Below are 46,050 nucleotides of genomic sequence, written 5' to 3'. Positions count from 1 at the left end.
AGCGCGAGCAGCACGACGATGCCCGCGTCCACCCCGATGGGGAAGAACGGTGCGAACGCGCCGAAACCTTTCCGCTCGGCCAGCTCGCGGACCGCCGCGTAGGAGCCGGCGAAGCCGATCGCCGCGATCACCACGGCTCCCGCGACCACGACGGCGATCAGTATGCGGTGTATTCGGGTCAGTTGTACGCCCTGCACTGGAATTGTCCCCACCCTCGGAAACTGGCGGGCCCAGCCTGGCACATACGGCGGGCCGGAACGCGCGCGGAGCCCGGCCCTCGGGCGGAGGGCCGGGCTCCGGTGCGGTGCGGACGGGCCCGGTGGGATCCGGCGCTGCGGGAGCGGACGGCGCCGGCGGGGGAGCAGCCGGCTCCGGCGGGGGCGCGTGCGGTGCGCGGGTCCGGCGCCGGGGCGGGGTCACCCGAGGGCGGTCACCCGATGTGCTCGACCGCCGCCTTGGCGGCCTTCTCGGCGCGCTTCTTCACCTCGTCGGCGTCGGGCTTCTTGGCGTCCTCGAACCCGGCGCCCTCGTAGTCGACGGTGACCACGACATTGGCGGTGCGGGTCACCAGACGCTCGGCGCGGTAGTCGGCCGACTTGCCCTTGGCGTCCTTCTTCTCCGTCTCGTAGACGACCGAGACCGCCTGGTCGCCGATGCCGGAGGTGTCGGACTTCTTGAGGTCCTTGTTGTCCTTGCTGCCGGTCTTCTCCTCCACCTGCTGCTTGACATAGTCCGCGGCGCGCTTGTCGCCGGAGCCGATCGCCGGGTCGGAGTCGAAGCGCTTGAAGGAGAGCGTGAGCTGGCTGTAGTCGTACTTGTCCAGGCCGCTCCACAGGCAGCTGTTGGAGTCGTCGGCGTCTCCGGAGCCGACGCTCTTGCCCGAGTCGTCCTTGGTGCCGGGCACCAGGTCCTTCGCGGCCTTCTTGTCGAGGGTCTTGCAGGAGTCGGGCAGCTTCTTGTACTTCGCGGGCGCCACGGTGGGGGACTTGCTCGCGGAGGCAGAGGGGGTGTCGGACCCGTTGTCCTTGTCGGAGTCCGAGGAGCAGCCGACCACCAGCAGGACGGGGAGCGCCGCTGCGGCGCAGGCGACTGCGTTCCGCACGGTCCTGCTCCGTCGAGGGGCGTTGCGCGGGGCGTTTCGGTGCATGGTTCCTTCGCTTCCGGGGTCTTCACCAGTTGTGCCGAGCCGGGAGTGGCCGCGGTGCTGTCGGAACGGTACGCGGCGCCCGGCGCGGTGCGGGCGTTTCGCGGCACTTCCGCAGCGTGTGACTGCCCACAGGTGGCACGGGCCACAGTCCGGAGCGCCGCCGGGTGCGCGCGGGGCCGCGTGGGCCGCGGCGGATCAGTCCTCCTCGAACCGCCCGGCGAGCTGCTCGGCGAGTCGGCGTGTCTTCTGCTGGAGTTCGTGGCTGTCGGGGATCCGGTGCTTGTCGGTCACCCACTGGTCGTACTCGACGGTGGCGATCACGTTGGCCGTCCGGAAGACCAGGGTGATGTCCCGGTGCAGTCCGGAGTCGGCGGTGTGCAGGGCGTCGTCGAGATAGGCGGCGTCGCCGATGTCCTGAAGGGTGCGGGGCGCCACGTCCTCCTCCGCGGTGGAGGAGGGTGTCTCCGCGGGGGTCTTGTCCGGGTCCGCTGAGCTGTCCGGGTCGTCGTCCCCGGTGCTCTTGCCGCCGTCCTCCGCGGTGGGGGAGGCGTGTCCGTCGGGCGTCTTGCCGGACGGACTGCCGGAGGTGGGGCCCGGTGCGCCGCTGATCCCGGCCTTGCGCGCCTTCTCGCCGTAGAGCCGCTCGGCCTGCTCGTCGTCGCTGACCGACGGGTCGTAGGAGACCACCCGCTCGAACTGGACGGACAGGTGGCGGGTGCCGAGTGTGGTGGCGCTCTTCCAGCGGCAGCCCACGCTGCGGTCGGTGTCGTAGGTGGTGCTGGCCTCGCCCTCCAGGGGGTCGGGGCCGGTGCTGGGTGCGGCCGTGTTCTCCTCGTCGCCCCCGTCGCCCCCGTCGCCGGATGCCGCGGCGCCCGGGAGCATGTCCCGCAGGTGGCTCACGCCGACCGTGCCGCACGGTTCGGGGAGGCTGTCGTACTTGCCGGGGGCCGCGGCCGAGGGGGAGGCGGAGGCGCCGCCGGGCTTGCCGTCCTTGTCGTCCTCGCCTCCGGAGGAGCCGGTGCAGCCCGTGACCGTGCCGGCGAGCGCGAGGACGAGCGCGGCACTGGTCGCGGATGACGCGAGTCCCGCGCGCGTCGCATACCTCTTTGCCCTCCGCGGCACGGCTGGCCTCCTCGTTCGGGGTTGTCGTCCGGGTCCGGGGGTCTCTTCCGGGTCCGGGGGTGTCGTCCGGGGGTGTCGTCCGGGTCGTCCGGTTCGGGGTGTGCCCGCGAGGGGCGTTCCGCCGACGGGGTGACGGCACATGTCTACCGCACCTGCCGCTCGGACGTCCGGTTGCCCGGCCCCTATGGCGCGAGAAGTCAGTCTTTTCCCTTTCGCTGCTTTTCCGCTCCGCGGTGGTGCGTGCTCCCCCGGCCGGGTGCGGCGTGCGATCAACATCCCCCGAAAGTGGTGGAGTTGACCGGTACATCGGGCCCGTTGCGGGCATCTGATCGGACTACTTCGGGCCGAGTCGGGTAGCGGCCCTGCGAATCCATCGGAGGTTCGGCGGAAGGACAACGGGCAGACGTGAAGCAGCAGACGCAGGAGGCGACCGCCTCCCACGGGGGACCGACCGGGCGGCCGCGTACCGACCGGCTCGTGTTCGGTGTCACAGCGGTACTCACGCTCGCCTTCGTCGTCTGGGGAGCAGTCGGCACCGCATCACTCGCCGACGTTTCGCAGAAGATGCTGAGCGGCACGATGCACAACGGCGGCTGGGCCTTCGTGCTCGCCGCCACCGGTTTCGTGATCTTCTCGCTGTGGCTGGCGTTCAGCCGCTACGGCCGGATCACCCTGGGCAAAGAGGGGGAGGAGCCCGAGTTCAGAACGGTCTCCTGGGTCGCGATGATGTTCAGCGCGGGCATGGGCATCGGGCTGATGTTCTACGGGGTGAGCGAGCCGCTGAGCCACTTCAGCAACGCTCCGCCCGGTACGCATCCGGCCGACGACGCCGAGCGCATGGAGACCTCGCTGGCCACCACGCTCTTCCACTGGACGCTGCACCCCTGGGCGATCTACGCGGTCGTGGGCCTGGCCATCGCCTACAGCTGCTTCCGCCGGGGCAGGCGGCAGACGATCAGCGCGGTCTTCACCCCGCTGATCGGCGAAAAGGCTGCCAACGGCGGCTTCGGCAAGGTCATCGACATTCTGGCGATCTTCGCCACGCTCTTCGGCTCGGCCGCCTCGCTGGGGCTGGGCGCCCTGCAGATCGGCAGCGGGATGGAGGAGGTCGGCTGGGCGGAGAAGGTCGGTACCGGTGTGCTGGTCTCCATCATCGCCGTGCTGACGGTGGCCTTCGTGGCCTCCGCCGTCTCCGGCGTCGAGAAGGGGATCCAGTGGCTCTCCAACATCAACATGGTGCTGGCGGGGCTGCTCGTGCTCTTCCTCTTCGTGGCCGGCCCCACCATCCTGATGCTCAACCTGGTACCGACTTCGCTCGGCGGCTTCGTCGGCGACCTGCCGCAACTGGTCGGCCGCACCGACGCCAGCAGCGGCGAGGGCGTCGCGGACTGGCTCTCCAGCTGGACGGTCTTCTACTGGGCCTGGTGGATCTCCTGGACTCCGTTCGTCGGCATGTTCATCGCCCGGATCAGCCGCGGCCGCACCATCCGGCAGTTCGTCGGCGGCGTGATCCTGGTGCCCAGCGTCGTGAGCCTGGTCTGGTTCGCGATCTTCGGCGGTACGGCCATGAAGCTCCAGTCCGGCGGCGTGGATCTGGCCGGTGCCGCCTCCCAGGAGGCGCAGCTCTTCGGCGTGCTGCGGGAGTACCCGATCGCCGGTGTCACCAGCCTCGTCGTGATGATCCTGGTCGGCATCTTCTTCGTCTCCGGGGCCGACGCCGCCTCCATCGTGATGGGCACCCTCTCGCAGAAGGGGACGATGGAGCCCAGCCGCACGGTGGTCATCGTCTGGGGCGTGCTGACCGGCGCCGTCGGCGCGGTCATGCTGATGATCGGCGGCGGCGGTGACGAGGCGCTGGAAGGACTGAAGAACCTGACCATCCTGGTCGCGGTCCCCTTCACGCTGGTGATGGTCGGCCTGTGTGTGGCGCTGACCAAGGACCTGCGCCGGGACCCGGTCGTCATCCGCAGCGAGCGCGGCGAGGAGGCCGTCGGCAGCGCCGTCGTCGCGGGACACGAGCAGTACGGCGGCGACTTCGAGTTCCGGATCGGCCCGGTCGACCCCGGGGCACCGAAGCCGGCGGCCGAGACCCTGGACGCGGAGGTCGCCCGGGCCGTGAGCGAGGCGGAGCCGGCCGATCCCGGGGAGCGGAGCGGCGCCGATCGCGAGCGGGCCGGCGCTGATCGCGAGCGGGCCGGGAGAGGCGCGGGGACCCGGGACTGACCCCGGCCCGCGCCGCGCGGCCTGCGCGTCCCGTCACCGGTCGGCCGGTGGCGGGACGGGTGTCCTGTGGGGTGCCGGGGACCTGCGTGGCTCCGGTGCCCCGGAAGGTGCTGGTGTCCTGCGGGCGCCCGGGCGGTCAGGGCCACACCAGGCAGTACGCCTGGTGCCCCGCCTCGTGCAGCCGGTCGGAGAAGTCCTGCCAGCGGTGCAGGAGCTGGTAGACGTTGAAGGCGTCCTGCGGGCCGGCCCGGTCGGGGACCGTGGACCAGATGAAGGCGGCCGCGCCCACCGTCTCCTCGCCGATGCCGCGGAGCGGGTCGACGACCGTCATCGGGAGCTTGACGACCGCGTAGTCCGGGTGCAGGACGACGAGTTCCAGCGGGGGGACCCGGTGCAGCGGTATCCCCTCGATCCCCGTCAGCACCATGGCCGCCATCGTCTCGGGCTTGATCTTGGTGAACATGCCCTGGCCCAGCTCGTCCCCGCCCAGTTCCTCGGGTCGCATCGAGATGGGTACGCGTGCGGCCGTGGCACCGTCCGGTGCCCCGAAGTACTTGTAGGTCACCCCCACTCGGCCGCCACCCCTGCTGCTCCTGGTCTTCGCCGTGCTCCCGATACCCGCGAGGCCGCCGCCGTGCACCGTGCCGCTGCCGCTGGTGGTGCTGCCGGTGGCGCCGCCCGCCGTTCCGCTCTCGGACGGTGCGCCGCCGCCCGCCGTTCCCCCGTCCACCGCACCGCTGTTCGCGCCGCCGCCCGCCGCGGTTCCGTCCTCGGCCGCGGTGCGCCTGTGGCGCCCCTGGGCCCGCTCCGGGCCGGTCCCCGAGTGGCCGGGCTCCTCTCCCAGTCCGCCACCGCGATGCATGTCACCACCCGACTGCTCATCCGGGCCGCACAGCCGTCCCCGTGCGGCCCGATCATCGTGTCAGAGACCTCCCCGCCCCGCGGAGCGTGAAACGCCCCCGGCCCCCGGCACAGGGGGCTCTGACACCATGGCTTTCGTGACTTACTCCTACAGCGCCCCAGTATCGCAGTCGCTCTTCGACCGCGCCGCCGCCGTGACGCCAGGAGGCGTGAACTCTCCGGTCCGCGCCTTCCGCGGCGTGGGCGGAACGCCCCGGTTCATGGTGTCCGGTTCCGGTCCCTACCTGACGGACGCGGACGGCCGGGAGTACGTCGACCTGGTCTGCTCCTGGGGGCCGATGATCCTCGGCCACGCGCACCCCCAGGTGACGGAGGCGGTGCGCAAGGCCGTGGAGCGCGGCACCTCCTTCGGCACGCCCGTCGAGGACGAGGTGGCGCTCGCCGAGGAGATCGTGCACCGGATCGACCCCGTCGAGCAGGTGCGGCTGGTCTCCTCGGGCACCGAGGCGACCATGTCCGCGATCCGGCTGGCGCGCGGGTTCACCGGCCGCTCCAAGGTCGTCAAGTTCGCCGGGTGCTACCACGGGCACGTCGACTCGCTGCTCGCCGCGGCCGGGTCCGGGGTCGCCACCCTGGGCCTGCCGGACACCCCGGGCGTCACCGGGGCGCAGGCCGGCGACACGATCGTGCTGCCGTACAACGACCTGGACGCGGTCCGCGAGGCGTTCGCCGCGCACCCCCGGGAGATCGCCTGCGTGATCACCGAGGCGTCGCCCGGCAACATGGGCATCGTCCCGCCGCTGCCGGCGGCCGACGGGCGGCCCTCCTTCAACCAGGGGCTCGCCGACCTGTGCCGCGCCGACGGCGCGCTGTTCGTCTCCGACGAGGTGATGACCGGCTTCCGCGCCTCGCCGCACGGCTGGTACGGCCTCGACGGCGTCACACCCGATCTGATGACGTTCGGCAAGGTGATGGGCGGTGGCTTCCCGACGGCCGCGTTCGGCGGGCGCAAGGACGTGATGGACCACCTGGCACCGGCAGGCCCCGTCTACCAGGCGGGCACGCTGTCCGGGAACCCGGTCGCCACCGCGGCAGGGCTGACCCAGTTGCGGCTGCTGGCCGCCGACGGCTTCGCCGCGCACGGCGTGGTGGACGCCGCGGCCCGGCAGGTGCGGCAGCTCGCCACCGAGGCGCTGGCCAAGGAGGGCGTGGCGCACACGGTGCAGACGGCGGGCAGCATGTTCTCCGTCTTCTTCGGCGACTTCGGCGGCACGGGCGTCACCGACTACGCGGCGGCCAAGCGGCAGGAGTCCTTCCGCTTCACCGCGTTCTTCCACTCGATGCTCGCCCAGGGCGTCTACCTGCCACCCTCCGGATTCGAGGCGTGGTTCCTCTCCGCGGCGCACGACGAGCGCGCGCTGGAGCGGGTGGCCGACGCGCTGCCCGCCGCCGCCCGCGCCGCGGCCGAGGCGGTGCCGGCATGAGCGAGCGCCTGGACGGCGCGGCCCCCGCGGCCGGCGCCGACGACAAGACCGTCACCGTCGTGCACGTGATGCGGCACGGCGAGGTCGACAACCCCGAGGGCATCCTCTACGGGCGACTGGCCGGATACCACCTCTCCGACCTGGGCCGCCGGATGGCCGACCGGGTCGCCGAACACCTGGAGGGGCGCGACATCACCCGCGTGCTCGCCTCCCCGCTGGAGCGCGCCCAGGAGACCGCGGCGCCGATCGCCAAGGCCCACGGCCTCGACATCGGCACCGACGAGCGGCTGATCGAGGCGGGGAACGTCTTCCAGGGCAAGACCTTCGGCGTCGGCGACGGCGCGCTGCGCAAGCCGGAGAACTGGCGCCATCTGCGCAACCCCTTCCGCCCCTCCTGGGGCGAGCCGTATCTGGACCAGGTCGTCCGGATGCGGAGCGCGATCGAGCACGCCAAGGACGCGGCCCGCGGCCACGAAGCCGTCTGCGTCAGCCACCAGCTGCCGATCTGGATCCTGCGCAGCTTCGTCGAGCGCCGCAGGCTCTGGCACGACCCGCGGCGCCGCCAGTGCACGCTGGCCTCGCTGACCAGCTTCACCTTCCTCGGGGACCGCATCGTCTCGGTCGGCTACTCCGAACCGGCCCGCGACCTGGTGCCCGCGCATCTGCGGGCGGGAGCCAAGCGGCCCAAGGGCGCGGCCAAGGGCGCGCAGGGCCGGGGCGCGGGCGCCTGAGCCCACCGCCGCTACGCGGTGGGCCGGGCCGGCGGCCGACCTGCGCGGGAACCGGGTCCGCAGGGTCAGCAGGGGGGCGCGGAAGATCCCCCATACGAGCATGCGAAACTTTTCACATGAGCCAGATCCGCGCCTCCCGCCGCCGCACCGTCCTGCTGGCCGCCGGGATCGCCGCCGGTGCGCTGCTGCTGTCCGCCTGCGGCGAGGAGCAGACGGGTTCGTCCTCGGGCGACACCAAGTTCGTCCAGGGGACGGGGGAGATCACCAAGGTCCCGAAGTCCCGGCGCTCCTCGGTTCCCGACCTGGCGGGTCCCTCCGTCGACGGGAAGAAGCTGAAGCTCTCCGACTTCAAGGGCAAGGTCGTCGTGCTGAACGTGTGGGGCTCCTGGTGCAGCCCCTGCCGCGCCGAGGCACCGAACCTCGCCAAGGTCGCCCGGGACACCGAGGACCGGGGCGTCGCGTTCGTCGGCATCAACACCCGCGACCTGGACAAGGCCAACGCCAAGGCGTTCGAGCGGAACTACGACATCGACTACCCGAGCTTCTACGACCCCAGCGGCAAGCTCATCCTCAAGTTCCCCAAGAACACCCTCTCGCCGCAGGCCATCCCCTCCACCCTGATCCTCGACAAGGACGGCAAGGTCGCGGTGCGGGCCCTGAAGGAACTGAGCGAGAAGGAGCTGCGCTCCGCGCTCGACCCCCTGATCGACGCGAAGTGACCGCCCCATGATCTCCCTCGCGGCCACGGGAATGAACGGCACCGTCTACGGCGGCGCCCTGCTGCTGGCCCTGCCCGTCGCCCTGCTGGGCGGACTGGTCTCGTTCTTCTCGCCCTGCGTACTGCCGCTGGTGCCCGGCTACCTCTCCTACGTCACCGGGGTCAGCGGTACCGACCTGGCCGATGCCCGGCGCGGCCGGATGTTCCTGGGCGCGGGCCTGTTCGTGCTCGGCTTCACTGCCGTCTTCGTCTCCGGCGGCGCCCTCTTCGGCGGTTTCGGCGCCACTCTGCAGGAGCACCGCACCCTCATCTCGCGGGTGCTGGGCGGCCTGACGATCGTGCTCGGCCTCGCCTTCATGGGCGCTCTCGGCCCGCTGACCCGCTTCACCCAGCGGGAGGTGCGGATCCACAAGCGGCCCGCGATCGGGCTGGCGGGGGCGCCGATGCTGGGGGTGCTCTTCGGCATCGGCTGGACGCCGTGCATCGGGCCCACGCTCGCCGCCGTCCTCACGCTCTCCTCGAACCAGGCCAGCGCCGGGCGCGGTGCGTTGCTGACGGTGGCCTACTGCCTGGGCCTGGGGGTGCCGTTCGTCGTCGCCGCGCTCGCCTTCCGCCGTGCGCTGGGTGCGTTCGGCTGGGTGAAGCAGCACTACGCCTGGGTGATGCGGATCGGCGGCGGGATGCTCGTCGCCGTGGGCGTGCTGCTCGTCACAGGCATCTGGGACCGGATCGTCTACGAGATCACGGTCTGGTCGTCCGACTTCACGGTGGGGATCTGATCCATGAGCACGACCGGTACCGGCAAGGGGGCCGCCGAAGCGGCGGCCGACGAGGCCGGTGAGCCGACGGGGTCGCCCGAGGTCCGCGACAGTGCGGGCGCGGCGGCCGAGTCCGCGGCCGATTCCGGGAGCGAGCGCGCGGCCGCGGCCCAGCTCTCGACCGCCCCCGGCGAGGAGAAGCTGAACGTTCCCTCGCTCGGCCCGCTGGGCTGGCTGCGCTGGTTCTGGCGGCAGCTCACCTCGATGCGGGTGGCGCTGATCCTGCTCTTCCTGCTGTCGCTGGGCGCCATACCGGGCTCGATCGTCCCGCAGACGCCGGTGGACGCGCTCAAGGTCGAGCAGTTCCGTGCCGACCACACCACCCTCGCGCCGCTCTACGACAAGCTCCAGCTCTTCGACGTCTACACGTCGGTCTGGTTCTCGGCGATCTACATCCTGCTGTTCGTCTCGCTGATCGGCTGCATCGTGCCGCGCACCTGGCAGTTCGTCGGCCAGTTGCGTGCCCGGCCGCCGCGCGCCCCGCGCCGGCTGGACCGGATGCCGGTCTACACGACCTGGCGCACCGCGGCGGAGCCGGAGGAGACGCTGGTGGCGGCCCGCTCGCTGCTGCGGCGCAGGCGGTTCCGCACCCACCGGGACGGCTCGGGCGGGGGCGCGGTCGCCTCCGAGAAGGGCTATCTGCGCGAGGTGGGCAACCTTCTGTTCCACATCGCGCTCATCGTGCTGCTGCTGGCCTTCGCCTCGGGGCAGCTGTTCAAGTCCGAGGGGCGCAAGCTGATCGTGCAGGGCGACGGGTTCTCCAACGTCCTCACCCAGTACGACGACTTCCAGTCCGGCTCGCTCTTCGGCGCCGACATGCTCGACCCCTTCGCCTTCCGGCTGAAGGAGTTCCACGCCACCTACGAGGAGAGCGGCCCCAACAAGGGCACCCCGCGCGACTACCGCGCCGACATCGCCTTCGCCAAGGGCGCCGACGGTACGGAGCGGGACGAGACCATCAAGGTGAACCATCCGCTGAAGGTCGGCTCGTCCAAGATCTACCTGATCGCCAACGGCTACGCGCCCGTGGTCACCGTCAAGGACGGCAAGGGCAACATCGCCTACCGCGGCCCGGTGCCCTTCCTCCAGCAGGACAACAACCAGACCTCCAGCGGAGTGGTCAAGGTCACCGACTACCTGGACGCGAAGGGCCGCAAGGACCAGCTCGGCTTCCAGGGCTTCTTCGTCCCCGACTTCCAGCCGAGCAGCGGCACCATGTTCTCCCAGTCGCCGAGCCTGAAGAACCCGGCGATGTTCCTGACCGCCTACCACGGCAACCTGGGTGTGGACGGCGGACCGGCGCAGAACGTGTACCAGCTGAACACGGACAACATGACGAAGTTCAAGGACAAGGACGGCGGTCCGTTCGCCGAGAAGCTCGTCCCCGGCTCCACCATGAAGCTCCCGAACGGTGCCGGGAGCCTCACCTTCGACGGCGTCAAGAAGTGGGCGAACTTCCAGGTCTCCCACCAGGTGGGCAACGGCTGGGCGCTGGGCGGGGCGCTCGCCGCCATCGCGGGACTCGCGGGTTCCCTGTTCATCCAGCGCCGCCGGGTGTGGGTGCGGGCCTACGCCGCCGGTGACGGGCACACGGTCGTCGAGATGGCCGCACTCGGCCGCAGCGAGTCGGCCCGGCTGCCGGACGAACTCGCCTCGCTGGCCACCGATATGCAGGCCGTGGCCCCCGTCGCGGCCGAGTCCCCCGCCGCGGACGCCGCGGGCGAGGGCGCCCCGAGCGCGGACGCCGCGTCCGAGGATGCCGCCGCGGACGGCGCCGCCGCGCCGGACTCCGCCGATCCTGCTGAAGCCCCCGAAGGAGCAGGCAAGTGAACCTCCTCGCAGCCGAGCCGAACGAGCAGCTCGCGCACGTCAGCAACTATCTGATCTATTCGGCGATGGCCGTCTACGTGCTGGCCTTCTGCGCCTACATCGCCGAATGGACCTTCGGCTCCCGCAGCAAGGTGGGCCGCACGGCCGCCGCGCTGACGCGGAAGGACCCCGTGGACGCGGCCGTTCCCGGTCAGCAGCCCGGCGCAGCCGCGCGGAGCGCGGAGCAGGGCGGCGGTACGGCGGTGCTGGAGAAGCCCGCACCGCCGAAGATCGTGACCCGCTCCAGCAGCGGCCGGCGCGGCGACCTGCCGGACGGCCCCGGAGCCGCGGCGGGCGACGAGCAGGGCGACACCTACGGGCGGATCGCCGTCTCGCTGACGGTGCTCTCCTTCCTGCTGCACGTCGCCGGGGTGCTGACCCGCTCGCTGTCGGTGCAGCGTGCCCCCTGGGGCAACATGTACGAGTTCTCGACCGCCTTCTCGATGGTGGCGGTCGGCGCGTACCTGGCGCTGCTGTTGGCGAAGAAGAACGTCCGCTGGATCGGGCTGCCGCTGGTCACCACCGTCCTGCTGGACCTGGGGCTGGCCGTCACCGTCCTGTACACGGACAGCGACCAGTTGGTGCCCGCGCTCCACTCGTACTGGCTGTGGATCCACGTCTCGCTCGCCATCACCTGCGGCGCGCTGCTCTACCTCGGCTTCGTCGGCTCCCTGCTCTACCTGTTCCGGGACGCCTACGAGACGCAGCTGCTGGCCGGGCGCAAGCCCGGCGCCGTGCGGTCCTCGATCATGGAGCGGCTGCCCTCGGCGGCCTCGCTCGACAAGTTCGCCTACCGGATCAACGCGACGGTCTTCCCCTTCTGGACCTTCACCATCGTGGCGGGCGCGATCTGGGCGGGTGACGCCTGGGGCCGCTACTGGGGCTGGGACCCGAAGGAGGTCTGGTCGTTCATCACCTGGGTCGCCTACGCTTGCTATCTGCACGCACGCGCCACTGCGGGTTGGAAGGGACGCAAAGCGGCATATCTCGCACTTCTCGCTTTCGCCTGTTTCCTTTTCAACTATTACGGTGTGAATATCTTCTTCAACGGCAAGCACTCGTACGCGGGTATCTGAGGGGCCCGACCCCCGCGTCCGGGGTGAAGGTGGAGCTATGAGCACCGAAGGCCTGGCAGGGACCACCGCGTACGGCATCCCGTACGGCATGGCGCGGAGCGGTCCCGGCGGCGCCGCCCACACGATCGGCTTCGAGCTGGCGTTCCCGCATCCGCTGGAGAGCGTGTGGGCGGCGGTCGCCACCCCCGCCGGGCTGCGTGGCTGGCTCGCGGCGGCCGACCCCTTCGAACCCGGCCCCGGCGGCGCGGTGACCCTGCACTGGTGGAACGGGGAGCCCGCCGCGGGCGCCGACGGCCCGCAGGAGCTCGCCACCCCCGGGCGGATCACCGCCTGGTCGCGGCGCCGGCTGGCGGAGTACACGGTCGACGCGCGCGGCTCCTTCGGCTTCACCCTGCGCGGGTCCGTGGACGACGACCACACCCGGGTCCGGTTCCGCAACGACTTCACCGCCGACGCCGGGCGGCTCCACGAGGTCCTCGCCCGGTGGCACGAGCACTTCGAACTGCTCCAGAACGAGCTGCGCGGACAGCCGACGGACTGGGCGGCCCGGACGGCGGAGCGCTTCACGGCCCTCCGGGACGACTACGTGCGGCGCTGCTAGCGCGGCCGCGTGCTGTTCCGCGCGCTGAGGCGCCCGTCGGCGCGACTCCGCGCGCTCCCGCTGTCCGGGAGGGGCCCCGCGCGCACTCCCGCTGTCCGGAGCGTGGCGGACCTCCGGAGCGGAGCGCCCAGAGGCCGCCGGGAAGGACCGGCCCCGACGGTTCAGCCGTCGTCGCGGTCCTTGCGGTGGGGCAGCTCGTCCTCGTCGCGCGGGGACTCGCGGCGCTGCTCCGGGGTGGGGTCCGGAGCCGGTTCCGGGGCCGGTTCCGGGGCCGGAGGCGCGTCGGAGGAGGAGTCCGGACCGGGCGCCGTGGGCTCGTTCAGGGACTTCAGGAAGTCCGGGTTGTCGTCCGGGGCGACCCAGCGCCGCTCGTCGGGGCGGGTCGCGCCATAGGGCGCGTTGCGCCGCGGCCGGCCGACCGCGAACCAGGCCACCGGCCCCAGCAGCACCTGCCCGAACAGCAGGATGATGATGACCCACGCCACCTTCGGCAGCTTGCGGACCTCGTTCTCGGGCGTGTTGAGGCAGTCGATGAACGCGTAGATCCACACGGCCAGGATCAAGAGGAACGGGAGATACCTGAGCACGCGGAACGCCCCCTGGGTGCGAGATGCCGCTGGACGGATGCGGGGTGCGGGTACCCGCTCGGCGGGTTCCCACGAGCCAAGCGTAATGGCCCCGGCGCGGCCCCCGGCGCTCAGGGCGCGGGCATCGGGGAGGATACTGAGACGTATGGCATACGACGATCTCCGCTCGCTCCTGCGAGCACTGGAGCGTGACCGCGACCTGGTGCGGGTCAAGGCCGAGGTCGATCCCCATCTGGAGGTCGGGGAGCTCGTCGACCGGGTGAACAAGGCGGGCGGCCCGGCACTTCTGTTCGAGAACGTCAAGGGTTCGGACCTGCCCCTGGCGATGAACGTCTACGGCACCGACCGCCGGCTGCTCAAGGCGCTCGGCCTGGACTCCTACGACGAGATCGGCGCGAAGATCGGCGGTCTGCTCAAGCCCGAGCTGCCGCAGGGCTTCGTCGGCTTCCGGGAGGCGTTCGGAAAGCTCGGCGCGATGACGCACGTCCCGCCGCGGAAGGTGAAGGACGCGCCCGTCCAGGAAGTCGTCCAGCAGGGCGACGAGGTGGACCTGGAACGGTTGCCCGCGCTGTTCACCTGGCCCGAGGACGGCGGCTCGTTCTTCAACCTGGGCCTCACCCACACCAAGGACCCCGAGACCGGCGTCCGCAACCTGGGGCTCTACCGGCTCCAGCGGCACGACCGCCGCACCATCGGGATGCACTGGCAGATCCACAAGGACAGCCGCAACCACTACCAGGTCGCGGCGCGGCGCGGCGAGAAGCTGCCCGTCGCCATCGCCTTCGGCTGCCCGCCCGCCGTGACCTACGCCTCCACCGCACCGCTCCCCGCGGACATCGACGAGTACCTGCTGGCGGGCTTCCTCCAGGGCAAGCGGGTGGAGATGGTGGACTGCAAGACCGTCCCGCTCCAGGTGCCCGCCGCCGCCGAGGTGGTGCTGGAGGGCTGGCTGGAGCCGGGGGAGCTGCGCCCGGAGGGCCCGTTCGGCGACCACACGGGCTTCTACACGCCGCAGGAACTCTTCCCCGCGCTGACCATCGACTGCGTCACCACCCGGAAGCGGCCGCTGCTCCAGTCCATCGTGGTGGGCCGCCCGCCGACCGAGGACGGGCCGCTGGGCCGGGCCACGGAGCGGTTCTTCCTGCCGCTGCTGAAGGTCATCGTGCCCGACATCGTCGACTACCACCTGCCCGAGTCCGGCGGCTTCCACAACTGCGCGATCGTGGCCATCGACAAGCGCTACCCCAAGCACGCGCAGAAGGTGATGCACGCCGTCTGGGGCGCGCACATGATGTCGCTGACCAAACTCATCGTCGTGGTCGACAAGGACTGCGACGTGCGGAATCTGCACGAGGTCTCCTGGCGGGCGCTCGGCAACGTGGACTACGCACGCGACCTCACGGTGGCCGAAGGCCCCGTCGACCACCTCGACCACGCCTCCTACCAGCAGTTCTGGGGCGGCAAGGCGGGCATCGACGCGACCCGCAAGCTGCCCGAGGAGGGGTACACGCGGGACGGCGGCTGGCCCGGGATGATCGAGTCGGACCCGCGGGTGGCCGAGCTGGTCAGCCGCCGCTGGAAGGAGTACGGCCTGTGAGCGGGACCGGTGCCCGGCCGCGGGCCGGGGAAGGGCACGCGGCGGCCCGGCCGCGGACGGTGCGGCCGGCCCGGTGGCGGGCGGCCGCGGGAGCGAGCGAGGGGATGTTGTGAGCAGCACGGCTGAGGGCGTACTCGGACCGGGGCCGGGGGCCGATGTCGGCCGCGTGCGGGCCTTCCTGCGGCTCGTCGTCATCGAGCACTCGGTCTTCGCGCTGCCGTTCGCCTACATCGCCGCGCTCTCCGCGATGTTCCGCGAGAGCCGCAGCATCCACTGGTGGCAGCTGTTCCTGGTGACCGTCGCCATGGTGGGGATGCGGACGTTCGCGATGGCCGCCAACCGGATCATCGACCGCGAGATCGACGCCCGCAACCCGCGCACCGCCGGCCGGGAACTGGTCACCGGTGCGGTCTCGGTCCGGACGGCCTGGACGGGCGCCGTGGTGGCGCTCGCGGTCTTCCTGGGCGCGGCAGCGCTGCTGAACCCGCTGTGTCTGGCCCTGGCGCCGCTCGCCGTGCTGCCGATGGTGGTCTATCCGTACGGGAAGCGCTTCACCGACTACCCGCACGCCATCCTCGGGATCGCCCAGGCCATCGGGCCCATCGGCGCGTGGATCGCGGTCACCGGCGCCTGGTCGTGGGAGGCCGCGGTGCTCGGGCTGGCCGTGGGCATCTGGATCGGGGGCTTCGACCTGATCTACGCCTGCCAGGACGTGACGGCCGACCGCGCCAACGGGGTGCGGTCCGTGCCGGCGCGGTTCGGCACCGCGGCCGCGCTGCACGCCACCCGCGCCGCACATCTGGTCACCGTCGGCCTGCTGGTCGCCTTCGGGCTGCTCACCCACGCGGGCGTGTTCTTCTGGCTGGGCCTGGTGATCGTCGCGGGTGCCTTCGTCTACGAGCACACCCTCGTGCGCCCCCGCGACCTCTCCCGCCTCAACCGCGCCTTCTTCCAGGTCAACAGTTTCATCGGGATCGCCCTGTTCGGGTGTGCCCTGCTGGATCTGGCGGTGCGCGGGCTGGGCCTCTGACTACCCTGCCCCTCTACCGTCGGGAGCAGGGAAGGGAGAGCGTCGTGCCGATCTCGGAGACCGACCGCCTGCACTCGCAGCTCAGCCGGCTGGAGGACCAGTTCCCTGGCTTCCGGTCGGAGATCGTGGGGGGCGCCATCGTGCTGCGCCCGGTCAGGCCGTTCCACGGTGAGACGATCCGGCTGCTGGAGAACATGCTGGTGGCGCAGCTCGGAACGGAGTGGGCCTGCATCTCGGACGTCGCCTTCGTCTTCTCCGACGCCGACGAGCTGTGCCCCGACATCGCGCTGGTCCCGCGGGCGGAGGCGGACCGCAACCTCAGCGCGTACCCGCCGGACCTGATCGAGCTGGCCGTGGAGGTCGTCTCGCCCAGCAGCGTCCGGCACGACTACGTGGTCAAGGACAGGCTGTACGCGCAGCGCGGGATCGCCCGGTACCTGATCTTCGATCCGTACCGCGCCGAGTGCACCACCCTGTGGCACCCGGGCCCGGACGGCTACCGGGGCCGGGACGTGATCCCGTACGGCAAGCCCGTCGAGCTGGCCCTGGAGATCGGCGAGGTGCGGATCGAGACGGACGAGCTGCCCGTCGACCGGGAGACCCGCACCCAGCACCCCGGCGTCTGACGCGCCCCCGGTCCCGGCCGGGGTCTCAGTGCCAGGCGGGCTTGGCCTCGCCCAGGGCGCGGGGCTCGGCGGTGAGGCGGGCGGCGAGGACGCCGCCGATCAGGCCGAAGAGGTGACCCTGCCAGGAGATGCCGGAGTCGGTGGGCAGGACGCCCCACAGCAGGGAGCCGTAGAAGACGGCGACGACCGTGCCCAGCGCCACGTCGGTGATGCGGCGGTCCACGAAGCCGCGGGCGACCAGATAGCCGAAGAGGCCGAAGATCAGCCCGGAGGCGCCCGCGGTGTTGCTGCCCGCCGGAGCGATCAGCCAGACGCCCAGACCGCTCACCACGACGATGATCGCGGCGACGGCGAGGAAGCGCCCCACCCCGCGCAGCGCCGCGAGGAAGCCCAGCACCAGCAGCGGCAGTGTGTTGGCCATCAGATGCTCGAAACCGAAGTGCATGAAGGCGCTGGGGACGACGTCCACCAGCTCCCCGACGCGCCGCGGCTGGATCCCGAACGTGTCCAGCGCGTTGCCCGACGCCTGGTCCACGGCCTCCAGCACCCACAGCAGCGCCACCCAGGCGACGATCAGCTTGCCGGCCGCCATCGCTCTGGCGCCGCCGGAGCCGTCCGAGCCCTTCGCCATGCCCGCCTCCTTCACGAGGAGCGTTCCCCCGCACAACCTCGTCCGTGTCCCGTCACGCTGTACAACGGCCCAGGGCGTGTCGGCGGTTCCCGGCTCGCCGACCGGCCCGGTCCGGGACGGTCCCGTTCCCGGTCCCGTTCCCGGCCCCCCGTTTCCGGCCTCGGCCTCCCAGGATGGCCTCAGATGCCGCCCGTGCCCAGAGCGCCGTACATCACGGCGGCCAGCAGGTCCTGCGGCTCCAGCTCGCGCACCCCGTCCGGGGCCCGCACGGTGACGGCGTCGCCGCTGCCGAAGTCCATCCGCAGCGGGAGGTGCACCTCGCGCGCCTGCTTCCCGCCGAGGAACTGCTCCAGGTCGAGCGTGAGCCCGGTGAGCTGGCCGCGCCGGATCTGCAGATCGGCACTGACGGTCTTGTCCGGGACCTTCTCCGGGTCGAGCCGGGCGCCCAGGGCCGCCAGCGCCCGCGACAGGTCCGGCGCCGCCCGGCGCGCGGGCATGGAGACCGTCACATGCTCGGCACCGCCGTACTCGCCCGCCGTGCGGAAGCGGGCGTGCTCGCCCAGCGTCTTCTCCAGGCCGCGCAGGAACTCGCGCTCGGACTCGCCGTTGAGCGCGCGCCCGGCGGCCGTCGCGCGGCCCAGCCGCTTGCTGGTCTCGTCGGTCTGCCGGGAGTCCGGGGTGCCGTGCTGCTCCGCCTCGCCCCGCTTCCCCGCCCGGCGCTCGTCGCGCTTCTCCTCCGCGGTGATCTCCTGCGCGGCGCGTGCGAAGTCGTCGAAGGACTCCGGGTCGACCTCCACCCACCTGCCCTTGAGCGCGTCCTTGGCCGAACGCAGCGTCACGGGCAGGTCCTTGGCCAGCGAGACGATGCGGCGGGCCCGGTGCCGGTCCTCCTCGGAGCCGCCGGTCTGCGCCACCAGGGAGCGCAGGTTCATCCGGACGTAGAGCTTCTCCTCCACCGACTTGGCGGCCAGCACGTCCTTGCCGCCGAAGTTGACGGCCGCCGCGAAGCGCAGCCGCTCGGAGCGGTTCAGCTCCTTGAGCGGGGTCTCCTCGCGGTCCGAGCCGACGGCGAAGGTGAGTTCGCCGCGGGTCAGCAGCCGGGCCTGCCGCCGGAGCGAGCCCTTGCCGCCCGCGGCCCGCAGGAACTTCTGGGCGTCGGCGCGGCTGCCGTCCACCGACACCAGCACCGAGGCGGCGGGCTGCTCGCCCAGCTTCTCGAAGGCGTGCTTGACCTTGAGTCCCGTGGTCACCTTCTCGGCCATGGAGCAGCCGGCGACGGCGACGGCCAGTACGGACGCGCAGAGTGCTGCCGCTGTGGTGTGGCTTGGACGGGAGACACGCATGACGCAGAGCGTACGCGTCCTCGCGTCCCCGCCGGAGCCCGCGAGCCGGGACGTAGGGTCGGGGACGTGAGTGACATGGCACGGGTCCCCTGGGTGGTGGGCGTCTCCGGGGCGTCCGGAACGCCCTATGCGGCGGCGGTCGTCCGGGCGCTGCTGGAGGCGGGTGAGGACGTCGACCTCGTCGTCAGCCGCGCCTCCCGGCTGACGATCCTCGACGAGACGGGGCACCCCTTCCGCGACGCCCATGCGCAGGACGACCTGCGCCGCTGGCTGGACCGGGGCGCCGACGGCAGCCCGGACGCGTTCGCGACGGACCCCGCCCGGGTGCGGCACTGGTCCCCGGGCGACCTGGCCGCCGGGCCCTCGTCCGGCTCGTACCCGGTGCGGGGCATGCTGGTGGTGCCGGCGAGCACCGCATGCGTCGCGGGGGTGGCGCTGGGGCTCTCCAAGGACCTGCTGCAGCGCGCGGCCAGCGTGACGCTCAAGGAGCGCCGTCCGCTGGTCGTCGCCGTACGGGAGACGCCGCTGAACGGTCAGACGCTGCGCCATCTGGTGACGCTGGACGAGGCGGGAGCGGTGGTGCTGCCCGCGTCCCCGGCCTTCTACGCGGGGGCCCGGCACATCCAGGACCTGGTCGACTTCGTCGCGGGGCGGGTGCTGGACGCGGCCGGGGTGGAGCACAAGCTCTACCGGCGCTGGGAGGGGCACCTGGGGGGCGGAGCGGGCGGCAGCGACCGGGATGCGGGAGGTACCGGCCCGGGCGGTACGGGCCCGATGCCTTAGATTCGTTCTCCGGACTACTACATACAGGAGGCAGCGGCATCCATGGACGCGGTGGACAGGCAGCTCATCCAGGCGCTGCGGGAGAACGGCAGAGCCTCCTACGCCGAACTGGGGCGGCTGGTGGGTCTGTCGGGGCCGAGTGTCACCGACCGGATCAACCGGCTGGAGGCCGCCGGGGTGATCACCGGGTACCGCGCGACGGTCGACGCCTCCTCCTTGGGGCTGGGGGTGACGGCGCTGATCGGTATCCAGCTCTCCGATGCCACCGACCACGAGGAGGTGGCCACCCGGCTGCGGGACCTCCAGGAGGTGGAGGACTGCTGGTTCATCGCGGGCGACGACTCCTACATGCTCAAGGTGCGGGCCGGTGACGTGGACGGCCTGGAGCGCACCATCCGCCGGCTGTCGGGCACCAAGGGCGTCTCGCGGACGCGGACGACGATCGTGCTGTCGACCAAGTGGGAGAACCGGGTCGGTGAGCTGCCCGAGGAGTAGCGGCGGGCGGGCCCTGGCGTAGTGTCGGGCCGGACGTGCGAATCATGACGGACACGGACCGAGGCGGGCAGGTGGCGCGAGGAATGGACGCGGCGGACATCGAGCGGAAGGTCCGCTCCGGCGAGCGGTTGAGCCGGGCGGACGGCATCGCCCTGTACGACTGCGACGACCTGGCCTGGCTCGGCGGCCTCGCGCACCAGGTGCGGACGCGGCACAGCGGTGACACCGCCCGGTTCGCCGTCCACCGGTCGCTGGAGCTGACGGCGGACACCGGCGAGGCCATCGGCCGGGCCACCCGGTGGGCCGCCGAGGGCGTCACCGAGCTGCGGCTGACCACCGGCGCGGCCGGCTGGAGCGGCCTTCCGGGTGCGGTGCGCGCGCTGCGGGACGCGCTGCCCGCCGAGGTGGCGCTCACCGCGTGCACCGCCGCCGACATCGCCGGCTTCGGGGCCGAGCATGCGGACGGTGCCTCCGGGGTGCTGGACGCGCTGGCGGAGGCCGGTTCGGACGGGCTGTGCGCCGAGGGCCCGGTGGAGACGGCCGCGGAGGCGGAGCTGTCCTGGGAGGAGCGGGCGCGGGTGCTGCGGCTCGCGCACGGCAAGGGGCTCGCGGCTCCCTGCACGCTGCGCTACGGGTCGGTCGCGGGCGCCGCCGAGCGCGCGGACTTCGTCGACCGGCTGCTGCGGCTGCGTGAACTGCAGGACGAGACCGGCGGCTGCCAGGTCTTCCTGCCGCTGCGCCGCGACGTGCCGCAGAGCGCGACCGGCGCGGAGATCCTCACGACGTTCGCGGTCTCCCGGCTGCTGCTGGACAACGTGCCGCACGTGGCGGTCGACTGGGCGCTGCACAGCGTGCAGACGGCGCAGCTGGCGCTCCAGCACGGTGCGGACGAGATGGCCGGCCCGGTGGTGGACGGCGAGCAGGCGCAGGGCGGAGGACACAGCGAAGGAGAGGGCGACGCGCTCACCCGCGAGGACCTGTTGGACCTGATCACCGACACGGGCTTCCGCCCCGTCCAGCGCGACGCGCGCCACCGGGAGCTGCGCAGTTTCCCGGGCCCGGACCCGCAGCGCCGCGAGACGCCGCAGCCCATGCGGGTGTGAGACGCGGCCGGGCGGCGAGGCCGTGCGACCGGTGGCGCCCGTCTCCGGGGGTGACGAAGATCGCCTCGTGGCCTGTGCTTGACTGGTGAGGAACCGCGAATCGCCCGAAAGCATGGAGAACCCACGTGAGCAGCAGCACTTCGCACGCGACGCTCCGCTACACCACCATGCGGCTCGGCATCTTCGTCGGCTGCCTGGTCGTCGTCGGACTGCTGACGCACTTCGGCGTCATCCCCTCCGGAGTCGGTGACTCGAACCCGATCTGGGTGGTGCTCCTGGCGCTCGTCGTCTCGGCGCCGCTCAGCTATGTGCTGCTGCGCAACCAGCGGGCCGCGATGTCCGAGCAGGTCGTCCACGGCGTGAGCCGGGCCAAGGAGCGGTTGGCGGCCAACCAGAGTCAGGAGGACGAGCCGCAGGCGACGCCGTCACAGGCGTCGTCGAAGGCGTCATCGCAGGCAGAGCCGAGGACGGGCTCGGCGTGACGGGCCGAGCGGCTCTGTAACCCTCCTCACATCGCTGTCGGCGCCCCACCGGGAATGACCTTTCCCCGGTGGGGCGTTGAGCTTTTCCGTACCTGCCCCCCAAAGCAATGCTTTGGGTAAGCCAAAGACGGAGTGTTAGCGTGACGGCCATGACGAACGCAGCCACCACTTCCGACGCGCTCCTGGGCCGCCCCGGCCCGGCGCTCGTGGCGCGGCTGCATGTCGATCTCTGCCGCTGCATGTCGGCGACCTGTCGCTGACAGCGCGGCCGGACCATACTCCGGCGCGACCGCACAGTCCCGCGACCGCATCGCCCTGCGCACCTCCGCGCGCGATGCCCTTTCCCAGAGTCCGCTTCCAAGAGTCCGCTTCCTGACGCCCCCGGAGTCTGTCCGTGACCTCGTCGTCCCCGTCGTCCCCGTCGCCTTCGTCGTCCTCGTCGTCGGCCGCCTCCGCCGACGCCACCCCGCCCGAACGCACCGCGCGCATACCCAAGGTGCCGTTCTGGGCCCAGATCCTGCTCGGCCTCGTCCTCGGCGTGGTCCTGGGCTGGGCCGCCCGCAACTGGGACGTGGCCTGGCTCGGCACCACCCTCACCAAGATCGGTGAGATCTTCGTCCAGCTGCTGAAGCTGGCCGTCGCGCCGCTCGTGTTCTTCGCGATCACCATCTCGATCACCAACCTGCGCAACGTGCACAACGCGGCGCGGCTGGCCACCCGCACCCTGCTCTGGTTCATGGCGACCTCGCTGATCGCCGTGGCGATCGGGCTGGCCATCGGCCTGGTCACCAACCCGGGCTCCGGTACCGGCCTCTCGGCCGCGGACGCCGCCAAGCCGGACACCCAGGGGTCCTGGCTGGACTTCCTCACCGGGATCATCCCGACCGACGTGATCACGCCGTTCACCGAACTGAAGGTGCTCCAGATCGTCTTCATGGCGGTCGTCGTCGGTATCGCCGCGCTCAAGCTGGGCGAGAAGGCCGAACCCATCCTCGACCTCGGCGAATCCGTGCTGACGCTGCTCCAGAAGGCGCTGTGGTGGATCATCCGGCTGGCCCCGATCGGCACCATCGGCCTGATCGGCACCGCCATCAAGGACTACGGCTGGGACCTGATCGGCAGCTACGCGACGTTCACCGCGGACATCTACGTCGGCTGCGCGCTGGTGCTCTTCGGCGTCTACCCGCTGCTGCTCTCCACCGTCGCCAAGGTCAACCCGCTGCAGTTCTTCCGGGGCGCCTGGCCCGCCATCCAGCTCGCGTTCGTCTCCCGCTCCTCGGTCGGCACCATGCCGCTCACCCAGAAGGTGACCGAGCGGCTCGGTGTGCCCAAGGAGTACGCGTCCTTCGCGGTGCCGTTCGGCTCGACGACCAAGATGGACGGCTGCGCCTCCATCTACCCGGCGATCGCGGCGATCTTCGTGGGCGAGTTCTTCCACGTCGACATGGGCATCAAGGAGTACCTGCTGATCGTCTTCGTCTCGGTCATCGGTTCGGCCGCCACCGCGGGCCTCACCGGCGCGACCGTGATGCTGACCCTCACCCTCTCCACCCTCGGCCTCCCGCTGGAGGGCGTCGGGCTGCTGCTGGCCATCGACCCGATCCTGGACATGATGCGCACGGCGACCAACGTCGCGGGCCAGGCCGTCATCCCGGTCCTCGTCTCGGCCAGGGAGAAGATCCTGGACCGGGAGGCGTTCGCCGCGGCGCGCAGCTTCTCCGTCGAGGAGGCCGACAGCGGCGCCGAGGCCCGGGTGCCGGGTCAGCGGGAACCGGCCACCGTGAGCTGACCTGAACTCTTCCCCGCGTCCGCCCTCCTTCCGCGCGCCCCCGGCTCCGCCGCCGGGGGCGCGTAGGCTTGCCGGGAGCCGGAGTTGGCGGGGGAACGTGCGCGCTGTCGGGGTGGCGTCGCCGGGCCGGCGAGGGGGGTCACGGGGCATACGGGGTGAAGGGATGGAAGCGCGTGGGGCAGAAGCGCATGCCGCGCGAGGTGAGGGAGAGGCAGATGCTGGACGCCGCGGTCGCGGCGTTCGCGCGGCACGGATACCAGGCCGCCTCCATGGACGACATCGCCGAGGCGGCCGGTGTCTCCAAGCCGCTGGTCTACCTGTACCTCAAATCCAAGGAAGAGCTGTTCACGGCCTGCATCCGGCGTGAGGTCGCCGCGCTCGTGGCGGCCGTACGGGAGGGCACCCGACAGCGCGGGCTCTCCGCCGACCAGCAGCTGTGGAACGGACTCACGGCGTTCTTCGCGCACACCGCGGCGCGTCCGGACGGGGTCGCCGTGCTCTACCGGGCCCGCACCCGGGGTGAGCCCTTCTCCCGCGAGGTCGACACCATGCGGATCGAGGTCGTCGTGATCGTCACGGCCCTGCTGGGGCAGGCGGCGCGGGACGCGGGCTGCGCCGGGAAGCTGGCCGAACGGGAGGTCTCCGGGCTGGCGCACGCGCTGGTGGGCGCCGCCGAGTCGCTCGCCGAGTGGGCCGACTCGCGCAGCCGGACCGGCCTGACCGCCGCCGAACCGCCGCCGGACGCCCCCTCGGCGAACGAGACCGCCGCGACGCTGATGAACTTCTGCTGGGCCGGGCTGGAGAACCTGATGAAGGGCGCCCGATGGGCGCCCGGCGTCAGCTCCGGTTCCGTGGTGGCCCGAGGCCCGCACGGCCCGTGAGACGCGCCGTGCGGGGCCGAGGGCCGGTCGACAACGCGGTCGAGCTGCTGCATCCGGTCTTCCGTGGTGAGCAGTCGGAACCGGTCTCGACGCTGCCGTTCCTGCCGCTGTCACACGTCACTGCATCGAAAGGGGCATGACCACCAGAGGCAGCGGCAACAGCAGCGCCCCCGGCAGATGCCGGGGGCGCCGGGCGCTGACGCTGTCAGGTCAGTTTGATGTGCCACGTCCCGCGGGCGAGGATCGTGGTCCCGTCCGGCCGGATGAACGCCCGGGCGCCGCGCACGGGCAGTTCGCCGTGCGTGAGCCAGTAGGAGCGGCATTCGTCGAGTGCGTCCCACAGGCGGTGGGGCCCGCCTTGGTGCACGGTGGGCCGGTCGTCGCCGAGGGCGGACGCCCGGGCCCAGGAACCGTCGGGGTGCGCCATCAGGGCGGTACGCCGTTCGCCCTCCCGGCGGAACTCGTGCTCGATCCCGGGGGTGGTGAGGCTGAGCATGGAGTCGAGGTCCCACGCGTTCGCCACGTCGATGACCGGATACGGCCCGCGGGTCACCTCGTCGCCGCCGTGTTCTGCGGCCTTGCCGAGCAGGTCGCGCACGTCGTCGGGGTAGTCCGTGCCCCGGCGGGCGCGCATGAAGCCCGCACGGTCCCACGGAGTCATGAGGTGCTGCTGAGGGCGGCGGCGATGGTGAAGCCGGTGCCGAAGCCGATCGCGAGCAGCAGGAACGGCCCGGCGATTCCGCAGGTGGTCATCACGCGGTGGCGGATGCTGCGGATCATTCGGTCTGCTCTTCCCGTGTGCGCCAGAGGTGCGCCAACTCGTCGGCGAGGTGCGGTGGGGCGTGGCGGGTGACGGCGTACTGACTTGCGTGCGCGAGACACATGCGCAGTCCGTGAGGGGGGCCGGAGCCGCACTCGATGACGGCGACCTGAACCGTCTCGTCCCGGTCGGTCTCGCAGTAGGCGCACCGTCCGGGCTGGACGGTGAGCGTGCCGCGCCTCACGAGCGGGTGCCATGGCGGAGTGCGTGCGGGGTGCCGTTGGCGGTGATACCTGCGTCGTGGCACTCGGCCTGGGTGGCGAGCCGTGCCGCAGCGGGCGGGCAGTCCCATTCGGTGCCGCCGCGCGGGGGCCGCAGTAGGAGGTGGGGCCCGTCCTGCCCCATGACGCGGCCGAGGCGGCCCGTGCGTCGGTCGATGACGTAAACGCCGATGCGGTAGCTCACAGAGATACCTCTCCGCAGGTTCGTTGCGAGGTCTCGCGGGCGGCCGGATGACCGACGCCACACGTAGCCGCAGCCCAAAAGCGCCTGTGCGGCGCGGAGTTGCTGCGGCCGAGCCACAAGGGTGCTCCCCTGAACTGTGAATCTGCAAGACTTCACTGCGGAAATTCAGAAAGCGGCCCCAAATAGGTGACATGCATTGCGAATGGAACGCGTTGACGCTTTCATTTGTGGTGTCGGAAGTCCTTCATAATGAACTCAGGGAGGGTGCGGGATGCCGGAGAGGTCAACAGGCAGCACGGTGCCGCGGCGGCAACTGGGGCGGTACCTCCGCGATCTGAGGAACCAAGCGAGGTTCACAGTGCGCGCCGCCGCACATGAGCTGGAGTGGTCCGAAGCGAAGATGTGGCGGATCGAGACCGGCCAGACATCACTCCGCAGCCACGACGCTGAGACGATGTGCAGGGTGTACGGCGCCTCGCCCGACATCACCAAGGCGCTCATGGGGCTCGCGAAAGAGACCAAGGCGCGCGGGTGGTGGCACAGCTACGGCGACGTGATCCCGGAACGCTTCGACATCTTCATCGGTCTGGAGGAAGCCGCCGCCCGCATCGACTGGTATGAGAGCGAACTCGTACCCGGACTCCTGCAGACCGAGGACTACGCCCGCATGATCATCAGCACGGACAACCCCGACGATGACGAGGAGGAGATCACCCGCCGTGTGAACCTGCGGATCGCGCGGCAAGCCTTGCTGACACGCCGCTCGGCAGCCCCGACACTGCGCATCGTTCTCAACGAGGCAGTAGTACGGCGCCCCGTAGGCGGGCATCACCAAATGGCGGGGCAGCTCCGCCACCTGTTGCACGCCTCCGAGCTGCCGACTGTCACACTCCGAGTAGTCCCGTTCAGCGCTGGTCTGCACCGTGGCGTCATGTCCGGGCAGTTCGGGATTTTGCGGTTCCCTCAGACAGGCGACGGCACCGACACAGAGCCGCCGACCGTCTACGCGGACGGCTTCACAGGAGACCTGTATCTCGACAAGCCCGACGAGGTCGCTCGCTACGACACGGCGTTCGAGGACATCTGGAAACGTTCACTCACCGAAGAGGCAACACGGCGCCTCTTGATGGAGGTTGCGGAGCAATATGAACACCACTGACACTCTGGCCTGGCGCAAGTCCAGTTACAGCAACGGGCAAAGCGCATGCGTCGAGCTGGCGCCCACCACCGATGGGGTAGCCGCTCGGGACAGCAAGTGCACTGGCGGACCGGTTCTCACCTTCGGCGCTCAGCAGTGGGCCACCTTCGTGGCGGGCGTCGCTGACCGCCGGCTCGACCGGTAGGGCAACGACAGAAGCCCCCCGCCCCGGCAGCGCCGGTGCGGGGGGCGTTTCTGTGCCTACGGTCGAGCATGCTGCGGACGCGCACAGCTACCTCGGGATGCCCTTCCGTCCAGGCAGCGGGTGAAGACCCACGTGCCGTGTGCGAGGGCGCGGCGGGGGCCGGACGGCCGGGCGGTGGGGGCGCCCTTGGCAAGGTCGAGGGCCGGTCCTGTGTGTGTCCGATGAAGGTGGCGCGCGGGCATTCCCTGAACTCGTCCCGCTCCCGTAAATTTACTTCCCGGTAAGGTTACTGCCGCGTCAGGCGCTGGGCGCTGGGCGAGGACGGAACTCTCCGCACATGCGAGGAAGGAGCCGTCACCATGCAACCGGTGCAACTGGTCGAACCGCACAAGAAGGTGGAGGACGGCAGGGTCCGCGAGGTCTCCGTTCCGCCGCTGGCGCCGCGGGTGACCGCCGGCTCGCTGGCCGACATCCCCTTCACCAACGCCGCCGAGGCCCCCGAGGAGCCCGTGCTCAGCCGCAAGGCCCGGGACGGCACCTGGCAGGACATGACGGCCCGCGAACTCGCCGCCGAGGTACTGGCGATGGCCAAGGGCCTGATCGCGCTGGGCCTGCGACCGGGCGACCGGCTGGCCATCATGGCCCGCACCACCTACGAGTGGACCCTCACGGACTTCGCCGCCTGGGCGGCCGGCCTGGTCACGGTGCCGGTCTACCCCACCTCCTCGGCCCTGCAGGCGCGGCACATCCTGCAGGACTCGCAGGCGCGGGCCTGCTTCGTGGAGGACGTCGAGCAGACCCGGATGCTCAGCGCCGAGCGCGGCAACCTGCCGGGCCTGGAGCATCTGTGGCAGTTCAGTTCCGGCGCGGTGGGCCATGTGGTGGACGCGGGCCGGGAGCTGCCGGACCAACTGGTCGCGGAGCGCCGGGCGCAGCTGGGGCCGCAGAGCATCGCGACGTTCATCTACACCTCGGGTACGACCGGCCCGCCCAAGGGCTGCGTGCTGACGCACGGGAACTTCTTCGCCGAGGTCGACAACGCGATCGAGCTGCTGTATCCGGTCTTCCGCGGTGAGGGGTCGGAACCGGCCTCGACGCTGTTGTTCCTGCCGCTGTCGCACGTGTTCGGCAGGATGGTGGCCATCGGCTGCCTGCGGGCGCGGGTGCGGCTCGGGCACGCGCCGAGCCTGAAGACCGAGGACCTGCTTCCGGATCTGGCGAGCTTCGCACCGACGTTCCTGCTGGGCATCCCGTACGTGCTGGAGAAGATCTACAACACCGGCCGGGCGACGGCGGAGCGGATGGGGCGGGCCTCCTCGTTCGACCGCGGGGCGCGGATCGCGCAGCGGTACGGGGAGGCTGTCGAGGCCCAGGAGCACGGCTTCGGCGGCGGCCCCGGGTTCGGGCTGCGGGCCGCGCGCGGACTGTACGACACGTTGATCTACCGCCGGATCCGCTCGGCGCTGGGCGGCCGGTGCCGGTACGTCATCTGCGGCGGCTCCCCGCTCGGGCACCGGCTCGCGGCGTTCTTCGAGGGCGCGGGCGTCACCGTCTACGAGGGGTACGGGCTGACCGAGACGGCCGCGGCGACGACCGCCACACCGCCGCTCAAACCCCGGCTGGGCACGGTGGGCTGGCCGGTTCCGGGCACGGCGCTGCGGATCGCGGACGACGGCGAGGTGCTGATCAAGGGCGACCACGTGTTCGGCGGCTACTGGGAAGCGCGTACCGGGAGTGTGCTCCCGCACCGGGACGCGGAGGGGTGGCTGCCCACCGGCGACCTGGGAGCGCTCGACTCGGAGGGGTATCTGAGCATCATCGGGCGCAAGAAGGACCTCATCATCACCTCGGCGGGCAAGAATCTGGCCCCGGCCCCGCTGGAGGACTGGCTGCGAGCGCATCCGCTGGTCAGCCAGTGCCTGGTGATCGGCGACAACCGGCCGTATGTGACGGCGCTGGTGACGCTGGAGCCGGACGGGCTCGCGCACTGGTGCCGGATGCACCGCAAGGAGCGGTCGAGCATGGCCGAGCTGGCCGTGGACGGGGACCTGCTGCGCAATCTCCAGCAGGCCGTGGACGAGGCCAACTCGCTGGTGTCGCGGGCCGAGTCGATCCGCAGGTTCGTCGTGCTGCCGCACGACTTCACCGAGGAAGAAGGGCATCTGACCCCGTCCATGAAGCTGCGGCGGGCGGCGATCGTGCGGGACTTCGCCACCGAGATCGACACGCTCTACCCCCGCTGAACCGGTATCCCCGAAGTCATGCTTTGGCCAAGACGGCGGTACCGTGAACCGAGCGTCGGGCACGAGCACGGTCGGGGGACGGGGTACGCCTCCCTCGCAGGGAGGGACACGGGATGACGACACCCCCGCAGCCGCCGAACCAGCCCCAGGACGGCGGTGGCTTCGGCCCCCCGTCCGCGGGAGGCTACGGACAGCCCCCAAACGGCGGTCCCGGACAGCCCCAGGACGGCGGCTACGGGCGGCCCCAGGACGGCGGCTACGGGCAGCCGCAGGTCGGCGGCCCGGGGCAGCCCCAGGGCGGTGCCCACGGTCAGCCGCAGACCGGTGCCTACGGACAGCCGCAGGGCGGCGGTTTCGGCGGGCCTCCGGGTGCCCCCGGCGGACCCGGTGCTCCGGGCGGCTTCGGCCAGCCCGGCCAGCCCGCCCAGCCCGGCTTCCCCGCACCCTACGGAAGCCCCCCGCCGCCCCCGCCGAACCGCAGCAACAAGGTCGTCGGCATCGTCGTGGCCGCCGTGCTGGTGGTCGCCCTGGCCGTCGCGGGCACGCTGCTGGTGCTCTCGGGTGGTTCCGACGACAAGGACGACGCCGCCGACGACAAGGTGAAGCCCGAGAAGTCCGAGTCGGCCTCCGAGGAGCCCACCGACGACTCCTCCTCCCAGGAGCCGACACCGAGCCCGTCGGAGACCACCTACGAGCTGAAGTTCCCCAAGACGCTGGATGACGGCCAGTACCGTCTCAAGAAGGACCTCAGCGACTCGGTCGACCCCGGACAGCCGGGCGAGGAGGCCCACCTGGGCTCCTACGCCAACCCCTCCGGCAGCTCCCGGCTGCTGTACGGAGCCGCCACCGGCGAGGACTACGGCAACCCCGAGATGTCCAAGAACCAGATGATGGACGGCATGGAGTCGGGCTCGGCGATGTCGGTGGCCGTCAAGCGCCGCGACATCACCCCCACCGGTGGCGACCCGCTGACCTGCGAGGTACTGGTCAAGTCGCAGGCGGGCCGGAAGCTGACGATCCCCGTCTGCGCCTGGAGCGACCCGGGCACCGCCGCCTACGTCGCCAAGGACGCGATCGACACCTACGGGGTCGACCCGAAGAAGGTGGACCTGGAGGCGTGGGCGGACCGCGTGAACGACATCCGGGACGAGGTCCGCGTCCCGGCCGGCTGACGTCCCGGCCGGCGCACGGCCGGTCCGCGGCCGACGGGCCACCGCCCGGCCGACGCCCGGACAGGGCTTCGCCCGCCCCTCCGGGGGAAGAGGGGCGGGCGAAGCGGCTGCGGGGGGGTGGCTCAGAACGGTCGGTCGCCGACGATCGCCACCCGCTCGGCCACCCGGCGGTGCGGCGCGTAGTCGAACAGGGCGTAGTGCTGGGTCGCCCGGTTGTCCCAGAACGCGATGTCACCGGGCTGCCAGGCGAAGCGCACCTGGTACTCGGGAACGTGCGCCTGGCGGACCAGTTCGGCCAGCAGCCGGTCGCTCTCCTCGCGCTCCATCCCCACGATGCGGGTGGTGAACGAGGTGTTCACGAACAGCATCCGGCGGCCGGTCTCCGGGTGGGTGCGCACCACCGGGTGCTCGACCGGCGGGAACTCCTCCTGGAGTTCGGCCAGCCGCTCCGGCGAGGTGAACCGCGCGAATCCGGGGATGAAGTCGTGCACCGCGGTGGCCCCGTCGATCCGCTCCCGGATCCGGGTGGGCAGGTTGTCGTAGGCCGCGGCCATGTCCGCCCACATGGTGTGCCCGCCCAGCGGCGGCACCTCACGCAGCTGCAGCACCGCGCCCAGGGCCGGGCGCTCCCGGAAGGTGACGTCGGTGTGCCACACGTTCTCGTACGTGGGCCGCGCCGCCGCCCCCTTCTCGAACCGGACGATCTCGTCGCTGGACCCGCTGGCCAGCAGCGGATTGGTCTCCAGGTCGCCCCAGTTCCGGGCGAAGCCGGCCTGCTGCTCGGGGGTGAGGCCCGCGCCGCGGAAGAAGAGGACCTTCCACTCCAGCAGCGCCCGGTTCAGCTCCTCACGCAGCGCGGGGCTCAGCGGACGGGACAGGTCGGCGCCGCGGATCTCCGCGCCGATGACGCGGGTCTGCGGCACGACCTCGATCAGCTCGTAGGGCCGCTCCTCCCAGTCCTCGGCGAAGGGCCGCAGGATGCGCACGCCTTCGTAGAGGCCCCCCTCGGGGACGCGGGCGTCACGCAGAGCGGCAGTCCGGTCGGGGGTCTGGTCGGGGGTCTGGTCGGGGGTGGTGATGCTCATGATCGATCCTCCAGCGGATCCGGTCGAACGCGTGGTGGACGTACCGGCCGCGTCCGCACGCGGCCGTCGTACCCGGCCGCGCGGGCGCGCGGCCGCCGTCGCTCCCTGCGGGAGCCGGGGTCACACCTAGAGACCGGATCGCTCGCACCCGCGCCGCCACGGGACGCCGTGGCGTCCGAGCGGGGAAGTGGAGTGCGCGACCATGCCGCTCATTGTGGGATTCGCGCCCTGGATCGTCAACATCACCCGGCGTGGCCGACCGGAGCGACGGCGCGCCCCGCCCACTCCGGGGGCTCCTCGACGAGCGCGTCCAGGCGCGCGCGGACATCCTCGGGGAAGGGCGTGCTGCCCTCGGCGCCGACATGCAGCGCGAACAGTTCGCTCGTGGCGACCGTCCGCTCCCCGGCGGACATCTCGTGCGCGAAGCGCAGCTTCTTCCCGGCGGCACCGAGGACGCGGGTACGCACCGTCAGCGGAGTGCCTTCCGCGACCTCGTCCAGGTACCGGACATGCGCCTCGACGGTGTAGAGGGAGCAACCGGTGTCCTCCCGGTAGACCGGCCCCAGACCGACCTCGTCCATCATCGCGTCGGTGGCGTGGCCGAAGACCAGGACGTAGAACGCCTCGCTCATATGACCGTTGTAGTCGATCCACTCGGGGCGCACGGTCTGCTCGAAGAGCGGGAGCCGGGTCATGCGGACGCCTCGCCGGGGAGCCGGCCGGTGGCCCGCAACACGTCGATGACGCCCCGGTCCCGCTCGGCGACCAGGTCGGCGATGCTGCGCCCGGCGGCGGCCTCCTCGCAGCCCGCCACCATCGCGTCCCGCAGCGACCGGTCCAGTTCGGGCGCCTCCAGCCGGGTCCACGGCGACTTCAGGGACGGCCCGAAGTGGTCGAGCATATGGCCCATGCCCCCTTCGCCGCCCGCCAGTGCGAACGTCAGGCAGGGGCCCATGAACGCCCAGCGCAGCCCGGGGCCCTCGGTGATCGAGTCGTCGATCTCCTGGACGGTCGCCTCGCCGTTGGCGACCATGTGCAGCGCCTCCCGCCACAGCGCCTCCTGCAGCCGGTTGGCGATGAAACCGGGCAGCTCCCGCTCCATCGTGATCACCGACTTGCCGGCCGCCTCGTAGAACCGCGACGCCCACTCGACGGCCGACCGGTCGGTGCGCTCGCCGCCGACCACCTCGACCAGCGGGATCAGATAGGGCGGGTTGAACGGGTGGCCCACCAGCAGCCGCTCCGGGTGCGCGGCCTCGGTCTGCATGTCGGTCATCGGGTAGCCCGACGTGGAGGAGGCGATGACGACGCCGTCGGGCGTCGCCGCGTCCAGCTCGGCCAGCAGGCCGCGCTTGAGCTCCAGCTTCTCCGGCGCGCTCTCCTGCACGAACTGCGCTTCGGCGCACGCTTCTTCGAGGGTGGCGGCGAACCGGAGCCGGTCCGGGGAGGCGCCCTCGGCGAGTCCCAGCCGGGTGAGCGCGGGCCAGGCGGCGTCCACCAGGCGGCGCAGCTTCTCGGGTGCGTCGGGTGCGGGGTCCCAGGCGGTCACGTCGTAGCCGCGCGCGAGGAAGTGCGCGACCCAGCCGCCGCCTATGACGCCGGCGCCGACGCACGTCACACGGGACACATCGCTCGGAGGGGTGTTCATCAGGGTGCTCCTTGGGGTGGGGAGGCGGTTCGGGGGCCCGCCGTGCGGAGGGCCCGCCCGTGCGGGAGGGGCGGGCGGCGTCCGCCGATGCGGGAGAGGGGCGAGGCGGCCGCCCAGGCGGTGCCGGGGAGGGGCGGGTCGGCCGCTCAGGCGGCGCGGGGCTTGAGCCCCAGCCGGGCCCGGGCCTCGTCGGGGGAGGCGACCGTGGCGCCGAGCGACTCGGTGATCTGCACGGCACGCTCCACGAGCTGCCCGTTGGTCGCCTTGACCCCGCGGCTGAGGTAGAGGTTGTCCTCCAGCCCGACCCGCACGTTGCCGCCGAGCAGGATCGACTGCGCGACCCACGGCATCTGCATCCGGCCCAGGGCGAACGAGGCCCACTGCGCGTTCGGCGGCAGGAAGTTGACCATCGACTGCAGCACGCCCGGGTCGGCCGGCGCGCCCCACGGGATGCCCATGCACAGCTGGAAGAGGGTCGGCTGGTCCAGCAGCCCCTCCTCCAGCAGCTGCTTGGCGAACCAGAGCTGCCCGGTGTCGAAGATCTCCAGCTCCGGCTTGACCCCCAGTTCCTGGATCCGGCGCGCGCCCTTGCGCAGCATCTCCGTGGTGGAGATGTAGAGCTGGTCGCCGAAGTTGAGCGACCCGCAGTCCAGGGTGCAGATGTCCGGCAGCAGGTCTTCCACATGCGGCAGCCGGTCCAGGCCGCCCACCAGGTCCGTACCGTCCAGCGCGCCCTTCTCCAGCGGCTGGTCGGCGTCGAGCACCAGGTCGCCGCCCATCCCGGCGGTCAGGTTGATGACGACGTCGGTACCGGTCTCCTTGATCCGCTCCAGGACCTCGCGGTACAGCTTCCGGTCCCGCGAGGGCGCACCGGTCTGCGGGTCGCGGACGTGGATGTGCACGACGGCGGCGCCGGCCTCGGCGGCCTCGACCGCCGAGGCGGCTATCTGCTCGGGGGTGACGGGCACGTGCGGGCTGCGCCCGACGGTGTCACCGGCGCCGGTGAGGGCCGCGGTGATGATGACGTTCTCGGTGATGGACATGGTGATACCTCCGGAGGGGGGAAGGGCGGGTCGGTCGGCGGTCGGTCGTCGCCGGGCGCCGGCTTGCGTCGTCAGTCGGCGGTCGGGGCGAGCAGTTCGGTGCGCACGTACGCGAGCAGCGCCGCGTGCATGTCGTCGGGGCCGGTCCCGTCCTCGGCGCCGGCGGCGCTGGCCAGCACCTGCGAGGCCAGTCCGTCGACGAGGGCGGTGAGCCGCAGTGCGCTGGACTCGGGGTCGACGGCGCGGAAGACGCCCTGCGCGATGCCGCGCCGTACGACGTCGGCGACGGTGGTGCGCCACTGCCGGTAGTACTCGACGTGCAGTCGTCCGATGGCGGTCGAGCGCGCCGCCTCGGCCCACAGGTCGAGCCACACCAGCCACTGCCGCCGCTGCTGTTCGGTCCGCGGGGTCTGCAGGGCGAGGAGTTCGGCCAGCTCGGCGGCGGCGTCCTCGGTGGCCCCGGTCTCGGAGATCCGGGTCGCGCGGCTGGCGGTGTCCTCGTCCATGCACCAGCGCACCGCCGCTTCCAGCAGTTCGGCGCGGCCGGGGAAGTGGTAGTGGATCGCGGCGGTGCTGGTGTCGCAGGCGGCGGCGATGTCGGCCACCCGTACGGCGTGGAAGCCGTGTTCCGCGATCAGCCGCACCGTCTCGCGCACGATCTGCAGCGGTCGTCCGGTGGCCGGGAGCACGGCGGTCCGGGTCCCGCCGCCGGGGGCCGGCGCGGCGCTCGCGGTCTTCGGCGCGTCGGGTGCGGTGGGCACGGTGCTGCCGGAGCCCAGCAGCCAGCCGGCGTCGACGCGGCCCGCGTCGGCGATCCGGGCCAGCTCGGCCACGGTGAAGCGGCGCGAGCCGCCGAGCGAGCGGGAGAGCTTCGAGGGGTCCATCACGATGCGCCGGGCGAATTCCCGTTGGCTGCATCCGGCGGCTTCGACGACCTCGCGGACGCGCTCGGCGATCTCGCCCGCGCCGTCCTGGATCCGGTCGCCCGCTGTGTTCGGCATGCGGGCCACCGTACGAGAGTGTTGAGATAACCGCAACATGTGGTGGGTGCTGGGATCGGGCCCACCCCGGTATATCTGGGTGTTGCGCCTACTGACTGATGCGTCAGTCGGTAGGCGCAACAGGTCATCGCCGCGGTGCGGGCGAGGAGGCCGCGGCGCTGCCCAGCCGCGCGTTCATCCTGAGCAGCACCGGTATCAGGGCGTAGGCGGAGACCGGTACGACGATCAGCGTGAGGATCAATGTCCGCACCGGGAGCGGCAGGGTCGCGGTGGGCGGTCCGATTACTCCGAGGGCGACGGTGATGGTCGGGTAGACGGCGAGCCAGGTGATCAGCGCCCGGCGGTGCGCGGACGGAGCGGACGCGGGCGGGGGAGTGGTGGACATGCTTCCTCCGGGGTGCGAGAGAGGGCTGGAGCGGGACGGTGGAGCCCGGGTGGACCCGGAATCTCCAACCGCTTGGTTGGAGTTTGGCACCCCGGGACCCCGGTGTCCAACCATTTGGTTGGAGTTTTCGGTTAGGCTGGCCCCATGGCCTGGGACACCGCACGCACCAAGCAGCGCCTCCTCGACGCAGCCGTGGAGGAATTCGCCGAATGCGGCCCCGAAGGCGCCCGCATCGCCCGGGTCGCGGCCCGGGCCGAGGTCAACAAGGAGCGCATCTACCAGTACTTCGGCAGCAAGGAGAAGCTGTTCGTCGCCGTGCTGCGGAGCGAACTGGAGCGGGTGGCGGCCGCCGTGCCGCTCGACGGCGACCAGGCCGCCGACCTGGGCGACTACGCGGGCCGGCTCTTCGACTACCACCGCGCCCACCCGCATCTGGCCCGGCTGCTGGCCTGGGAAGGGCTCCAGTACCAGGACCGGGTGGTCTCCGAGGCCGAACGTACCGGGCGCTACCGCGAGAAGGCCGCAGCACTCGCCGAGGCCCAGCGCGCGGGCGCGTTGACCACCGGCGCCGCACCGGGTGCCCTGACCCACGCCGTCATCGCGCTCACGGCGTCCTTCTTCACCCTTCCGCAGGTGGCCCGCATGCTCGTCCCCGCGGACGGCGGTGCGGACGGAGCCGACGACGTGGAAGGCGACGCCGAAAGAGCCGACGCCGAAGGACGCGAGGCCGGAGGAGACGGTGCCGGAGGAGCCGGGGCCGGAGGAGACGGAGCTGAAGGAGCCGGGGCCGACGGAGATGCCGACCCCGGCCCCGCGCAGCGCGCCGCGCTGATCGCGCTGGTGCGGCTGATGGCGGGGCAGGGCTGAGCGGCCCCGCGGAGAGCCCGACCGGCCGTCAGGCCCCGGACGGGTAGCGGGCCGAGACCGCCCGCACGGCATCGACCATGGCGGCCCGCAGTGCGGGCGGACCCACCACCTCCGCCTCGGCACCCAGGCCGAGCAGATCGGAGACGGCGACCGGCTGCGACTCCACAGCCAGCTCGACCTCCACCCATCCGTCCGCGTCGGGCGGTCCCGCCCGCTCCAGCGCACGCTCACCGGGCGCGCCGAACTTCGCGGGGAGCAGCCGCACACCGGCAGGGGAGAGCCGGACCCGGGCGGTGTCCCGGCGGAGCAGCTCCTCCAGCCGCCGCGCCGACGCCGCCCAGGAGGCGGCCAGGTCGAAGCCCGCGGGCCGCTCGAAGACCTCGTCGCCGAGGGTGGCCTCCAGCAGCCGGGAGATCCGGTAGGTGCGTACGCCCGTCGCGGGTGTACCGCCGCCGTCCGCGGTGCCCCGGGTCGGGCTTCCGCTGCCCTCGGGGCCCATCCCGGCGGCTGCCTCCCTGCCCCCGGTCGCTCCTTCCCCGTGCTCCCCGTCCGGCTCGGCGGTCACCGCCACCGTGTACCAGATGCCGCCCTTGAGGACGATGCCCAGCGGGCGCAGCGCGCGCCGTGCCTCGCCGCGCCAGCTCCGGTAGCGCACCCGCAGCACCCGCTGCTCCCACACCGCGCGGGCGACCGTCGGCAGGAACGGCACCGGGTCCGGGTCCCGGAACCAGGCCGGGGCATCCAGGTGGAACCGGTCCTGGACCAGCCGGCTGTGCTCGGCGAGCGGTGCGGGCAGCGCGGCGCGCACCTTGAGCTGCGCGGTCGCCAGCACGGCGCCGAGTCCCAGGTCCCGTACCGGGCCCGGGAGTCCGGACAGGAAGAGGGAGCCCGCCTCGGAGTCGGTCAGGCCGGTGAGCCGGGTGCGGTACCCGTCCATCAGGCGGTAGCCGCCGGCCGGCCCGCGGTCGGCGTAGACGGGGACGCCGCAGGTGCTCAGCGCCTCGATGTCGCGGTAGACGGTGCGTACGGAGACGCCCAGGTCGGCGGCGAGTTCGGGCGCCGTCATCCGGCCGCGGTTCTGCAGCAGGAGAAGCAGCGAGAGGAGCCGGTCGGCGCGCATGCGGCACATTCTCCCGCCGCCGGTTCCGGTACCTGACACGAGGTGTCAGGTACGGCCGCCAGGATGACCGGACACCGAGACCACCGTCCACCGAAAGGCTTCCTCATGGCCGAGCGCACCACCACCGCCGTCTTCACCGGCTCCTCCTGGGACGAGAAGGATGTCACCGACGCCGACCGCAGCCCCCGCCTCGCGCACGCCGCCGTCGTCAACGACTACAGCGGGGGCATCCAGGCGGTGGGCACCACATGCCAGTACGTGCTCATCTACACGGCCGGGGGCGACGGCTCCTTCTGCGGTACGGAGCTGCTGACCGGCTCGGTCGACGGGCGGGAGGGTTCCTTCGCCGTCCAGCAGCGCGGCACCTTCGACCGGGAGGGCGTCATCCGCTGTGCCTTCGAGGTCGTCCCGGGCTCGGGCACCGCGGCGCTGACCGGCCTGACCGGCACCGGCGACTACGAGGTCCGTGAGGGCGAGAAGGCGGTGGAGGTGGCTTTCAGGTACCGGATCGACGGGGACTGAGACGCGGCCGGCCGCCGCCGCTGACCCTCGTCGGAGAAGGGCAGCGGCGGCGGCCGCGGCGGAGGATCCGTGGGTCTGCCGTCCGGGCGGCGGACCCTAGGCGGGTGTGGGAGCCGAACTCTTGTCCGGAGCCGCGGCGGGATCCGGGGCCCCGGGGCCGCTCTGCTCCTCCGGCATCTTCAGGAAGAAGGTCAGCACCATGGCGACCAGGTAGAGGACGAGGAAGACGATCGTCACGCCCCCGGCGCCGACGAGCGGCAGGAACAGCGAGGCGACGGCCGGGCCCACGAAGGCGGCGCCGCCCGCACCGAGGTTGAGGAGCGCCATGGCCCCGCCCTTGTTGTCGGGTGCCATGTTGGGGATCAGCGCCGAGATGGGGACGAAGCCCGCGAGCGTGGCGCCGTACAGCATCCCGGCGAGCACGGCGACCCAGTAGTAGTCGGGGCCGAGCCAGGTCGGCACGAAGTACAGCACCGTCACGCTGATCGCGCAGCCCAGGGCGCCGAAGGTGGCGATGGTCGTGCGCCAGCCGATCTTGTCCGAGACGGCCCCGAAGATCAGGTTGAAGAAGATGTTGGTGCCGTAGATGATTGCCAGCAGTTGGAGCCACTTGTCGGTGCCGAAGCCGACGTCGTCGGAGAAGATCCGCGGCAGGTAGACGAGCATGCCGAACTCGGGCGCCGTGTTGATGATCCGCACCAGGCAGCCGACCAGCACGCGCGGGTGGGTCCAGATGATCGAGACGCTGTTGAACAGGGACTCACCCGTGGTGACGCCGGGTTCGGCCAGCCGGCCACCGCCCTCCCGCTGCTTGGCGCCGACCAGGGCGATGGCGCCGCCGACCAGGATGAGGCCGAGCGCGGTCCACAGGGTGCCCAGTTCGCCGATGGCGGGGATGGTGAAGCTGGACCAGAGGGAGCCGAGGGTGGGCAGGCCGCCGGTGAAGGCGAAGTAGAACCAGCCCACGGCGGTGCCCAGCCGGGCCTTGGGGGCACTGCCGGTGATCCAGACCAGGAACCCGAAGGCGAAGAGCGGATAGCCGAAGCCGCGGATGCCGTAGAGGATCAGCATCATCGGGTAGTTCTCGGTGCCGAGCGCGAAGAGCAGGTAGAGCGCGTCGAAGACGGCCCAGATGGCCAGGCCGACCCACATCACCTTGCGCGGGCCCCACACCTGGGAGAGTGCGCCGGAGAACCAGGAGGCCAGCATCACGGCGACGCCGTAGGCGGTGATGACGTAGCCGGCCTTCACATCGGTGCCCGCGCCGTGGTCGGCCATGTAGGGCGCGATGAAGCCGCTCTCGACGCCGTCACCGATCATGAACAGCAATACGCCGACATAGCCGAGGACCAGGGGTTTCGGCAGCCCTATGCGATCGAGTAGCCCTCTTTCGGCAGCTCGGGTCGCTGGATCCGTCATCGGGGGCCTCCGCTCTGAGGTAACCAGTTGGTGCACCGCAGATCCTCAGCCCGCCTCCGAGAAATATCAAGAGCTATGTTAAAAGTAACGGTCAAGTTTGTTATTGCGTAACACTGCGGCTCGGCTGCGTAGCCGCGCCCGGAACCCGGCGCGGTCCCGGACAGGGCCGCCCGGGGCCCGGGGCGGTCCTGTCCGGTGCGCCGCCGCGCCCGCTACGCCGGCACCACCCGCACGTCCGTCAGCTTGCGCAGCTCCGCCACCAGGTCGTCCTCCACCGGCCCGGACAGCACCACGTGGTCGAACGCCTGCACCGGGTCCAGTCGGTGCAGGGCGCTGCGGCCGACCTTGCTGTGGTCCATCAGCAGCATGCTCACCGAGCCGGACTCCCGCATCGCGCGCTTGAGCGCGACGATCTCCTGTTCCTGGTGGTAGGTCATGGTGCCGGTGATCGCGGAGGTGGAGACGACGGTCAGGTCCACCGAGAAGCTCTTGATCATCTCCAGTGCGGAGAGTCCGATCCAGGAGTCGTGGGTGCGCGAGTACTCGCCGCCGATCGCGATCAGCCGCACGTCCTCCACATGTCGCAGCTCCTCGGTGATCAGCCGGTAGTTCGTCACCACGGTCAGCGGCCCCACCTGCGGCAGCAGCTTCGCGAAGGCGAGTGCGGTGGTCGAGTCGTCCAGCATCAGCGACATCCCCGGCGCCACGAACTCCAGCGCGGTCCTGGCCAGCGCCTCCTTCTCGCCCGTGTGCGCGTGCAGCCGGAAGTCCGAACTGGACTCGAAGACGGTGGAGGGCTGGGCCGAGACCCCGCCGTGGTATTTGCGCAGGATGCCGCGGTCGGCCAGTTCGGCGATGTCCCGGTGCACGGTCATCACGCTGACGCCGGTCAGCTCCGTCAGCTCCGCCACCGAGGCGTCACCCTTGGCCAGCACGTGGTCGACGATCTGCTGCTGACGCTTCTGGCGCGCCGCGCGCGCCGCTGAGTGGGCCGTCATGGGGACCATCCTGCACCCCGGACGGTGCGTTCCGGTCCGCAGGCAGCCGACAGCCTCACACTGCTCTCGATGTCAGTACCAAGTGACGAGTGACAGATAACAGAACCAGTGTTAATTTTCAGGGAGCCGAAGGTGAGGAGTTCCGGCCGTGGCCGATGCAGTGGTGTTTGACATGGACGGAGTGCTCGTCGAGAGCGAGCATCTCTGGGAGCGGCTGTGGACCGCGTTCGCCGCCGAGCGCGGCAAGCAGTGGGGCCCCGAGCAGACCAAGAGCTGCCAGGGGATGAGCGCCCCGGAGTGGGCCGCCTTCCTCACCGAGTTCGCCGGTGCGGGCGACAGCGCCCCCGACACCGAGCGCACCGTCGTGGACGGCATGATCAAGGCGCTCGAGGACGGCGAGATCGAGCTGCTGACCGGCGCCCGCGCGATGATCGCCGACACCGCGGCCCGCGGCCCGATCGCACTCGCCTCGTCCGCGCCGCGCCGCGTGATCGACGCCGTCCTCGCGCACCATGGAGTCGACCACCACTTCAAGGCCACCGTCTCCAGCGCCGAGGTCCCGCGCGGCAAGCCCAGCCCGGACGTCTACCTCGCGGCCGCCGACAAGCTCGGTGTCCCCGCGGCGGACTGCCTGGCCGTCGAGGACTCCAGCAACGGACTGCGGGCCGCGGCGGCGGCCGGGATGACGGTCGTCGCCATCCCCAACCCCGGCTATCCGCCGGCCGAGGACGCCCTGGCCGGGGCCGCCCACGCCTCGTCCGACCACGACGACGTACGCCGCTACCTGCTCTCCCGGCTCACGGAGGGCTCCCCGCTCCAGGAAGGAGACCCGGCATGACGGACCCGACAGCCGAGCCGACCCGAGTGCTGGCCTCCGGCGACCACTTCATCGCCCCCCGGCTCTTCGTCGACGCGCTGGAGTCCGCGCTGCGGGAGACGGCGCCCGGCGTCCGGCTGGAGTTCCGCACCCAGACCACCCCGTGGCCGCACACCCCCTTCGGTCCGGTCGGCAACGTCAAGGAGGCCAGCGGAACCGAGGACGAGCTGCTCGAAGCGCTCGGCGACGCCAAGGTCGCGCTCGTCCAGATGGCACCGTTCACCGACCGGGTGATCCGCGAGGCGCCGAACCTGGAGCTGATCTCGGTGGCCCGCGGCGGCCCGGTCAACGTCGACGTGGCGGCGGCCACCCGGGCGGGCATCCCGGTCACCTTCGCCCCCGGCCGCAATGCCGCGGCCGCCGCCGAGTTCGCGCTCGGGCTGATGCTCGCCGCGCTGCGCCGCATCCCCGCCTCCGACGCGGAGCTGAAGAAGGGCACCTGGCGCGGCGACTACTACGCCGTCGAGAACGCGGGCATCGAGCTGGACGGCACCACCGTCGGACTCGTCGGCTACGGCGCCATCGGTGCGATCGTCGCCCGCGTGCTGCGCGCCTTCGGCTCCACGGTGCTGGTCGCCGACCCCTACGCCGACCCGGCGAAGGCGCAGGCGGACGGCGTGGAACTGGTGGCGCTGGAGGAGCTGCTGCGCCGCAGCTCCGTGGTCAGCCTGCACGCCCGGGTCACCCCCGAGACCCGGCACCTGCTCAACGCCGACAACCTGAAGCTGCTGCCCGAGGGCGCCGTCCTGGTCAACTCGGCGCGCGGCGAACTCATGGACTACGCGCCGCTGCCCGCGCTGCTCGAATCCGGCCGGCTGGGCGCGCTGGCGCTGGACGTGTACGACGTCGAGCCGCCGCCCGCCGACTGGCCGCTGCACCGCGCGCCGAACGTCATCACCACCCCGCACCTGGCGGGCGCCACCCGGCAGACCGCCGATCGCGCCGCAGCCGTCACCGCGGCCCAGGCGGCGGCGTACCTGCGCGGGGAGCGCCCCGAGTTCGTCGTGAACCCGGAGGTGTTCGAGACCACCGGGGCCGCAGGGCGAGGACCGCGGTCATGATCGTCGGGGTCGACGTCGGGACCTCGGTCACCAAGGCGCAGCTCATCGCCCGCGACGGGCGCACCGGCCCGGCGCACGAGGCCCGCAGCACGCTGTACACGCTGCCGGGCAACCGCGTCGAGCAGGACATGGACGAGGTCATCGGCACCGTCGTCACCGTCGTACGGGCGGCCGTGGCCGACGCCGCGCAGTTCTCCCCCGACGAGCCCGTCGAAGCCCTCGCGCTCACCGGCCAGGGGGACGGGCTGTGGCTGCGGGACGCCGACGGCCGCCCCGTGGGCCGCGCGCTGTCCTGGATGGACGGCCGCGCCGCCGACGTGCTGGACGCCTGGGCGGCCGACGGCACAGCCCGCGAGGTCCACCGACGCACCGGGGCCGGGATGTTCCCCGGCGCCGCCGGTCCGCTCCTCGCGCATCTGGCCGAGCACGAGCCCGAACGGCTGGCCGCGGCCGACGTGGCCGGATACTGCGTCGACGCCATCGCGCAGCGCTTCACCGGCGCCCGCACCGTCGACGCCTCCGACGCCTCGGTCCCGTTCCTGGACGCGGCCCGCCGCACCTACGACGACGAGGCCCTGGAACTGTGCGGGCTGAGCCGCTGGCGCGGGCTGCTCGCCGAACCGGCACCGCCCGGTGCGCTGTTCGGGCTGCTGCCCAAGGTCGCCGCGGAACTCGGACTCCCCTCCGGACTCCCGGTCAGCGCCGGCCCCTTCGACATCCCCGCCTGCGGATTCGGCTCCGGCCTGGAGCAGGTCGGCCAGGGCAACCTCATCATCGGGACCACCCTCGCCTGCCAGGTCCTCAGCTCCGACCCCGCGCCCGGCGCGGGGGACGAGGCCGCGGGCATGGTGCTGGCCACCCCGTACGAGGACCGCTATCTGCGGGTCATGCCCGCCATGATCGGCACCGCGGGACTGGACTGGCTGCTGGGCATGCTCGGGGTGCGGATCGAGGAACTCGACGCGCTGCTCGCCCGGTCCCCCTACGGCGCGGCCGGGGTGACGGCGCTGCCGTTCCTGTCCACCAGCGGCGAGCGGGCCCCCTTCGTGGACGCCCGCGCGCGCGGTCGGCTCGACGGGCTGTCCCCGCTGACCAGCCGCGCCGACCTGGTACGGGCGCTGTGCGAAGCCGTGGCCTACTCGGCCCGGCACTGCCTGGAGACCCTCGGCGTGGACGGCGCGATCACCGCCTGCGGCGGCGGCGCCCGCTCCGGCGAGTGGGGACGCATCTTCGCCGGTGTCCTCGGCCGGGACGTGCATGTACGCGAGGACGCCGTGGGCATCCGCGGCGCCGCGCGGGTGGCCTGGCGCGCCCTCGGCGCGGACGCTGCTGCCGGATCCGGCGCCGGCGCCGACGGTGGCGGGGTCGCCGGGTCCGGCGGGGACGCTGCCCGGGTCGCCCGGGCCGACGCCGAGGCCGTCGCCTTCTACGAGGACGGCTACCGCCGCTACCTCGACACCCTGGAAACCGCCCGCCGGTCCTGGTGAGCCCGGCACCGCCGGCCCGGTCCGTGCCCCGCGCCTCCCGGCGCCCGGGCCGCCCGGGCCGCCGCGGGGCCACCCCAACCCGCTGGAGTCCCCCATGACGCGTGTATTCAACGACCCGGCCCGCTTCGCCGAGGACATGCTCCACGGCTTCACCGCGGCCCACCCCGACCACGTCCGCGCGGTGCCCGGCGGCGTGGTGCGGGCACACCGCCCAGGCACTGCCAAGGTCGCGGTGCTGACCGGCGGCGGCTCCGGCCACTACCCCGCCTTCTGCGGCGTGGTCGGCCCGGGGTTCGCCGACGGATCGGTGATCGGCAACGTCTTCACCTCGCCGTCCGCCGCGCAGGCGTACTCCGTCGCGGCGGAGGCCGAGACCGGCGCGGGCGTGCTGTTCATGTTCGGCAATTACGCGGGCGACGTCATGAACTTCGGCCAGGCGGCCGAGCGGCTGACCGGCGAGGGCATACCGGCCCGCTGCTTCGCCGTCACCGACGACGTCGCCAGCGCCCCCGCCGGTGAGCCGGAGCGGCGCCGGGGCATCGCCGGCGGGTTCACCGTCTACAAGACGGCCTCGGCGGCCGCCGAGGAGGGCGCGAGCCTGGACGAGGTGGTCCGGGTCGCGGAGCGCACCAACGACCGCACCCGCTCACTCGGCGTCGCCTTCGCCGGATGCACGCTGCCGGGACAGCGCGAGCCGCTGTTCACCGTCCCGGACGGCCAACTGGGCCTCGGCCTGGGCATCCACGGCGAGCCCGGGGTGCGCGAGAGCGAACTGACGACGGCCGCCGACCTGGCCCGCACCCTGGTGGAGGGGCTGCTGGCCGAGCGGCCCGCCGCCGCGGCCGGCAGCAGCCGGGTGGCGGTCCTGCTCAACGGCCTGGGCGCCACCAAGTACGAGGAGCTGTACGTCCTGTGGGGCTCGGTGGCCGAACTGCTGGCCGAGGCCGGGCTGGAGCCGGTGCGCGCCGAGGTGGGCGAGCTGGTCACCTCGCTGGACATGGCGGGCTGCTCGCTGACCCTCACCTGGCTGGACGACGAGCTGGAGCGGCTGTGGCTCGCCCCCGCCGACACCCCCGCCTACCGCCGCGGCCGGCTCTCCGCGGCGGTCCCGTCCCGGGCCGGCGAGGCGGCGGCCCCGCGCCGGGCCGCGGCCGCCCGCGCGCACGACGAGCCCGCCACCGCGACCGGGGAGGCGGCCGTCGCCGCGGACGCCGCGGTGCGGGCCCTCCGGGCGGCCCGCACCCTGCTGCACGACGAGGAGGAGACCCTCGGCCGGCTCGACGCCGTCGCCGGGGACGGCGACCACGGGCGCGGCATGAGCAAGGGCGTGGACGCCGCGCTCGCCGCCGCCGAGCAGGCGCGGGAAGCGAACGCGGCACCGGCCGCGCTGCTCGGTGCCGCCGGGGACGCCTGGGCCGCCGACGCGGGCGGCACCTCCGGCGCGCTGTGGGGCGCGGGACTCCGCGCGTTCGGCTCCGCGCTGCCGGCCGACCGCGCCCCCGGGCCCGGGGAGCTGGCGGCGGGCGCGCGCGCCGCACTTGCGGCCGTCACCTCGCTCGGCAAGGCCGAACCGGGCGACAAGACGCTGGTCGACGCACTCGACCCGTTCGTGACGGCCTTCGAGGAGCGGCTGGCTGCGGGCGCCTCCCCGGCCGAGGCCCTCGCCACCGCCGCGGAGAGCGCCCGCGCCGCCGCCGAGGCCACCGCCGCACTCCGCCCGAAGCTGGGCCGCGCCCGGCCGCTGGCCGAGCGCAGCGTCGGCACCCCGGACCCCGGCGCCACCTCGCTGGCGCTGGTCCTGGGAGCGGTCGCCGCCACCGCCGGACCCGCCGCGGAGTCCGCCCACTGAGGAGCACCGCACCCGCGGAACCGCCCACTTCCGTCAGGAGGAACCACCATGAGCAGCACCCCCGCAGCGCCCCGGCCCCTCCGTGTCGTCGTGGGCTGCGACGACGCGGGCCTCGACTACAAGGAAGCCCTCAAGAAGGACCTGCTGGGCGACGCCCGGGTGGCCGAGGTCACCGACGTCGGGGTCGGCGGCGACGGTACGGACCGCGGCCGGGCCTATCCGCACGTCGCCGTGGAGGCGGCCCGCCGCGTCGCCGAGGGCGAGGCCGACCGGGCGCTGCTGGTCTGCGGCACCGGGCTGGGCGTCGCCATCAGTGCCAACAAGGTGCCCGGCATCCGGGCCGTCACCGCGCACGACAGCTACTCCGTGCAGCGCTCCGTCCTGAGCAACAACGCACAGGTGCTCTGCTTCGGCCAGCGGGTCATCGGCCTGGAACTGGCCCGCACCCTGGCCGACGAATGGCTGGACCAGCACTTCGACGAGGGGTCGGCGTCGGCGGCGAAGGTCGCTGCGATAGCCGCGTACGAACAGGGCTGCTGACCCCCCGGGGGCGCCGCATCCCGCGGGGGGAGGTGCGGCGTCCCCGGGTGGCGGGTGGGGGGGGGGGGGGGGGGGGGGGGGGGGGGGGGGCGGGGGCGGGGGGGGGGGCGGCCGCGGCCCGGGGGGGCGCGGCCCCCCCCCCCCCCCCGCCCCCGCCGCCCCCCCGCG

At 72.3% G+C, this 46,050-nt stretch carries 48 protein-coding genes; 28 read left to right on the top strand and 20 right to left on the bottom strand.

What is annotated here, in order from left to right; translation table 11 throughout:
• The 3 genes from ACFYNS_RS20405 to ACFYNS_RS20395 form a co-directional block, all read right to left on the bottom strand.
• Positions 1-197 (bottom strand): DUF2637 domain-containing protein (locus ACFYNS_RS20405; protein WP_388604310.1); only part of this gene is annotated, 197 nt, incomplete at its 3' end.
• Positions 198-430: 233 nt separating this feature from the next.
• Positions 431-1,102, bottom strand: coding sequence for a DUF3558 domain-containing protein (locus tag ACFYNS_RS20400; RefSeq protein ID WP_360290816.1), 672 nt, complete (start codon positions 1,100-1,102; stop codon positions 431-433).
• Between the two features lie 240 nt (positions 1,103-1,342).
• Complete coding sequence (locus ACFYNS_RS20395; protein ID WP_388604294.1) at positions 1,343-2,269, bottom strand: hypothetical protein; 927 nt, start codon at positions 2,267-2,269, stop codon at positions 1,343-1,345.
• Positions 2,270-2,674: 405 nt separating this feature from the next.
• Between ACFYNS_RS20395 and ACFYNS_RS20390 the strand changes: the two genes are divergently transcribed.
• Complete coding sequence (locus tag ACFYNS_RS20390) at positions 2,675-4,492, top strand: BCCT family transporter (RefSeq protein ID WP_388604293.1); 1,818 nt, start codon at positions 2,675-2,677, stop codon at positions 4,490-4,492.
• Positions 4,493-4,628: 136 nt separating this feature from the next.
• Here ACFYNS_RS20390 and ACFYNS_RS20385 read toward each other — a convergent pair whose 3' ends face one another.
• The gene (locus tag ACFYNS_RS20385; protein WP_360290807.1) at positions 4,629-5,354 is read right to left on the bottom strand and encodes a hypothetical protein; all 726 of its coding nucleotides are present in this window, start codon (positions 5,352-5,354) and stop codon (positions 4,629-4,631) included.
• Positions 5,355-5,481: 127 nt separating this feature from the next.
• On the opposite strand from ACFYNS_RS20385, the gene hemL reads away from it, so the two are divergent.
• The 7 genes from hemL to ACFYNS_RS20350 all read left to right on the top strand — a co-directional run bounded on the left by hemL (position 5,482) and on the right by ACFYNS_RS20350 (position 12,650).
• Positions 5,482-6,837: a glutamate-1-semialdehyde 2,1-aminomutase gene (gene hemL, locus ACFYNS_RS20380; protein WP_360290804.1), complete on the top strand. Its 1,356-nt coding sequence runs from the start codon at positions 5,482-5,484 to the stop codon at positions 6,835-6,837.
• The gene (locus ACFYNS_RS20375; protein ID WP_388604290.1) at positions 6,834-7,568 is read left to right on the top strand and encodes a histidine phosphatase family protein; all 735 of its coding nucleotides are present in this window, start codon (positions 6,834-6,836) and stop codon (positions 7,566-7,568) included. Before hemL ends, ACFYNS_RS20375 begins: the two co-directional genes overlap by 4 nt.
• A gap of 116 nt (positions 7,569-7,684) precedes the next feature.
• Positions 7,685-8,287: a TlpA disulfide reductase family protein gene (locus ACFYNS_RS20370; protein ID WP_360290799.1), complete on the top strand. Its 603-nt coding sequence runs from the start codon at positions 7,685-7,687 to the stop codon at positions 8,285-8,287.
• 7 nt (positions 8,288-8,294) lie between these two features.
• Positions 8,295-9,065, top strand: a complete 771-nt coding sequence (locus ACFYNS_RS20365; RefSeq protein WP_360290796.1) for a cytochrome c biogenesis protein CcdA — start codon at positions 8,295-8,297, stop codon at positions 9,063-9,065.
• 3 nt (positions 9,066-9,068) lie between these two features.
• Positions 9,069-10,934, top strand: a complete 1,866-nt coding sequence (locus ACFYNS_RS20360; RefSeq protein ID WP_388604287.1) for a cytochrome c biogenesis protein ResB — start codon at positions 9,069-9,071, stop codon at positions 10,932-10,934.
• The gene (gene ccsB / locus ACFYNS_RS20355; protein ID WP_360290791.1) at positions 10,931-12,049 is read left to right on the top strand and encodes a c-type cytochrome biogenesis protein CcsB; all 1,119 of its coding nucleotides are present in this window, start codon (positions 10,931-10,933) and stop codon (positions 12,047-12,049) included. The genes ACFYNS_RS20360 and ccsB overlap by 4 nt, the downstream gene beginning before the upstream one ends.
• A 37-nt stretch (positions 12,050-12,086) precedes the next feature.
• On the top strand, positions 12,087-12,650 hold the full coding sequence (locus tag ACFYNS_RS20350; protein WP_388604285.1) for a hypothetical protein: 564 nt from the start codon (positions 12,087-12,089) through the stop codon (positions 12,648-12,650).
• 161 nt (positions 12,651-12,811) lie between these two features.
• On the opposite strand, the gene ACFYNS_RS20345 is transcribed toward ACFYNS_RS20350, so the two are convergent.
• Entirely contained in the window at positions 12,812-13,237 is a 426-nt protein-coding gene (locus ACFYNS_RS20345; protein ID WP_360290785.1) for a PLD nuclease N-terminal domain-containing protein, read from the bottom strand.
• 145 nt (positions 13,238-13,382) lie between these two features.
• On the opposite strand from ACFYNS_RS20345, the gene ACFYNS_RS20340 reads away from it, so the two are divergent.
• The 3 genes from ACFYNS_RS20340 (at position 13,383) to ACFYNS_RS20330 (ending at position 16,490) form a co-directional block, all read left to right on the top strand.
• Positions 13,383-14,834, top strand: a complete 1,452-nt coding sequence (locus ACFYNS_RS20340; protein WP_360290782.1) for a menaquinone biosynthesis decarboxylase — start codon at positions 13,383-13,385, stop codon at positions 14,832-14,834.
• A gap of 109 nt (positions 14,835-14,943) precedes the next feature.
• The gene (gene mqnP / locus ACFYNS_RS20335) at positions 14,944-15,864 is read left to right on the top strand and encodes a menaquinone biosynthesis prenyltransferase MqnP (RefSeq protein WP_366771695.1); all 921 of its coding nucleotides are present in this window, start codon (positions 14,944-14,946) and stop codon (positions 15,862-15,864) included.
• A 44-nt stretch (positions 15,865-15,908) separates the two neighbouring features.
• On the top strand, positions 15,909-16,490 hold the full coding sequence (locus ACFYNS_RS20330) for a Uma2 family endonuclease (protein WP_360290776.1): 582 nt from the start codon (positions 15,909-15,911) through the stop codon (positions 16,488-16,490).
• A 25-nt stretch (positions 16,491-16,515) separates the two neighbouring features.
• Here ACFYNS_RS20330 and ACFYNS_RS20325 read toward each other — a convergent pair whose 3' ends face one another.
• Positions 16,516-17,121: a rhomboid family intramembrane serine protease gene (locus tag ACFYNS_RS20325; protein ID WP_360290773.1), complete on the bottom strand. Its 606-nt coding sequence runs from the start codon at positions 17,119-17,121 to the stop codon at positions 16,516-16,518.
• Between the two features lie 179 nt (positions 17,122-17,300).
• Complete coding sequence (locus ACFYNS_RS20320) at positions 17,301-18,464, bottom strand: hypothetical protein (protein WP_360290770.1); 1,164 nt, start codon at positions 18,462-18,464, stop codon at positions 17,301-17,303.
• Between the two features lie 75 nt (positions 18,465-18,539).
• Between ACFYNS_RS20320 and ACFYNS_RS20315 the strand changes: the two genes are divergently transcribed.
• The 6 genes from ACFYNS_RS20315 (at position 18,540) to ACFYNS_RS20290 (ending at position 23,997) form a co-directional block, all read left to right on the top strand.
• Positions 18,540-19,247 (top strand): UbiX family flavin prenyltransferase, encoded by a 708-nt coding sequence (locus tag ACFYNS_RS20315; protein WP_388604308.1) that lies wholly within the window; start codon positions 18,540-18,542, stop codon positions 19,245-19,247.
• Between the two features lie 42 nt (positions 19,248-19,289).
• Positions 19,290-19,742 (top strand): Lrp/AsnC family transcriptional regulator, encoded by a 453-nt coding sequence (locus tag ACFYNS_RS20310; protein WP_019354131.1) that lies wholly within the window; start codon positions 19,290-19,292, stop codon positions 19,740-19,742.
• Between the two features lie 83 nt (positions 19,743-19,825).
• A complete protein-coding gene (locus ACFYNS_RS20305; protein WP_388604306.1) occupies positions 19,826-20,845 on the top strand; it encodes a radical SAM protein in 1,020 nt (339 codons plus the stop codon).
• A gap of 125 nt (positions 20,846-20,970) precedes the next feature.
• Positions 20,971-21,327 carry a DUF4229 domain-containing protein gene (locus tag ACFYNS_RS20300; protein WP_360290768.1) on the top strand — a complete coding sequence of 119 codons (357 nt, stop codon included), beginning with the start codon at positions 20,971-20,973 and terminating at the stop codon, positions 21,325-21,327.
• Positions 21,328-21,721: 394 nt separating this feature from the next.
• Entirely contained in the window at positions 21,722-23,116 is a 1,395-nt protein-coding gene (locus ACFYNS_RS20295; protein ID WP_388604282.1) for a dicarboxylate/amino acid:cation symporter, read from the top strand.
• Positions 23,117-23,304: 188 nt separating this feature from the next.
• On the top strand, positions 23,305-23,997 hold the full coding sequence (locus ACFYNS_RS20290) for a TetR/AcrR family transcriptional regulator (RefSeq protein ID WP_360290840.1): 693 nt from the start codon (positions 23,305-23,307) through the stop codon (positions 23,995-23,997).
• 205 nt (positions 23,998-24,202) lie between these two features.
• Here the strand turns inward: ACFYNS_RS20290 and ACFYNS_RS20285 are convergent, their stop codons facing one another.
• The 4 genes from ACFYNS_RS20285 to ACFYNS_RS20270 are packed head-to-tail and all read right to left on the bottom strand — an operon-like array spanning position 24,203 to position 25,222.
• Positions 24,203-24,658 carry a hypothetical protein gene (locus ACFYNS_RS20285; protein ID WP_360290763.1) on the bottom strand — a complete coding sequence of 152 codons (456 nt, stop codon included), beginning with the start codon at positions 24,656-24,658 and terminating at the stop codon, positions 24,203-24,205.
• Positions 24,655-24,777 (bottom strand): hypothetical protein, encoded by a 123-nt coding sequence (locus ACFYNS_RS20280; protein WP_360290761.1) that lies wholly within the window; start codon positions 24,775-24,777, stop codon positions 24,655-24,657. The genes ACFYNS_RS20285 and ACFYNS_RS20280 overlap by 4 nt, the downstream gene beginning before the upstream one ends.
• On the bottom strand, positions 24,774-25,001 hold the full coding sequence (locus ACFYNS_RS20275; RefSeq protein ID WP_388604280.1) for a hypothetical protein: 228 nt from the start codon (positions 24,999-25,001) through the stop codon (positions 24,774-24,776). Before ACFYNS_RS20275 ends, ACFYNS_RS20280 begins: the two co-directional genes overlap by 4 nt.
• Entirely contained in the window at positions 24,998-25,222 is a 225-nt protein-coding gene (locus ACFYNS_RS20270; protein WP_360290852.1) for a hypothetical protein, read from the bottom strand. Before ACFYNS_RS20270 ends, ACFYNS_RS20275 begins: the two co-directional genes overlap by 4 nt.
• Before the next feature lie 271 nt (positions 25,223-25,493).
• Between ACFYNS_RS20270 and ACFYNS_RS20265 the strand changes: the two genes are divergently transcribed.
• From ACFYNS_RS20265 to ACFYNS_RS20250, 4 genes are all read left to right on the top strand, one after another.
• On the top strand, positions 25,494-26,381 hold the full coding sequence (locus ACFYNS_RS20265) for a helix-turn-helix transcriptional regulator (protein ID WP_360290755.1): 888 nt from the start codon (positions 25,494-25,496) through the stop codon (positions 26,379-26,381).
• A complete protein-coding gene (locus ACFYNS_RS20260; RefSeq protein ID WP_360290753.1) occupies positions 26,368-26,565 on the top strand; it encodes a DUF397 domain-containing protein in 198 nt (65 codons plus the stop codon). The genes ACFYNS_RS20265 and ACFYNS_RS20260 overlap by 14 nt, the downstream gene beginning before the upstream one ends.
• Before the next feature lie 359 nt (positions 26,566-26,924).
• A complete protein-coding gene (locus ACFYNS_RS20255) occupies positions 26,925-28,808 on the top strand; it encodes an AMP-dependent synthetase/ligase (RefSeq protein ID WP_360290750.1) in 1,884 nt (627 codons plus the stop codon).
• A gap of 113 nt (positions 28,809-28,921) precedes the next feature.
• On the top strand, positions 28,922-29,980 hold the full coding sequence (locus tag ACFYNS_RS20250; protein WP_388604278.1) for a hypothetical protein: 1,059 nt from the start codon (positions 28,922-28,924) through the stop codon (positions 29,978-29,980).
• 122 nt (positions 29,981-30,102) lie between these two features.
• Here the strand turns inward: ACFYNS_RS20250 and ACFYNS_RS20245 are convergent, their stop codons facing one another.
• The 6 genes from ACFYNS_RS20245 to ACFYNS_RS20220 all read right to left on the bottom strand — a co-directional run bounded on the left by ACFYNS_RS20245 (position 30,103) and on the right by ACFYNS_RS20220 (position 35,142).
• Positions 30,103-31,065, bottom strand: a complete 963-nt coding sequence (locus ACFYNS_RS20245; RefSeq protein WP_388604277.1) for a TauD/TfdA dioxygenase family protein — start codon at positions 31,063-31,065, stop codon at positions 30,103-30,105.
• Between the two features lie 242 nt (positions 31,066-31,307).
• Complete coding sequence (locus tag ACFYNS_RS20240; protein ID WP_360290742.1) at positions 31,308-31,760, bottom strand: thioesterase family protein; 453 nt, start codon at positions 31,758-31,760, stop codon at positions 31,308-31,310.
• A complete protein-coding gene (locus tag ACFYNS_RS20235) occupies positions 31,757-32,713 on the bottom strand; it encodes a 3-hydroxyacyl-CoA dehydrogenase NAD-binding domain-containing protein (RefSeq protein ID WP_388604276.1) in 957 nt (318 codons plus the stop codon). The genes ACFYNS_RS20240 and ACFYNS_RS20235 overlap by 4 nt, the downstream gene beginning before the upstream one ends.
• 146 nt (positions 32,714-32,859) lie before the next feature.
• A complete protein-coding gene (locus ACFYNS_RS20230; RefSeq protein ID WP_388604274.1) occupies positions 32,860-33,756 on the bottom strand; it encodes a 3-keto-5-aminohexanoate cleavage protein in 897 nt (298 codons plus the stop codon).
• A gap of 71 nt (positions 33,757-33,827) precedes the next feature.
• Complete coding sequence (locus ACFYNS_RS20225; protein WP_360290734.1) at positions 33,828-34,757, bottom strand: TetR/AcrR family transcriptional regulator; 930 nt, start codon at positions 34,755-34,757, stop codon at positions 33,828-33,830.
• A gap of 124 nt (positions 34,758-34,881) precedes the next feature.
• Positions 34,882-35,142, bottom strand: a complete 261-nt coding sequence (locus tag ACFYNS_RS20220) for a hypothetical protein (protein WP_388604272.1) — start codon at positions 35,140-35,142, stop codon at positions 34,882-34,884.
• 144 nt (positions 35,143-35,286) lie between these two features.
• Here ACFYNS_RS20220 and ACFYNS_RS20215 point away from each other — a divergent pair, with 144 nt between their 5' ends.
• Positions 35,287-36,009: a TetR family transcriptional regulator gene (locus ACFYNS_RS20215; protein ID WP_360290729.1), complete on the top strand. Its 723-nt coding sequence runs from the start codon at positions 35,287-35,289 to the stop codon at positions 36,007-36,009.
• 28 nt (positions 36,010-36,037) lie between these two features.
• Here the strand turns inward: ACFYNS_RS20215 and ACFYNS_RS20210 are convergent, their stop codons facing one another.
• Positions 36,038-37,129, bottom strand: coding sequence for a WYL domain-containing protein (locus tag ACFYNS_RS20210; RefSeq protein ID WP_360290726.1), 1,092 nt, complete (start codon positions 37,127-37,129; stop codon positions 36,038-36,040).
• A 63-nt stretch (positions 37,130-37,192) separates the two neighbouring features.
• On the opposite strand from ACFYNS_RS20210, the gene ACFYNS_RS20205 reads away from it, so the two are divergent.
• Positions 37,193-37,651, top strand: coding sequence for a DUF3224 domain-containing protein (locus ACFYNS_RS20205; protein WP_360290724.1), 459 nt, complete (start codon positions 37,193-37,195; stop codon positions 37,649-37,651).
• A 96-nt stretch (positions 37,652-37,747) separates the two neighbouring features.
• On the opposite strand, the gene ACFYNS_RS20200 is transcribed toward ACFYNS_RS20205, so the two are convergent.
• Both ACFYNS_RS20200 and ACFYNS_RS20195 read right to left on the bottom strand, forming a co-directional pair.
• On the bottom strand, positions 37,748-39,070 hold the full coding sequence (locus tag ACFYNS_RS20200) for an MFS transporter (protein WP_388604270.1): 1,323 nt from the start codon (positions 39,068-39,070) through the stop codon (positions 37,748-37,750).
• Positions 39,071-39,282: 212 nt separating this feature from the next.
• Positions 39,283-40,068, bottom strand: coding sequence for a DeoR/GlpR family DNA-binding transcription regulator (locus ACFYNS_RS20195; protein WP_388604268.1), 786 nt, complete (start codon positions 40,066-40,068; stop codon positions 39,283-39,285).
• Positions 40,069-40,216: 148 nt separating this feature from the next.
• On the opposite strand from ACFYNS_RS20195, the gene ACFYNS_RS20190 reads away from it, so the two are divergent.
• The 5 genes from ACFYNS_RS20190 to ACFYNS_RS20170 all read left to right on the top strand — a co-directional run bounded on the left by ACFYNS_RS20190 (position 40,217) and on the right by ACFYNS_RS20170 (position 45,882).
• Positions 40,217-40,906 carry an HAD family phosphatase gene (locus ACFYNS_RS20190; protein ID WP_079135232.1) on the top strand — a complete coding sequence of 230 codons (690 nt, stop codon included), beginning with the start codon at positions 40,217-40,219 and terminating at the stop codon, positions 40,904-40,906.
• Positions 40,903-42,006: a 2-hydroxyacid dehydrogenase gene (locus ACFYNS_RS20185; RefSeq protein WP_360290716.1), complete on the top strand. Its 1,104-nt coding sequence runs from the start codon at positions 40,903-40,905 to the stop codon at positions 42,004-42,006. Before ACFYNS_RS20190 ends, ACFYNS_RS20185 begins: the two co-directional genes overlap by 4 nt.
• On the top strand, positions 42,003-43,493 hold the full coding sequence (locus tag ACFYNS_RS20180) for an FGGY family carbohydrate kinase (RefSeq protein WP_388604266.1): 1,491 nt from the start codon (positions 42,003-42,005) through the stop codon (positions 43,491-43,493). The genes ACFYNS_RS20185 and ACFYNS_RS20180 overlap by 4 nt, the downstream gene beginning before the upstream one ends.
• A gap of 94 nt (positions 43,494-43,587) precedes the next feature.
• Positions 43,588-45,342, top strand: coding sequence for a dihydroxyacetone kinase family protein (locus tag ACFYNS_RS20175; protein ID WP_388604264.1), 1,755 nt, complete (start codon positions 43,588-43,590; stop codon positions 45,340-45,342).
• Between the two features lie 48 nt (positions 45,343-45,390).
• Entirely contained in the window at positions 45,391-45,882 is a 492-nt protein-coding gene (locus tag ACFYNS_RS20170) for a ribose-5-phosphate isomerase (RefSeq protein WP_388604262.1), read from the top strand.
• Positions 45,883-46,050 lie beyond the last annotated feature (168 nt).

Source organism: Streptomyces sp. NPDC006925, assembly GCF_042869575.1.
Taxonomy (GTDB): domain Bacteria; phylum Actinomycetota; class Actinomycetes; order Streptomycetales; family Streptomycetaceae; genus Streptomyces.
The sequence above is the reverse complement of the archived record's forward strand: the minus strand, read 5'-3'. Positions and strand labels throughout refer to the sequence as shown.

Bases quoted from the DNA above. Each gene is read 5' to 3' on its own strand.
- ACFYNS_RS20230 (WP_388604274.1), bottom strand. From the start codon at position 33,756: ATGTCCATCACCGAGAACGTCATCATCACCGCGGCCCTCACCGGCGCC.
- ACFYNS_RS20320 (WP_360290770.1), bottom strand. From the start codon at position 18,464: ATGCGTGTCTCCCGTCCAAGCCACACCACAGCGGCAGCACTCTGCGCG.
- ACFYNS_RS20195 (WP_388604268.1), bottom strand. From the start codon at position 40,068: ATGACGGCCCACTCAGCGGCGCGCGCGGCGCGCCAGAAGCGTCAGCAG.
- ACFYNS_RS20325 (WP_360290773.1), bottom strand. From the start codon at position 17,121: ATGGCGAAGGGCTCGGACGGCTCCGGCGGCGCCAGAGCGATGGCGGCC.
- ACFYNS_RS20360 (WP_388604287.1), top strand. From the start codon at position 9,069: ATGAGCACGACCGGTACCGGCAAGGGGGCCGCCGAAGCGGCGGCCGAC.
- ACFYNS_RS20235 (WP_388604276.1), bottom strand. From the start codon at position 32,713: ATGAACACCCCTCCGAGCGATGTGTCCCGTGTGACGTGCGTCGGCGCC.
- ACFYNS_RS20200 (WP_388604270.1), bottom strand. From the start codon at position 39,070: ATGACGGATCCAGCGACCCGAGCTGCCGAAAGAGGGCTACTCGATCGC.
- ACFYNS_RS20225 (WP_360290734.1), bottom strand. From the start codon at position 34,757: ATGCCGAACACAGCGGGCGACCGGATCCAGGACGGCGCGGGCGAGATC.
- ACFYNS_RS20285 (WP_360290763.1), bottom strand. From the start codon at position 24,658: ATGACTCCGTGGGACCGTGCGGGCTTCATGCGCGCCCGCCGGGGCACG.
- ACFYNS_RS20315 (WP_388604308.1), top strand. From the start codon at position 18,540: ATGGCACGGGTCCCCTGGGTGGTGGGCGTCTCCGGGGCGTCCGGAACG.
- ACFYNS_RS20310 (WP_019354131.1), top strand. From the start codon at position 19,290: ATGGACGCGGTGGACAGGCAGCTCATCCAGGCGCTGCGGGAGAACGGC.
- ACFYNS_RS20365 (WP_360290796.1), top strand. From the start codon at position 8,295: ATGATCTCCCTCGCGGCCACGGGAATGAACGGCACCGTCTACGGCGGC.
- ACFYNS_RS20175 (WP_388604264.1), top strand. From the start codon at position 43,588: ATGACGCGTGTATTCAACGACCCGGCCCGCTTCGCCGAGGACATGCTC.
- ACFYNS_RS20305 (WP_388604306.1), top strand. From the start codon at position 19,826: ATGGACGCGGCGGACATCGAGCGGAAGGTCCGCTCCGGCGAGCGGTTG.
- ACFYNS_RS20260 (WP_360290753.1), top strand. From the start codon at position 26,368: ATGAACACCACTGACACTCTGGCCTGGCGCAAGTCCAGTTACAGCAAC.
- ACFYNS_RS20385 (WP_360290807.1), bottom strand. From the start codon at position 5,354: ATGCATCGCGGTGGCGGACTGGGAGAGGAGCCCGGCCACTCGGGGACC.
- ACFYNS_RS20350 (WP_388604285.1), top strand. From the start codon at position 12,087: ATGAGCACCGAAGGCCTGGCAGGGACCACCGCGTACGGCATCCCGTAC.
- ACFYNS_RS20170 (WP_388604262.1), top strand. From the start codon at position 45,391: ATGAGCAGCACCCCCGCAGCGCCCCGGCCCCTCCGTGTCGTCGTGGGC.
- ACFYNS_RS20250 (WP_388604278.1), top strand. From the start codon at position 28,922: ATGACGACACCCCCGCAGCCGCCGAACCAGCCCCAGGACGGCGGTGGC.
- ACFYNS_RS20210 (WP_360290726.1), bottom strand. From the start codon at position 37,129: ATGCGCGCCGACCGGCTCCTCTCGCTGCTTCTCCTGCTGCAGAACCGC.
- ACFYNS_RS20215 (WP_360290729.1), top strand. From the start codon at position 35,287: ATGGCCTGGGACACCGCACGCACCAAGCAGCGCCTCCTCGACGCAGCC.
- ACFYNS_RS20240 (WP_360290742.1), bottom strand. From the start codon at position 31,760: ATGACCCGGCTCCCGCTCTTCGAGCAGACCGTGCGCCCCGAGTGGATC.
- hemL (WP_360290804.1), top strand. From the start codon at position 5,482: ATGGCTTTCGTGACTTACTCCTACAGCGCCCCAGTATCGCAGTCGCTC.
- ACFYNS_RS20255 (WP_360290750.1), top strand. From the start codon at position 26,925: ATGCAACCGGTGCAACTGGTCGAACCGCACAAGAAGGTGGAGGACGGC.
- ACFYNS_RS20205 (WP_360290724.1), top strand. From the start codon at position 37,193: ATGACCGGACACCGAGACCACCGTCCACCGAAAGGCTTCCTCATGGCC.
- ACFYNS_RS20375 (WP_388604290.1), top strand. From the start codon at position 6,834: ATGAGCGAGCGCCTGGACGGCGCGGCCCCCGCGGCCGGCGCCGACGAC.
- ACFYNS_RS20370 (WP_360290799.1), top strand. From the start codon at position 7,685: ATGAGCCAGATCCGCGCCTCCCGCCGCCGCACCGTCCTGCTGGCCGCC.
- ACFYNS_RS20340 (WP_360290782.1), top strand. From the start codon at position 13,383: ATGGCATACGACGATCTCCGCTCGCTCCTGCGAGCACTGGAGCGTGAC.
- ACFYNS_RS20180 (WP_388604266.1), top strand. From the start codon at position 42,003: ATGATCGTCGGGGTCGACGTCGGGACCTCGGTCACCAAGGCGCAGCTC.
- ACFYNS_RS20280 (WP_360290761.1), bottom strand. From the start codon at position 24,777: ATGATCCGCAGCATCCGCCACCGCGTGATGACCACCTGCGGAATCGCC.
- ACFYNS_RS20245 (WP_388604277.1), bottom strand. From the start codon at position 31,065: ATGAGCATCACCACCCCCGACCAGACCCCCGACCAGACCCCCGACCGG.
- ACFYNS_RS20265 (WP_360290755.1), top strand. From the start codon at position 25,494: ATGCCGGAGAGGTCAACAGGCAGCACGGTGCCGCGGCGGCAACTGGGG.
- ACFYNS_RS20290 (WP_360290840.1), top strand. From the start codon at position 23,305: ATGCCGCGCGAGGTGAGGGAGAGGCAGATGCTGGACGCCGCGGTCGCG.
- ACFYNS_RS20185 (WP_360290716.1), top strand. From the start codon at position 40,903: ATGACGGACCCGACAGCCGAGCCGACCCGAGTGCTGGCCTCCGGCGAC.
- ACFYNS_RS20220 (WP_388604272.1), bottom strand. From the start codon at position 35,142: ATGTCCACCACTCCCCCGCCCGCGTCCGCTCCGTCCGCGCACCGCCGG.